The 55,782-nt window shown below is 72.9% G+C and carries 55 protein-coding genes and 1 pseudogene (2 of these 56 only partly in view); 31 read left to right on the top strand and 25 right to left on the bottom strand.

Annotated features, from left to right (window positions below; all coding sequences use genetic code 11):
* Both hemG and hemQ read left to right on the top strand, forming a co-directional pair.
* Window positions 1-540, top strand: the 3' portion of a protein-coding gene (gene hemG / locus ACZ7L7_RS30525; RefSeq protein ID WP_285513548.1) for a protoporphyrinogen oxidase. It extends 918 nt beyond the left edge of the window; the window shows 540 of its 1,458 coding nt (coding positions 919-1,458); its start codon lies off the left edge, out of view; it ends in the stop codon at window positions 538-540.
* 5 nt (window positions 541-545) lie between these two features.
* Complete coding sequence (hemQ, locus tag ACZ7L7_RS30520) at window positions 546-1,277, top strand: hydrogen peroxide-dependent heme synthase (RefSeq protein WP_285513549.1); 732 nt, start codon at window positions 546-548, stop codon at window positions 1,275-1,277.
* A 10-nt stretch (window positions 1,278-1,287) separates the two neighbouring features.
* On the opposite strand, the gene ACZ7L7_RS30515 is transcribed toward hemQ, so the two are convergent.
* The 10 genes from ACZ7L7_RS30515 to zapE all read right to left on the bottom strand — a co-directional run bounded on the left by ACZ7L7_RS30515 (window position 1,288) and on the right by zapE (window position 11,472).
* Window positions 1,288-2,871, bottom strand: a complete 1,584-nt coding sequence (locus tag ACZ7L7_RS30515; RefSeq protein WP_453600902.1) for an alpha/beta hydrolase — start codon at window positions 2,869-2,871, stop codon at window positions 1,288-1,290.
* 117 nt (window positions 2,872-2,988) lie between these two features.
* Entirely contained in the window at window positions 2,989-3,765 is a 777-nt protein-coding gene (locus ACZ7L7_RS30510; RefSeq protein ID WP_471430919.1) for a TIGR04222 domain-containing membrane protein, read from the bottom strand.
* A 104-nt stretch (window positions 3,766-3,869) separates the two neighbouring features.
* Entirely contained in the window at window positions 3,870-4,643 is a 774-nt protein-coding gene (locus ACZ7L7_RS30505; RefSeq protein WP_285515835.1) for a DUF4142 domain-containing protein, read from the bottom strand.
* Between the two features lie 88 nt (window positions 4,644-4,731).
* Window positions 4,732-6,018 (bottom strand): MbnB/TglH/ChrH family RiPP precursor modification enzyme, encoded by a 1,287-nt coding sequence (locus ACZ7L7_RS30500; RefSeq protein ID WP_472077682.1) that lies wholly within the window; start codon window positions 6,016-6,018, stop codon window positions 4,732-4,734.
* Between the two features lie 118 nt (window positions 6,019-6,136).
* Window positions 6,137-6,850 carry an aminoacyl-tRNA hydrolase gene (locus tag ACZ7L7_RS30495; RefSeq protein ID WP_285515833.1) on the bottom strand — a complete coding sequence of 238 codons (714 nt, stop codon included), beginning with the start codon at window positions 6,848-6,850 and terminating at the stop codon, window positions 6,137-6,139.
* A 45-nt stretch (window positions 6,851-6,895) separates the two neighbouring features.
* A complete protein-coding gene (locus ACZ7L7_RS30490; protein ID WP_093724814.1) occupies window positions 6,896-7,078 on the bottom strand; it encodes a hypothetical protein in 183 nt (60 codons plus the stop codon).
* Window positions 7,079-7,096: 18 nt separating this feature from the next.
* Window positions 7,097-7,933 (bottom strand): polysaccharide deacetylase family protein, encoded by an 837-nt coding sequence (locus ACZ7L7_RS30485; protein ID WP_285515832.1) that lies wholly within the window; start codon window positions 7,931-7,933, stop codon window positions 7,097-7,099.
* A 63-nt stretch (window positions 7,934-7,996) separates the two neighbouring features.
* On the bottom strand, window positions 7,997-9,376 hold the full coding sequence (locus ACZ7L7_RS30480; RefSeq protein ID WP_472077681.1) for a PhoX family protein: 1,380 nt from the start codon (window positions 9,374-9,376) through the stop codon (window positions 7,997-7,999).
* Between the two features lie 90 nt (window positions 9,377-9,466).
* Window positions 9,467-10,255, bottom strand: coding sequence for a slipin family protein (locus ACZ7L7_RS30475; protein ID WP_285515830.1), 789 nt, complete (start codon window positions 10,253-10,255; stop codon window positions 9,467-9,469).
* Between the two features lie 113 nt (window positions 10,256-10,368).
* Entirely contained in the window at window positions 10,369-11,472 is a 1,104-nt protein-coding gene (gene zapE / locus ACZ7L7_RS30470) for a cell division protein ZapE (RefSeq protein ID WP_453600888.1), read from the bottom strand.
* Between the two features lie 115 nt (window positions 11,473-11,587).
* Here zapE and ACZ7L7_RS30465 point away from each other — a divergent pair, with 115 nt between their 5' ends.
* The 6 genes from ACZ7L7_RS30465 to ACZ7L7_RS30440 all read left to right on the top strand — a co-directional run bounded on the left by ACZ7L7_RS30465 (window position 11,588) and on the right by ACZ7L7_RS30440 (window position 17,001).
* On the top strand, window positions 11,588-12,367 hold the full coding sequence (locus tag ACZ7L7_RS30465; protein WP_453600885.1) for a pyrimidine reductase family protein: 780 nt from the start codon (window positions 11,588-11,590) through the stop codon (window positions 12,365-12,367).
* 236 nt (window positions 12,368-12,603) lie between these two features.
* On the top strand, window positions 12,604-13,059 hold the full coding sequence (locus ACZ7L7_RS30460; RefSeq protein WP_285515827.1) for an indole-3-glycerol phosphate synthase: 456 nt from the start codon (window positions 12,604-12,606) through the stop codon (window positions 13,057-13,059).
* Between the two features lie 123 nt (window positions 13,060-13,182).
* A complete protein-coding gene (gene murC, locus ACZ7L7_RS30455; protein WP_285515826.1) occupies window positions 13,183-14,568 on the top strand; it encodes a UDP-N-acetylmuramate--L-alanine ligase in 1,386 nt (461 codons plus the stop codon).
* 13 nt (window positions 14,569-14,581) lie between these two features.
* The gene (msrB, locus tag ACZ7L7_RS30450) at window positions 14,582-14,989 is read left to right on the top strand and encodes a peptide-methionine (R)-S-oxide reductase MsrB (RefSeq protein ID WP_453600879.1); all 408 of its coding nucleotides are present in this window, start codon (window positions 14,582-14,584) and stop codon (window positions 14,987-14,989) included.
* Window positions 14,990-15,136: 147 nt separating this feature from the next.
* Window positions 15,137-16,489, top strand: coding sequence for an FAD-dependent oxidoreductase (locus ACZ7L7_RS30445; RefSeq protein WP_453600923.1), 1,353 nt, complete (start codon window positions 15,137-15,139; stop codon window positions 16,487-16,489).
* A gap of 56 nt (window positions 16,490-16,545) precedes the next feature.
* A complete protein-coding gene (locus tag ACZ7L7_RS30440) occupies window positions 16,546-17,001 on the top strand; it encodes a hypothetical protein (RefSeq protein WP_472077680.1) in 456 nt (151 codons plus the stop codon).
* On the opposite strand, the gene ACZ7L7_RS30435 is transcribed toward ACZ7L7_RS30440, so the two are convergent.
* Window positions 17,002-17,787 carry an SAM-dependent methyltransferase gene (locus ACZ7L7_RS30435; RefSeq protein WP_453600920.1) on the bottom strand — a complete coding sequence of 262 codons (786 nt, stop codon included), beginning with the start codon at window positions 17,785-17,787 and terminating at the stop codon, window positions 17,002-17,004.
* A 271-nt stretch (window positions 17,788-18,058) separates the two neighbouring features.
* Here ACZ7L7_RS30435 and ACZ7L7_RS30430 point away from each other — a divergent pair, with 271 nt between their 5' ends.
* The gene (locus ACZ7L7_RS30430) at window positions 18,059-18,640 is read left to right on the top strand and encodes an Rv1733c family protein (RefSeq protein ID WP_285515823.1); all 582 of its coding nucleotides are present in this window, start codon (window positions 18,059-18,061) and stop codon (window positions 18,638-18,640) included.
* Between the two features lie 128 nt (window positions 18,641-18,768).
* Here ACZ7L7_RS30430 and ACZ7L7_RS30425 read toward each other — a convergent pair whose 3' ends face one another.
* The gene (locus ACZ7L7_RS30425; protein WP_285515822.1) at window positions 18,769-19,515 is read right to left on the bottom strand and encodes a DUF4142 domain-containing protein; all 747 of its coding nucleotides are present in this window, start codon (window positions 19,513-19,515) and stop codon (window positions 18,769-18,771) included.
* 251 nt (window positions 19,516-19,766) lie between these two features.
* On the opposite strand from ACZ7L7_RS30425, the gene ACZ7L7_RS30420 reads away from it, so the two are divergent.
* Genes ACZ7L7_RS30420 through ACZ7L7_RS30370 form a run of 11 tightly spaced genes read left to right on the top strand, consistent with a single transcriptional unit; the run spans window position 19,767 to window position 33,941 of the window.
* Window positions 19,767-21,023 carry an ATP-grasp domain-containing protein gene (locus ACZ7L7_RS30420; protein ID WP_472077679.1) on the top strand — a complete coding sequence of 419 codons (1,257 nt, stop codon included), beginning with the start codon at window positions 19,767-19,769 and terminating at the stop codon, window positions 21,021-21,023.
* Window positions 21,020-21,832, top strand: coding sequence for a Rossmann-like domain-containing protein (locus ACZ7L7_RS30415; protein WP_285515820.1), 813 nt, complete (start codon window positions 21,020-21,022; stop codon window positions 21,830-21,832). Before ACZ7L7_RS30420 ends, ACZ7L7_RS30415 begins: the two co-directional genes overlap by 4 nt.
* Before the next feature lie 5 nt (window positions 21,833-21,837).
* Window positions 21,838-22,908 carry a PLP-dependent cysteine synthase family protein gene (locus ACZ7L7_RS30410; protein ID WP_285515841.1) on the top strand — a complete coding sequence of 357 codons (1,071 nt, stop codon included), beginning with the start codon at window positions 21,838-21,840 and terminating at the stop codon, window positions 22,906-22,908.
* Window positions 22,905-23,945: an enolase C-terminal domain-like protein gene (locus tag ACZ7L7_RS30405; RefSeq protein WP_285515819.1), complete on the top strand. Its 1,041-nt coding sequence runs from the start codon at window positions 22,905-22,907 to the stop codon at window positions 23,943-23,945. The genes ACZ7L7_RS30410 and ACZ7L7_RS30405 overlap by 4 nt, the downstream gene beginning before the upstream one ends.
* Window positions 23,929-25,140 (top strand): MFS transporter, encoded by a 1,212-nt coding sequence (locus ACZ7L7_RS30400; RefSeq protein WP_453600870.1) that lies wholly within the window; start codon window positions 23,929-23,931, stop codon window positions 25,138-25,140. The genes ACZ7L7_RS30405 and ACZ7L7_RS30400 overlap by 17 nt, the downstream gene beginning before the upstream one ends.
* The gene (locus ACZ7L7_RS30395) at window positions 25,137-25,925 is read left to right on the top strand and encodes a class I SAM-dependent DNA methyltransferase (RefSeq protein ID WP_471430903.1); all 789 of its coding nucleotides are present in this window, start codon (window positions 25,137-25,139) and stop codon (window positions 25,923-25,925) included. Before ACZ7L7_RS30400 ends, ACZ7L7_RS30395 begins: the two co-directional genes overlap by 4 nt.
* Window positions 25,926-25,947: 22 nt before the next feature.
* Complete coding sequence (locus tag ACZ7L7_RS30390) at window positions 25,948-27,501, top strand: ABC transporter substrate-binding protein (RefSeq protein ID WP_472077678.1); 1,554 nt, start codon at window positions 25,948-25,950, stop codon at window positions 27,499-27,501.
* Window positions 27,498-28,448 (top strand): ABC transporter permease, encoded by a 951-nt coding sequence (locus ACZ7L7_RS30385; protein WP_471593071.1) that lies wholly within the window; start codon window positions 27,498-27,500, stop codon window positions 28,446-28,448. The genes ACZ7L7_RS30390 and ACZ7L7_RS30385 overlap by 4 nt, the downstream gene beginning before the upstream one ends.
* Window positions 28,445-29,239: an ABC transporter permease gene (locus ACZ7L7_RS30380; protein WP_472077677.1), complete on the top strand. Its 795-nt coding sequence runs from the start codon at window positions 28,445-28,447 to the stop codon at window positions 29,237-29,239. The genes ACZ7L7_RS30385 and ACZ7L7_RS30380 overlap by 4 nt, the downstream gene beginning before the upstream one ends.
* The gene (locus tag ACZ7L7_RS30375; protein ID WP_472077676.1) at window positions 29,236-31,083 is read left to right on the top strand and encodes an ABC transporter ATP-binding protein; all 1,848 of its coding nucleotides are present in this window, start codon (window positions 29,236-29,238) and stop codon (window positions 31,081-31,083) included. Before ACZ7L7_RS30380 ends, ACZ7L7_RS30375 begins: the two co-directional genes overlap by 4 nt.
* A gap of 50 nt (window positions 31,084-31,133) precedes the next feature.
* Entirely contained in the window at window positions 31,134-33,941 is a 2,808-nt protein-coding gene (locus ACZ7L7_RS30370) for a SpoIIE family protein phosphatase (RefSeq protein WP_472077675.1), read from the top strand.
* A gap of 4 nt (window positions 33,942-33,945) precedes the next feature.
* Here the strand turns inward: ACZ7L7_RS30370 and ACZ7L7_RS30365 are convergent, their stop codons facing one another.
* Window positions 33,946-35,274 carry a hypothetical protein gene (locus tag ACZ7L7_RS30365; RefSeq protein ID WP_471593068.1) on the bottom strand — a complete coding sequence of 443 codons (1,329 nt, stop codon included), beginning with the start codon at window positions 35,272-35,274 and terminating at the stop codon, window positions 33,946-33,948.
* A gap of 113 nt (window positions 35,275-35,387) precedes the next feature.
* Here ACZ7L7_RS30365 and ACZ7L7_RS30360 point away from each other — a divergent pair, with 113 nt between their 5' ends.
* Entirely contained in the window at window positions 35,388-36,632 is a 1,245-nt protein-coding gene (locus ACZ7L7_RS30360) for a molybdopterin-dependent oxidoreductase (RefSeq protein ID WP_285515811.1), read from the top strand.
* Window positions 36,632-37,084: a hypothetical protein gene (locus ACZ7L7_RS30355; protein ID WP_453600846.1), complete on the top strand. Its 453-nt coding sequence runs from the start codon at window positions 36,632-36,634 to the stop codon at window positions 37,082-37,084. The genes ACZ7L7_RS30360 and ACZ7L7_RS30355 overlap by 1 nt, the downstream gene beginning before the upstream one ends.
* A 137-nt stretch (window positions 37,085-37,221) precedes the next feature.
* Here the strand turns inward: ACZ7L7_RS30355 and ACZ7L7_RS30350 are convergent.
* From ACZ7L7_RS30350 to ACZ7L7_RS30340, 3 genes and pseudogenes are all read right to left on the bottom strand, one after another.
* Window positions 37,222-37,713, bottom strand: a pseudogene (locus ACZ7L7_RS30350) (methyltransferase domain-containing protein); the annotation flags it as partial.
* Entirely contained in the window at window positions 37,710-38,321 is a 612-nt protein-coding gene (locus tag ACZ7L7_RS30345) for a TIGR04282 family arsenosugar biosynthesis glycosyltransferase (protein ID WP_285515809.1), read from the bottom strand. The pseudogene ACZ7L7_RS30350 and the gene ACZ7L7_RS30345, both read right to left, overlap by 4 nt.
* The gene (locus ACZ7L7_RS30340) at window positions 38,318-39,028 is read right to left on the bottom strand and encodes a glycosyltransferase family 2 protein (RefSeq protein ID WP_472077674.1); all 711 of its coding nucleotides are present in this window, start codon (window positions 39,026-39,028) and stop codon (window positions 38,318-38,320) included. The genes ACZ7L7_RS30345 and ACZ7L7_RS30340 overlap by 4 nt, the downstream gene beginning before the upstream one ends.
* A 140-nt stretch (window positions 39,029-39,168) precedes the next feature.
* Between ACZ7L7_RS30340 and ACZ7L7_RS30335 the strand changes: the two genes are divergently transcribed.
* Both ACZ7L7_RS30335 and ACZ7L7_RS30330 read left to right on the top strand, forming a co-directional pair.
* Complete coding sequence (locus ACZ7L7_RS30335; RefSeq protein WP_250752734.1) at window positions 39,169-39,855, top strand: response regulator transcription factor; 687 nt, start codon at window positions 39,169-39,171, stop codon at window positions 39,853-39,855.
* A 2-nt stretch (window positions 39,856-39,857) separates the two neighbouring features.
* Window positions 39,858-40,970 (top strand): sensor histidine kinase, encoded by a 1,113-nt coding sequence (locus ACZ7L7_RS30330; RefSeq protein WP_285515807.1) that lies wholly within the window; start codon window positions 39,858-39,860, stop codon window positions 40,968-40,970.
* A gap of 17 nt (window positions 40,971-40,987) precedes the next feature.
* On the opposite strand, the gene ACZ7L7_RS30325 is transcribed toward ACZ7L7_RS30330, so the two are convergent.
* Genes ACZ7L7_RS30325 through ACZ7L7_RS30315 form a run of 3 tightly spaced genes read right to left on the bottom strand, consistent with a single transcriptional unit; the run spans window position 40,988 to window position 44,173 of the window.
* The gene (locus tag ACZ7L7_RS30325) at window positions 40,988-41,977 is read right to left on the bottom strand and encodes an NAD-dependent epimerase/dehydratase family protein (RefSeq protein WP_285515806.1); all 990 of its coding nucleotides are present in this window, start codon (window positions 41,975-41,977) and stop codon (window positions 40,988-40,990) included.
* 52 nt (window positions 41,978-42,029) lie between these two features.
* Window positions 42,030-43,487 carry a sensor histidine kinase gene (locus tag ACZ7L7_RS30320; protein WP_285515805.1) on the bottom strand — a complete coding sequence of 486 codons (1,458 nt, stop codon included), beginning with the start codon at window positions 43,485-43,487 and terminating at the stop codon, window positions 42,030-42,032.
* Window positions 43,484-44,173 carry a response regulator transcription factor gene (locus ACZ7L7_RS30315; RefSeq protein WP_285515804.1) on the bottom strand — a complete coding sequence of 230 codons (690 nt, stop codon included), beginning with the start codon at window positions 44,171-44,173 and terminating at the stop codon, window positions 43,484-43,486. Before ACZ7L7_RS30315 ends, ACZ7L7_RS30320 begins: the two co-directional genes overlap by 4 nt.
* Window positions 44,174-44,328: 155 nt before the next feature.
* Here ACZ7L7_RS30315 and ACZ7L7_RS30310 point away from each other — a divergent pair, with 155 nt between their 5' ends.
* From ACZ7L7_RS30310 to ACZ7L7_RS30300, 3 genes are read left to right on the top strand one after another with little or no spacing between them, the layout of a single operon-like run.
* Window positions 44,329-45,669, top strand: a complete 1,341-nt coding sequence (locus ACZ7L7_RS30310) for a ferredoxin reductase family protein (protein ID WP_453600828.1) — start codon at window positions 44,329-44,331, stop codon at window positions 45,667-45,669.
* Window positions 45,670-45,679: 10 nt separating this feature from the next.
* Window positions 45,680-46,120, top strand: a complete 441-nt coding sequence (locus tag ACZ7L7_RS30305; RefSeq protein WP_285515802.1) for an FMN-binding protein — start codon at window positions 45,680-45,682, stop codon at window positions 46,118-46,120.
* Between the two features lies 1 nt (window position 46,121).
* The gene (locus ACZ7L7_RS30300; protein ID WP_453600825.1) at window positions 46,122-46,844 is read left to right on the top strand and encodes an FAD:protein FMN transferase; all 723 of its coding nucleotides are present in this window, start codon (window positions 46,122-46,124) and stop codon (window positions 46,842-46,844) included.
* A 58-nt stretch (window positions 46,845-46,902) separates the two neighbouring features.
* Here the strand turns inward: ACZ7L7_RS30300 and ACZ7L7_RS30295 are convergent, their stop codons facing one another.
* Complete coding sequence (locus tag ACZ7L7_RS30295) at window positions 46,903-47,703, bottom strand: class I SAM-dependent methyltransferase (RefSeq protein WP_472077673.1); 801 nt, start codon at window positions 47,701-47,703, stop codon at window positions 46,903-46,905.
* Between the two features lie 191 nt (window positions 47,704-47,894).
* Here ACZ7L7_RS30295 and ACZ7L7_RS30290 point away from each other — a divergent pair, with 191 nt between their 5' ends.
* The 3 genes from ACZ7L7_RS30290 to ACZ7L7_RS30280 are packed head-to-tail and all read left to right on the top strand — an operon-like array spanning window position 47,895 to window position 50,370.
* Window positions 47,895-49,028, top strand: coding sequence for an ABC transporter ATP-binding protein (locus ACZ7L7_RS30290; RefSeq protein ID WP_285515799.1), 1,134 nt, complete (start codon window positions 47,895-47,897; stop codon window positions 49,026-49,028).
* On the top strand, window positions 49,025-49,699 hold the full coding sequence (locus tag ACZ7L7_RS30285) for an ABC transporter permease (RefSeq protein WP_285515798.1): 675 nt from the start codon (window positions 49,025-49,027) through the stop codon (window positions 49,697-49,699). The genes ACZ7L7_RS30290 and ACZ7L7_RS30285 overlap by 4 nt, the downstream gene beginning before the upstream one ends.
* A complete protein-coding gene (locus ACZ7L7_RS30280; RefSeq protein ID WP_285515797.1) occupies window positions 49,696-50,370 on the top strand; it encodes an ABC transporter permease in 675 nt (224 codons plus the stop codon). The genes ACZ7L7_RS30285 and ACZ7L7_RS30280 overlap by 4 nt, the downstream gene beginning before the upstream one ends.
* 7 nt (window positions 50,371-50,377) lie before the next feature.
* Here ACZ7L7_RS30280 and ACZ7L7_RS30275 read toward each other — a convergent pair whose 3' ends face one another.
* Genes ACZ7L7_RS30275 through ACZ7L7_RS30260 form a run of 4 tightly spaced genes read right to left on the bottom strand, consistent with a single transcriptional unit; the run spans window position 50,378 to window position 54,357 of the window.
* Window positions 50,378-50,956, bottom strand: coding sequence for a GTP-binding protein (locus ACZ7L7_RS30275; protein ID WP_093720603.1), 579 nt, complete (start codon window positions 50,954-50,956; stop codon window positions 50,378-50,380).
* Window positions 50,943-51,359: a DUF742 domain-containing protein gene (locus ACZ7L7_RS30270; RefSeq protein WP_285515796.1), complete on the bottom strand. Its 417-nt coding sequence runs from the start codon at window positions 51,357-51,359 to the stop codon at window positions 50,943-50,945. Before ACZ7L7_RS30270 ends, ACZ7L7_RS30275 begins: the two co-directional genes overlap by 14 nt.
* A 41-nt stretch (window positions 51,360-51,400) precedes the next feature.
* Entirely contained in the window at window positions 51,401-51,862 is a 462-nt protein-coding gene (locus ACZ7L7_RS30265) for a roadblock/LC7 domain-containing protein (RefSeq protein WP_093720602.1), read from the bottom strand.
* Window positions 51,859-54,357 (bottom strand): sensor histidine kinase, encoded by a 2,499-nt coding sequence (locus ACZ7L7_RS30260; protein WP_472077672.1) that lies wholly within the window; start codon window positions 54,355-54,357, stop codon window positions 51,859-51,861. The genes ACZ7L7_RS30265 and ACZ7L7_RS30260 overlap by 4 nt, the downstream gene beginning before the upstream one ends.
* Window positions 54,358-54,573: 216 nt before the next feature.
* On the opposite strand from ACZ7L7_RS30260, the gene ACZ7L7_RS30255 reads away from it, so the two are divergent.
* A complete protein-coding gene (locus tag ACZ7L7_RS30255; protein WP_285515794.1) occupies window positions 54,574-55,509 on the top strand; it encodes an ABC transporter substrate-binding protein in 936 nt (311 codons plus the stop codon).
* Between the two features lie 36 nt (window positions 55,510-55,545).
* On the opposite strand, the gene ACZ7L7_RS30250 is transcribed toward ACZ7L7_RS30255, so the two are convergent.
* Window positions 55,546-55,782, bottom strand: partial view of a DUF6114 domain-containing protein gene (locus ACZ7L7_RS30250; protein ID WP_285515793.1) — the 3' portion only. It continues 195 nt past the right edge of the window; the window shows 237 of its 432 coding nt (coding positions 196-432); its start codon lies off the right edge, out of view — the gene reads right to left on this strand; it ends in the stop codon at window positions 55,546-55,548.

Below are 55,782 nucleotides of genomic sequence, written 5' to 3'. Positions count from 1 at the left end.
TCCATGGCCCTGATCACCCTCGCCTACCGCCGCGCCGAGACCGATCTGCCCGAGGGCAGCGGCTTCCTGGTGCCGCCCGTCGACGGCCGCACGATCAAGGCCTCCACCTTCGCCTCCCGCAAATGGGGCTGGATCGGCGAGGAGGACCCCGACCTGCTCGTCCTGCGCACCTCCGTGGGCCGGCACGGCGAGACCGAGATCCTCCAGCGCGACGACGCCGAGCTCGTCGAGGTCTCCCGGCACGACCTCAAGGCGGCCACCGGCCTCGACGCGACCCCCGTCGCCACCCGCGTCACCCGCTGGACCGACGGACTGCCCCAGTACCCCGTCGGCCACCACGCGCGCGTGGCGCGTATCCGCGAACACCTCGCCTCGGCGCCGGGCCTGGCCGTGTGCGGCGCCGCCTACGACGGCGTGGGCATCCCCGCGTGCATCGCGAGCGCGTACGCCGCCGTCGACCAGATCCACGGTGACCTGCGCGCAGTGCGGGAGCTCACCGCCAACCCGGTGCAGAGTCTGCACGGAGGAGCAGGAGAATAAGGGACATGAGTGACGACGCCCCCACCACCGAGTCCGGCAGGATCCCGAACAAGGGCAAGCTGGCCAAGGACCTCAACGAGGTCATCCGCTACACCCTCTGGTCCGTCTTCAGGCTGAAGGACGTGCTCCCCGAGGACCGCGCCGGATACGCCGACGAGGTCCAGGAGCTGTTCGACCAGCTCGCCGCCAAGGACGTGACGATCCGCGGCACCTACGACGTGTCCGGGCTGCGCGCCGACGCCGACGTCATGATCTGGTGGCACGCCGAGACCAGCGACCAGCTCCAGGAGGCGTACAACCTCTTCCGCCGCACCAGGCTGGGCCGCGCCCTGGAGCCGGTGTGGTCGAACATGGCGCTGCACCGCCCGGCCGAGTTCAACCGCTCGCACATCCCGGCGTTCCTCGCCGACGAGACGCCCCGCGACTACGTCAGCGTGTACCCCTTCGTGCGCTCCTACGACTGGTACCTGCTGCCCGACGAGGACCGCCGCCGCATGCTCGCCGACCACGGCAAGATGGCCCGCGGCTACCCGGACGTACGCGCCAACACCGTCGCCTCGTTCTCGCTGGGCGACTACGAGTGGATCCTCGCCTTCGAGGCCGACGAGCTGTACCGCATCGTCGACCTGATGCGTCACCTGCGCGGCTCGGAGGCGCGGATGCACGTCCGTGAGGAGATCCCGTTCTTCACCGGCCGCCGCAAGTCGGTGAGCGAACTGGTCGCCGGGCTCGCCTAGTCAGGAGACCCTAGGAACCGGTCTCGGGGCGCGGCTCCGGGTGCGGTGCGCAGGCCGCGCGCCGCCCCGGAAGCCGCCCCTGGAGCAGATACGCGTCCAGGTGGGCGTTGACGCAGGCGTTGGGGCCGCCCCCGATGCCGTGCGTGCCCGCGTCCCGCTCGGTCACCAGGACCGAGTGCCACAGCCGCCGGTGCAGCTCCAGCGCGCCCTGGTAGGGGGAGGCGGCGTCGCGTTCGGCGGCCAGGATCAGCGTGGGCGCAAGTTCGCCGGGACCCGTGCGGACGTCGAGCGGCCGCTGCCGCGGCACCGGCCAGTAGGCGCAGGGCAGGTTCGTCCACACGTTGTCCCACGTCTCGAAGGGGGCCACGCGGGCGAGCCGGGTGTTGTCCCGGTCCCACACCCTCCAGTCCGTGGGCCAGGGACCGTCGTTGCACTCGACGGCCGTGTAGACCGCGCGGCTGTTCTCCGCCTCGGCCGCCGCCTCCGTGACCGGGGCCGCGATGTCGATCAGCGGCTGCGGGTCGCCCTTCAGATACGCCGACAGCGCGTACGCCCGGAAGGGCCAGTAGTCGTCGTAGTACCCGGCCAGCAGGAAGGCGTTCTGCAACTGGCCGGGGCCCACCTTGCCGCCCGCGGGCCTCCCGGCGAGCCGGGTGCTCGCCCGCTCGTAGCTGCGCAGCACCTTCGCCGGGGTGTCGCCGAGTCCGTAGACCTTGTGGTGCTTGGCGATCCACTCCCGCATGTCCGCCCAGCGGGCCTCGAACGCGGCCGACTGGTCGAGGTTGTTGCGGTACCAGATCTGGTGGGGATCCGGGTTCACCGCCGCGTCGAACACCATGCGGCGCACATGCGAGGGGAAGAGGGTCGCGTACAGCGCGCCGTAGTAGGTGCCGTACGAGGCGCCCATGAACGTCAGCTTCTCCTCGCCCAGCGCGGCCCGCAGGACGTCCAGGTCACGGGCGTTGTTGAGGGAGTGGTAGTGGCGCAGGGCGCTGCCGGACCGCTTCGCGCAGCCCTGGGCGTACGCCTTGGCCTGCGCGATCCGCTCGCGCTTGTAGGACTCCGAGGGGTAGGTGGGTGCCTGCGCGGGCCCCTTGTAGAACTTCCGCGGGTCCTGGCAGGACAGCGGGGCGCTGCGGCCCACCCCGCGCGGGGCGTAGCCGACGAGGTCGTACGCGGCGGCGATGCGCTTCCATTCCGGCATCAGGCCGATCAGCGGGAAGTACATGCCGGAGGCGCCGGGGCCGCCGGGGTTGAACACCAGCGCGCCCTGCCGGGGCACCCGCCGCTTGCTGTTGTTGGGGTCCTTGTGGGTGGCCTTGACCCGACTGACCGTCAGCTTGATCTGCTTGCCGTACGGATCGGCGTAGTCGAGCGGCACGCTGACGGTGCCGCACCGCATGCTCCCCGGCATCTCCCCCTCGGCGGAACAGGACCCGAACCTGATCCCGCCAGCCTCGGCCCGCGCGACGGCCACGGCGACACCCCGCGCCTCGGCCGCGCCGGGCAGGACCTCCGCACCCGAAGCGGGCGCCGCACCGACCCCGGCCAGCAGCAGCGACCCGACGGCCGAGTAGAGAACGGGAACCCTCATCACGTGTCCCTTCGGTGCGCGTACGCAACAAAGGGGATGTTTCGTCCCGGGGTTGCGGAAGGCAAGCACCACTGGGCCGGTGTCGGGGCCAATGCCCCCTGTGCGCCCCCGCGCGGGTCAGTCGCGCCAGGCCTGCTCGCGGTGTTCGAACGCCGCTCGCAGGTCCGGTTCGCCGATGGCCCGGATGCCGTGGACGGCGACCGTGGTGAGGTAGGCGCGGTCGCCGGCACCCCGGTGGCGGGTCAGGGCGGTGAGGAGGCGCTGGCCGGCCGGGGAGGCCCAGCGGGAGTAGGGGTGGATCTCGACCCGGGCAATGGCCAGGCAGCTCAGGGTGAGGGTGAGCGGGAGGCCGAACCAGAGGGCGACCAGGTGGCGGGGGAGGTCGGAGGCGCCCGGCAGCAGCAGGGCGGTGGCGCCCAGAGCGAGGACGACCACCGCGGCGAACTGCACCTGGCGTACCGCCGCCGCGATGCTCGTACGGGCTCCGGCCGGTACCGCGAGGCCCGCGCGGACCAGGCGCTCGGCGAGGGTGCCCACCGCCTCGGCATCGGCCGCCGCGTCCCGTACCGGCTCTATGCGGGACTGGCCCTCGGGGCCGATCGCGCCTATGACGGACCGTTCGATGTCGTCCCGGCCGCGCGGGTCGACGACCGTCGCCCAGCCCGTGCGGGCGAGCAGCAGCCGGCGCTGGCGGGCCATGGAGACCAGGGTCAGATCGGCGACCCGGCGGGGGCCGCCGGACAGGAACGCGGCCTCGTACAGCGTCAGATCGTGTCCCCGGCCCGTGTCCGTATCCGAGTCCACCGCCGCCGAGTGGACGGCGGCCAGGCACAGCCGGGTACAGGCGGTGCCGGCGACGGCCCAGGCCAGGAGCAGGAGAAGGACCCAGAACATGCCGCGTTTCTATGCCAAAGGCGCATGAGACGCCATGCCTTGTTCAGTATCCGGACCGAGCGTTGTCGGTATGTGACGTTCCGTTCGAGCTTCGAGGGGGTCTGTCACGATTCCGGTGGGCGGCTCGCCGCGGGCGGGAGCGAGTACGTGGGCTGCCGCGACGGGGTCACCGGGAGCGCGGGGGACGGGTCCGTCACGGGTCCGGGCGGCGCCGGGGTGTGGGTGAGCGGGGGAGTCCTCCCGGCGGCCATCTCCCGGGCCAGGGCCTCGAAGTCGACGTACCCGGTGTCCTCCAGGACCTGGATGTGGTCCAGCACGGTGGTGCCCGCGTCCTCGGCGAGCTTGCGCACCAGCGTGTTGCGGGTGCTCGCGCGGACCTCGGCGACCAGCGAGAACACCTTGCCGTGCGCCAGCCGCAGCAGGTTGGCGAACTGCCAGTCGTAGGCGGAGCCCTGGGTGGAGTCCAGGGTCCGCAGCCACTCCCGCTGCTGCTCGGTGGGCTCGTTGGGCAGCTGGAGGGAGAGCTTGGCCGCGACGTCGCGGACCCGCTCGTCCAGGAAGGTGTGCCCCTCGACGAGATGCTCCCCCGCCTTCTGCACGGCCGCGGTGTTCCCCTTCAGCCGGGCCTGCTCACCGGCGGGCAGCTCCCACAGCCCCGCGAGCCGGACCTTGGTGATGAAGTCGCGGTCCAGGCCCGACAGGGGGCCGTACTCCGTCGACACGGTCTCGGCGTTGAGCAGCGCCTCACCGGTCCCGCCGCGGTCGGCGTACGACCACACCGGGAAGACCAGCGCCGCGAGGGTCGCCGTGAGGCCGGTGATGATGAGTCCGGTTCCGCTGAGGATGCCCCGGCCGGGGGCGGGCGGTCGCGGTCGCATGGTGCCTCCTGGTACGGCACCGCACGTCAGTGCGTTTTCGAGGGGTGGGACAGAATCGGCATATTAACCACTGGCCCGAGCCCTTCGTTCACCGGCGGGTCAGTGACCGCCGTATCCGCGCCAGCCGTGACGGCGCCGGCGGCACCGGGCCGGAACGCTCCTGCCACCACCGTGTCAGCTCCTTCCGGGCGCGGGTCTCCAACCCCCCGTCCGCGTCCAGCAGTTGACCGGCGAAGTCCAGTGCGTCGCGGCGGTAGCCCCCGGTCATGGGGGTGCGCCGGGCGTAGGCGAGGAAGTCCTGCCGGTAGCGCGGGCCCAGGATGACGGGCAGTTCCGGTGCGACCTTCGCCACCACGTCCGCCCGCTTCCCGGCCAGCGCCCGCGCCTGCACCTTCAGCCGCGCCCGGTCGAAACCCTCGGGCGCCGGCGTCCCCGCGACCAGGGCGGAGAGCAGCGCCGCCTGCGCGAGGCCGAGGCGCTCGCGTGCGTCGTCGCAGGCGGCGGGCTCCGGGGCCGGGCGGGACACCGTGGCCGGTGCCTTGGGCCTGCCGCCGCCCTTCTCCACGGCCGCCCGGATCTCGGCCAGTTCCCGCTCCAGCTCGGCCGGTTCGGGGAAGTGCTCGTCGCGCTCCAGGAGCACACCGGGCGGGTCCACACGGGAGGCGAGGTCGGTGAGGATGTCGAGCACCGGGCGCGGGACCGGGTGGGCGTGGCTGTCGTGCCAGACGCCGTCCCGCTCGAAGCCGCCCGCGACATGCACGTACGCGAGCGCCTCCAGGGGCAGCGCGGCGAGCGCCTCGGCGGGGTCCTCGCCCCGGTTGACGTGGTTGGTGTGCAGGTTGGCGACGTCGATGAGCAGCCGCACCCCGGTGCGGTCGGCGAGGTCGTAGAGGAACTGGCCCTCGGTCATCTCCTCGCCGGGCCAGGAGAACAGGGCGGCGATGTTCTCCACGGCGAGCGGTACGGGGAGGGCGTCCTGGGCGATCCGGACGTTCTCGCACAGCACCTTCAGCGCGTCCCGGGTACGCGGTACCGGCAGCAGGTGGCCCGCCTCCAGGTGCGGGGAGGCGGTGAGCGGGCCGCCCGCCCGGACGAACGCGATGTGCTCGGTGACCAGCGGCGAGCCCAGCGCCTGGGCCCGCTCGGCGAGGGCGGTCAGCCGTCCCTGGTCGGGGCGGTCGGCGCCGCCCAGACCGAGGGAGACGCCGTGCGGCACGACGGTGACACCGCGCTCGCGCAGCCGCAGCAGCGACTCCGGCAGATGGCCGGGGCACACGTTCTCGGCGACGACCTCGACCCAGTCGATGCCCGGCATCCGCTCCACGGCCTCGGCGATCTCAGGCCGCCAGCCGATCCCCGTCCCCAGTCGCGTCATCACCGTCCCCCTCCCGCGTGTTCTCCTGCGTGCAGGGGGTATGGCCCCTGCCCGCGGGGGTGAATCCACCCGGTGCGTGCTTCAGAGCAACATTTGAGGTTGGCCCGGGGCCGCCCGCTCAGCGCAGGGCGGGGTGGTCGGCGACGACCGTGCAGGAGCCGGGGGCGATCTCGGTGAACCCCGCGTCCCGTACGAGAGGGAGCCCACTGGTGGTGAGCCCCGGCCAGCGGTCCTCGGGCGCCGTCCGCACCGCGAGCGGGAAACCGGCGTCGCGCCAGGCCGCGCGCCGCTCCCCGTCCAGCGCCCACCAGGCGAGCTGCGCGCCGTGCCCGGCCTGGGCCATCGCCTTCCCGGCGGACATGTTCAGCTCGGGGTTGAGCCAGAGCACCGGCGCCGAGGGGTCGGCGGCGGCCGGGGGCTCGGGGTCGTCGAGGTCGGTGCCGGAGACCTGCAGCCGGGCCAGATCCTTGGGCCAGCCGTCCAGCGGTACGGGCGGGAAGACCCGCACCTCGGCGGACTTCCCGGTCACGGTGATCCCGGGCAGGGCCTCGGCCCGCCGCCACTCGGCACCACGGGCCCGCCGTACGACCTTGCGGATCCGCCCGTCCTGCCAGTCCCGCACGGCCTCGGCCCACTCCCCGTCCCCGCCCGCCCGCTCGTCCGCGAGCAGCTCCAGCACGGCCCGGGCGGCGGTCTCCAGCGCGTCGGTACGCCCGGGAGGCGCGGCCCGCTCGATCCGCACCACCAACGGCAGTACGAACTGCGGCGCGAGATCGCGGTCACCGGGCTCGGAACGGAAGGGGCTGTCGGCGGGGGCGGATTCCTGGCTCACCCGTCCCAGTCTGCCAGCCGGAAGATCGGTGTCGCGCGGGGCGTATCAGCCCGAGCAGGCCGTGCGTTCCGCCTCCCGCCACTCGCACACCGGGCAGAGGGTGATGCCCTTGTAGGACTCGGGGTACTCCGTGGGCTCGCGGCACTGGACGCACTCGGCGTAGGGCGGGCCGTCCGCCTTCGGGGGGCGGGGGGTCTCGGCGATCATGCAGTAGTCGCTGTCGCTCATGGGTCCAGCGTAAAGCGTTCAGCGGTGCCGGCCCGCCGCGGTGATCAGGTCGGACACCTTCACGAAGCGGTAGCCCCGGCGGCGCAGCTCGGGGACGATCGTGCGCACGGCGCGTTCGGTGGCGGGGGCGGCGCTGCGGGTGCAGTGCATGACCACGACCGAGCCGGGCCGGACCGCGTCCAGGACCTGCCGGGCCACCGCGTCCGCGTCCGCGGCGAAGGCGTCCCCGCTGACCACGTCCCACTGCACGGCCGTGACACCGGCGGAGGTCAGCGCCTTCAGGGCCGTACGGTCGTAGCAGCCGCCGGGGAAGCGGAAGTACGGCATCGGGTCGGGCACGCCCGCTGTGCGGAACGCCCTGTACGCCCGTTCCACGTCTGCCCGCATCCGCGGCTCCGGGAGCCTCGGCAGGCCGTAGCAGTCGCCGGTGAAGGCGTAGTGGCTGTACGAGTGGTTGGCCACCTCGAAGAGCGGGTCCCGGCCGATGCCCCGCGCCTGTGCCGGGTACTCCTCCGCCCAGCGGCCCGTCATGAACACGGTCGCAGGGACCTTCAGCTCCCGCAGGGCCGCGATCAGCTCCGGGTTGTCGAAGCGCTCGCCGCGCGCCGCCCGTGGCCCCTGGTCCGCGGTCATGTCGGCGTCGAAGGTGAGGGCGACCGTCTTCGCCGAGGCGCGGGCGGCGCTTTCGAAGACGGGCGTCAGCCCTTCCGGACCCGGGGCCAGGGTCGGGGGCCCGGACGGGGACGCCGAGGGGGACGCGGGGTGTGCGGCCCTGGGTGCCTGAGGTGTCGCGCAGGCGGCCAGGGCCGCGGCCAGGGCGCAGGTCGCGGTGACAAGTCGTACGCGTGCGATCACCGCATGAACATAACGGGATCAATCAGACAATCCTCGGATTGCTTCCCGCGCCCCGGCCCCGCGTCACCCCCGCCAGGGGCCCCGCACCGCGAACGTCGTCCCCGGGTTGTAGCAGTTGACGTACATCGTGCGGCCGTCGGGGGAGAAGGTGACCCCCGCGAACTCGCCCCACTCGGGGTCCTCGGGGGTGCCGAGGTTCTGGGCGTTGCGGGCCACGGCGTAGACCTCGCCGCGCCGCGTCACGCCGTAGACGTGCTGTGCGCCCTCGCCGTCCTCGCACACCATCAGACCCCCGCTGGGGGCGAGGCAGATGTTGTCGGGGGAGTCGCCGGGGAGCTGGACATCGGTGTCGGGGCCGAACACGATCACCAGGGTGAGCCGGCGCCGGCCGGGGTCGTAGCGCCAGATCTGGCCGTAGTGGTCGGCCGCCGAGCCCTCCGCGCTGCGGGCGAAGGAGGAGACGAAGTACACCGAGTGGCCGCCCCAGTAGCAGCCCTCCAGCTTCTGCGCGTGGGTGATGCCCTTGCGGCCGAAGTCCTGGAAGCGGATGGGGGTTTCGGCGGCCAGCGGGTCCGGTACGTCGACCCACTCGATGCCGTCGAAGCTGGTGCCGGTCTCCTGGATCGACGACAGGTCGGGCACGCCCGGCACCCGCATCGCCTGGAGCCGGCCGCCCGCGCGCAGCGAGCCCGGGCCGCCGCGCGGGTGGCGCGGGAGGAAGCGGTAGAAGAGGCCGAAGGGCCGTTCGAAGGCGTCCTCGGTCTCGTAGACGACGCCGGTTCTCGGGTCCACCGCGATCGCCTCGTGCTGGAAGCGGCCCATCGCGGTCAGCGGTACCGCCCCGCTGCGGTGCGGGTCGGCGGGGTCGACCTCGAAGATGAAGCCGTGGTCCTTGGTGTAGCCGTTGGTCCCGGCCTTGTCCTCGGTCTCCTCGCAGGTCAGCCAGGTGCCCCAAGGGGTGGGCCCGCCCGCGCAGTTGACGGCGGTTCCGGCGATGGCGACCCGCTCGGAGAGGACCTCGCCGTGCGGGTCCACGGTGAGCGCCGTACAGCCGCCCTTGCCGGCGGGGTCGTAGGTCAGCCCGTCGACGGTCGGCACGCCGATCCGGCCGTTGTGCCGGTTCTCGTGGTTGCGCACCAGGTGGACGCGGCCGTGGCGGCCGGGCAGGGCCGTCATGCCGTCGTGGTTGGAGGGCACCTTGCCCTCGCCGGAGCGCAACTGGTCGCCCTCGCGGGACAGGACGCGGTAGCGGAAGCCCTCGGGAAGGTCGAGGAGGCCGTTCGGGTCGGGGATCAGAGGGCCGTAACCCGTGTGGCCCAGGGTCTGCGCGGCGGCGGTGCCCGCGAAGAGTTCGGTGAGGTTGCCGGCGAAGGCGATCGAGACGCCCAACGCGCCGGTGCGGGCGAGCAGTTGACGGCGGCTCTGGGTGCCGTGCTCGGACATGGGGGGAACCTTCCTGCTGGTGGACAGGACAGTGTCGAGCCGTGTCTACCATCTGGTTCCCGTCTGGTGAACCACGCGCGTAGAGCGTGTTCAGCCTCCCTCGGGGCGTTCGAGCGGCTGCTGCTGGGCCTTTTCCAGGAATCTCAGCAGCTCCACCGGGAACGGCAGCACCAGCGTGGAGTTCTTCTCGGCCGCCACGGCCACCACCGTCTGGAGCAGGCGCAATTGGAGTGCGGCGGGGGTGTCGGCCATCTGCTGGGCGGCCTCGGCGAGCTTCTTGGACGCCTGGAGTTCGGCGTCGGCGTTGATGACGCGGGCGCGGCGTTCGCGGTCGGCCTCGGCCTGGCGGGCCATGGACCGCTTCATGGCCTCCGGCAGGGAGACGTCCTTGATCTCGACCCGGTCGACCTGCACGCCCCAGCCCACGGCCGGACTGTCGATCATCAGCTCCAGGCCCTCGTTGAGCTTCTCGCGGTTGGAGAGCAGGTCGTCCAGCTCGCTCTTGCCGATGATCGACCGCAGCGAGGTCTGGGCCATCTGGGAGACCGCGAACCGGTAGTCCTCCACCTTGATCAGCGCGCTCGCCGGGTCCACGACCTTGAAGTACACGACCGCGTCCACCCGCACGGTCACGTTGTCCCGCGTGATCCCCTCCTGGCCCGGGACCGGCATGGTGACGATCTGCATGTTCACCTTGTGCAGCCGGTCCACCACCGGAACGATCGTCGTGAACCCCGGCTCCCGCACGTCGCCCCGGAGCCTGCCGAGGCGCAGCACGACCCCGCGCTCGTACTGCTTGACCACCCGGGCCGCGGCGGCGAAGTAGACCGCGCTCGCCGAAGCCGCCGCGACGGCCGCCACCAGGACTGCTTCGAGCATGACGAGCCTCCCGCCCAGAGCCCCGCAAGGCACCCCACTTGCCACGATATGCCCGAATGGGGGTAAGGCGGTCCGCGCGGCCGGATTTCCGGGATCCGGTGGCCCGCCGGGCGTCAGGGCGCCTCGGTGAGGCCCTTCGCGTCGCGGGCCAGCGCGGTGAGGCGGGAGATCGCGCGGAAGTACTTCTTGCGGTACCCGCCCTTCAGCATCTCCTCGCTGAACAGCTGGTCGAACGGCAGGCCCGAGGCCAGGACCGGCACCTCCCGGTCGTAGAGCCGGTCCGCGAGGACGACGAGCCGCAGGGCCGTCGACTGGTCCGGGACCGGGCGCACGTCCGTCAGGCACACCGCGCTGACCCCGTCGGTCAGGGCGCCGTACCGGCTGGGGTGGACCCTGGACAGGTGCTCCAGCAGGCTCGGGAAGTCGTCGAGGGAGGCGCCCGGCGTGGCGTACGCGGCCTTCGTCACCTGCTCGTCGCTGAACGGCGCCGGTGCCTCGGGCAGGCCCCGGTGCCGGTAGTCCTCGCCGTCGATGCGCAGCGGCCGGAAGTGCGCCGACAGGCCCTGGATCTCGCGCAGGAAGTCGGCGGCCGCGAACCGGCCCTCGCCGAGCTTGCCGGGCAGGGTGTTGGAGGTGGCGGCGAGCGCGACCCCGGCGTCCACCAGCTTGCCGAGCAGGGTGGAGACCAGCACGGTGTCGCCCGGGTCGTCCAGCTCGAACTCGTCGATGCACAGAAGGCGGTGCCCGGAGAGGGTCTTCACCGTCTGCTGGAAGCCCAGGGCGCCGACCAGATTGGTCAGCTCCACGAAGGTGCCGAACGCCTTGAGCGCGGGCTCGGCCGGGGTGGCGTGCCACAGGGAGGCCAGCAGGTGGGTCTTGCCCACGCCGTAGCCGCCGTCCAGGTAGACGCCCCGGGGGCCGGGCGCGGCCTTGGGCGCCTTGGAGCGGCCGAAGCCGAAGAAGCCGCGCTTGCCGCCGCCCACCGCGTGCGCCCCGCCGAGGCCCGCCGAGAACGTCTCCAGGACCTGGACCGCCTCCGTCTGGCTCGGCTGGTCCGGGTCGGGGATGTAGGTGCCGAAACGGACCGAGTCGAAGCGGGGCGGGGGAACCATCTCGGCCACCAGCCGGTCCGCGGGGACGTGCGGCTCGCGGGAGCAGAGGGAGACGGGGGTCGCTTCGGCTATGGATGTTTCGCCGGCGGTGGGAGTGGAGGACACGTTCACCGATTTTAGGGGGTGGCCGAGAAGCGCGGTCCGGCGTGCGGCGGCGGGCGGACCGGACGGGTGCCGCCCTCGTGGGGCCTTGTCCCCCTCACCGTGGAACACTTCCGGCATGCGACAGCTGTTCCCTGTGACCGATCAGACACTCGAACGCGCGACGACGGACCGGGAGTGGAGCCTGGACGAGCTGGCCGAGGCCTACGCCTGTCCGGACACCGACGGGCCCTTCCTGCGCGCCAACATGGTGTCCACCCTCGACGGGGCGGCCCAGCACGACGGCAAGTCGCAGCCCATCTCCTGCGCCGCCGACATGCGGATCTTCGGCACCCTGCGGGCGCTGGCGGATGTCGTGGTGGTGGGTGCGGAAACGGTACGGCAGGAGGGGTACCGGCCCGCCCGGGCGCGGGCGGAGTTCGCGGAGCGGCGACAGGCCGCCGGGCAGGCGCCCGCCCCGGCCGTCGCGGTCGTCACCGCGGGCCTCGACCTGGACTTCTCGCTTCCGCTGTTCACCTCGCCGCTGGTGCCGACGGTGATCCTCACCGGCGCCGGGGCGGCCCCGCACCGGGTCGCCGAGGCGGAGAAGGCGGGCGCCAGGGTGGTGTTCGCCGGGGACGGCGTCGGCGTGGAGCCCGCACGCGCGGTGCAGGGGCTCGCCGGGCTGGGGTACCGGCGGCTGCTGACCGAGGGCGGGCCGAGGCTGCTCGGGCAGTTCGTGGCCGCCGATGTGCTCGACGAGCTGTGTCTGACGGTGTCCCCGACGCTCACCGCCGGGGACGCGCAGCGGATCGCCGGGGGGCCGGGGGTCGAGGTGCCCCATCGATTCGCACTGGTGTCCCTGCTGGAGGAGGAGGGGTTTCTGTTCACCCGGTACGGGCGGAGCCGACGGGCCTGATCAGGGGATACGGGCGGAGCCGGCAGGCCTGAGCACTGGATACGGGCGGACATGCCGACCTGCGGGTGACGGCTTCGACATCTGTTCCCGACAACGGCGGAATGGGTCATTCCGTTTAGTCACCGGACGGCACACTAAAACTCGTAGTCCCCGTGCGAGCACGGGGCAGGATGGTTTCCGCGGGGCCGCGACCGGTCCCGCGGGAGAAGGGGCGCCTGGTGTTCAGAAGCGTTTTGATGATCGAGAAGGCCCTGACGTCCGCGGACGTGGAGTTCGTCACCACCTTGCACGGGGACGAGCAGGTCTCCTTCCACGTGCTGCTCCAGCCGCGTGGTGACCAGGCCGATCGCCTGCTGCGGGCCATCGACGACGTGGCGCTCGGTGAGCTGGACGAGGCGGCGCGCGAGGGGGACACCCCGGAGGGCGAGGAGGCGAAGAGCTTCGGTGAGCGGGCCCTGGAGGTCTCCCTGCAGGCACTGCGGGCCTCCGGCAGCGAGGCGGACGGACGTCTGGTCGAGGACCACCCGCTGGACGCGCTCAGATCGCTGGTCGAGGAGACCGGGGCGGACGAGGTGATCGTGCTGACCGATCCGCACTACGTGGAGGAGTTCTTCCACCGCGACTGGGCCTCCCGGGCCCGGCACAAGGTGGGGGTACCCGTGCTGAAGCTCTTCTCGCACAGCAAGGAGTAGCCCGACCGGCTCTCCCGGCGCCCCCGAGGCTCGGCGCGCCCCGCTCCCGGCACCCCATAGGCTTGGGGCGCGACCGCTCGCGGGCGCCTTCAGTCGTCGTACCGGATCTTGGGAGATATGCACATGGCACCCGGCCTTCCCTCCGCCATGGACCGACCGCACTTCATCGGCATCGGCGGCGCCGGGATGTCGGGCATCGCGAAGATCCTCGCGCAGCGCGGGGCCGCGGTGGCCGGCAGCGACGCCAAGGACTCCGCGACCGCCGAGGCGCTGCGGGGGCTGGGCGCGACCGTGCACATCGGGCACGCCGCCGAGCACCTCGCCGACGACGCGAGCTGTGTCGTCGTGTCGTCGGCGATCCGCGCCGACAACCCCGAGCTGGCCCGCGCCGCCGAGCTGGGCATCCCGGTGGTGCACCGCTCCGACGCGCTGGCCGCGCTGATGGACGGGCTGCGGCCGATCGCCGTGGCCGGTACCCACGGCAAGACCACCACCACCTCGATGCTGGCGGTCTCGCTGGGCGAACTGGGCCTGAACCCGTCCTACGCCATCGGCGGCGACCTGGACGAGCCCGGCTCCAACGCCCTGCACGGCGAGGGCGAGATCTTCGTCGCCGAGGCCGACGAATCGGACCGCAGCTTCCACAAGTACGCGCCCGAGGTGGCGATCGTGCTCAACGTGGAGCTGGACCACCACGCCAACTACGCCTCGATGGACGAGATCTACGAGTCCTTCGAGACCTTCGCGGGCCGGATCGTCCCCGGCGGCACGCTGGTGATCTCCGCCGACCACGAGGGCGCCCGCGAGCTGACCCGTCGCGTGCGGGACGTGCGGGTGGTGACGTACGGCGAGGCGGCGGACGCCGATGTGCGGGTGCTGTCCGTGGTCGCGCAGGGCCTGAAGAGCGAGGTGACCGTGCTGCTGGACGGCCAGGAGCTCACCTTCACCGTCTCCGTCCCCGGCCGCCACTACGCGCACAACGCCGTCGCCGCCCTCGCCGCGGGCGCCGCCCTCGGCATCCCCGCCGCCGAGCTGGCCCCCGCGCTCGCCGCCTACACCGGCGTCAAGCGCCGCCTCCAGCTCAAGGGCGAGGCCGCCGGAGTGCAGGTCATCGACTCCTACGCGCACCACCCGACCGAGATGACGGCCGACCTGGAGGCCATGCGTGCCGCCGCCGGGGACGCCCGCATCCTCGTCGTCTTCCAGCCCCACCTCTTCTCCCGCACCCAGGAGCTGGGCAAGGAGATGGGCCAGTCCCTGGCGCTCGCGGACGCCTCGCTGGTCCTGGACATCTACCCGGCGCGCGAGGACCCGATCCCCGGCATCACCAGCGAGCTGATCATCGACGCGGCGCGGGCCGCCGGCGCGGACGTCACGCCGGTCCACGACAAGGCGGAGGTGGCCGGAGCGGTGGCGGGAATGGCGAAGCCGGGCGATCTCGTTCTCACCATGGGCGCGGGTGACGTGACGGAGCTCGGCCCGCTGATCCTTGACCGCCTGTCGCAGTGAGGAGCTGAGGCTCATGTCGTACGACGTCGAGAAGCCGGACGAGCAGTGGCGCGCGGAGCTGACCCCGGCCGAGTACGCCGTACTCCGGCAGGCCGGCACCGAGCCCGCGTTCACCGGTGAGTACACCGACACCAAGACCAAGGGCGTGTACTCCTGTCGCGCCTGCGGTGCCGAACTGTTCACCTCGGACACGAAGTTCGAGTCCCACTGCGGCTGGCCCTCCTTCTACGACCCGAAGGACACGGACGCGGTGGAGCTGCTCACCGACACCTCCCACGGCATGGTCCGCACCGAGGTCCGCTGCGCCCGCTGCGGCTCCCACCTCGGCCATGTCTTCGAGGGCGAGGGCTATCCGACCCCCACGGACCAGCGGTACTGCATCAACAGCATCTCGCTGCGACTGACGCCCACGCAGGAGTGATCCGGCGGCCCGGAAGGGCCGAAACTCGGTCGACCCGGCCCGTACCGCTGGATACTTGACGGCGTATCGGTGTCGGGGTGACCAAGGAGTGGGCCGGTGAATTCTGCCGTGCGGGCGGGACGTTCGGGTGGACGGCATGCGGTGGTCGTGGGCGGCAGCCTCGCGGGGCTGCTCGCGGCGCAGGTGCTGGCCGGGCATGCCGACCGGGTGACCGTGATCGAGCGGGACCGGTATCCCGAGGGACCCGAGCCACGGGCGGGGGTGCCGCAGGGGCGCCACCCCCATGTGCTGCTCCAGGGCGGGCAGTCGGCGCTGGAGGCGCTGCTGCCGGGCTTCCTCGCCGAACTGCGGGAGTCGGGCTCGCCGTACGTGGGCATGCCGTCGGACATGGTGCTCTGGCAGGCCGGGCGCTGGCTGCGCCGGCTGCCGGCCCAGGTGTACATCTACACCGGGTCCCGGGCACAACTGGAGGACCTGGTTCGACGTCGGGTTCTCGCCAACCCGCTGATCGACACCGTCCAGGGCACCGAGGTGGTCGGGCTCCTCGGGGACGCCTCGCGGGTGCGGGGCGTGCTGGTGCGGGAGCGGTCCGGTGAGGCGCGCGGAGCCGAACCCCGGGCGCTGGAGGCGGACTTGGTCGTGGACGCCTCCGGCAGCGGTACGAAGGCCCCGCAGTGGCTGGCCGGGATCGGCGCGGTACCGCCGCACGAGGAGACCCTCGACACGGGGCTGGCGTACGCCTCCCGCGTCTACCGGGGCCCGAAGGGCGTGCTCGACGGCGGGACGACCGGTTATTACGTCTACCCCAGCCCGACCCAGACGAACAGCGGCGGTGCGCTGCCCTTGGAGGACGGCAGCCACCTGGTGATCGTCTCCGGGCTGCGCGGCGACGAACCGCCCACGGACCCGGACGAGTTCACGGCCTACGCCAAGCGGCTCGGCCACCCGCTCCTGGACCGCTGGATGGCCGAGGCCGAGCCGCTGTCCGCGCCCTTCGGCTACCGCCGCACCGCCAACATCCGCCGCCGCTACGACCTGCCCGGCCCGCCCGCCGGGTTCCTCGCCACCGGCGACGCGCTGTGCACCTTCAACCCGATCTACGGCCAGGGCATGGCCGCCGCCGCGATGAGCGCGGTCGCCCTGCGCGACGCGCTCACCGACCCGCGCCGCACGCCCACGACGCGCCGGGTCCAGCGGGCACTGCTCGCGGCGTCCCGGCAGGCCTGGGACATCTCGGCGGGGGCGGACCGGAAGATGCCGGGCGCGCTCGGCAACGCCGTCGACGGCGGCTCCGCGGACCGCTTCGCGGAGTGGTACCTGCGCCGCGTCCAGGAGCGGTCTCCTGGTGATCCGGTGGTGGGCGCGGCGTTCCGGGAAGTGCTGTCCCTGTCCCGCCCGGTCTCGGCGCTGTTCGCGCCGAGGGTGGCGCGGGCGGTGCTGTTCGGCCGGCCGCTGCCCACGCCGACCGAGCCGCCGGAGGAGCCGGAGACGGGGGTCTGAGAGGGCACCCCCTGGAGGTCTAGACCTCTAGGGGATTTGTCCGGCATGATCAAGGCATGGAGAGAGACTGTCTGCCGACCACCGAGGCCGCTGTCCAGGCCATCCGCGCGATCGCGGAGGAGTTCGGGGTGAGTATGGCCGTCACCGACGACATCGGGGCGGACCGGACTTCGCGGCGGACGTCGGCGGAGCTGTTCGCCGTACTGGACCCCGACGGATCGCTGCCGCACGAGGCGTTGGTGGAGCTGGGCGGGGCGCCCGACGTGGACGTTCGGCTGTTTCCGGAGGGCGACGCCCGGATCACCGTCGAGGGGGTGGAATTCCACGACGTGCCCCGGGACTCCGTTCCCGCGTTCCTGACCTCCCTGTACCGCGGGCTCGCCCGGGTCAAGGGGCGGCTGTTCCCGCCCGGGCAGTGGCTCGTCGTGCCGCTGCCCGGGGACGAGACGTACAAGGAGCTGATCCCGGGCGTTCACCTGACGCCCTGGCTGGCCGGTCGCGTGGGGGCGTGATCAGGCCTTGCGGCCCACACCGCAGTAGGCGTCCACGGCGATGTCCTCGGGGCCCGTGCCGTCCGGGCGCCACTTGGTGACCTGCACGACGCCGGGATCGACCAGGTCGAGGCCGTCGAAGAAGGCGGCGATCTCCTCGACCGGGCGGACGTAGTACGGAACGGCGCCGCTGGAGTTGTAGGCCTCCGACGCGGCGATCATGCCCTCGCTGGTGGCGGTGCTGTCGCTGATCACCAGGTAGCTGCCCGAGGGCAGGCCCGCCATCAGCTGCTGGATCAGCTCGACGGCCTTGGCGTGCTCCTCGACATGGCCCAGGGTGTTGAGGATCATCAGCGCGACCGGCTGGGACAGGTCCAGGGTCTCCGACGCGGCCTCCAGCACCGACTTCGGGTCGTACAGGTCGGCGTCCAGGTACGCGGTTTTGCCCTCCGGGGTGCTGGTGAGCAGGGCGTTGGCGTGGGCCAGCACGATCGGGTCGTTGTCGACGTAGACGATCCGCGCGTCCGGCGCGACGCGCTGGGCGACCTCGTGGGTGTTGTCGGCGGTGGGCAGGCCGGTGCCGATGTCCAGGAACTGGCGGATCCCCTGCTCCCCGGCGAGGTGGCGCACCGCGCGGCCCAGGAAGTGCCTGCTGGTGACGGCTACGTCGACCAGCCCGGGGAAGATCTCCTTGATGTGGTCGCCGATCTCTCGGTCGACCTCGTAGTTGTCCTTGCCGCCGACGAAGTAGTTCCAGAAGCGCGCCGAGTGCGGCTTCGTCGTGTCGATGCGGGCGCGTATCTCCATCGACGCGCGGATCTGGGGATCGACGTCCGACACGGTGCTGCCTCCTGCTGTGGCGTGGTGATCGGCTGATGGTGATCAGGTGGTGCCCAACTTAAGCGAACTGACTTTCCTCGCACGCCCCTTGGACAGTAAGGGGGCCGAAGACAGTCGATTTTCGGCCACTCCCGTCCATTCGTCGACAGAACAGGTCGGGAACCCGTCCGGGGCGGCATCGGGCGGACAGGCGCACACTGGGTATGTGCTGTCGGTGCTCTCCAGGGGGTGTCGGCCAGTGGCTGAGACACGGTGCGAGCGAGTACGGATGTGGCGGTGGCGGCGCAGTCCGCTCAGGCGGCGCTGCGATCTCGTCGAGGCGTGGGTGGTGCTGGCCGGATGGCTGCTCGCCCTGGTGGGCGGGGTGGTCGCGGGCCTGGCCGCGGTCGGCGCGGTGGAACGGGCCGCCGAGGAGCAGCGCGAGCGCAGTCGGCAGGTGTCCGCGGTGCTGATGGAGGACACGGCCGGCAAGGCGCCCGCGCGGGTCCCGGCCGACTACCGGGTGTGGGCGACGGTGCGCTGGACCGGCCCCGACGGGCGGACCCACACCGACGAGGCACGGGTCCTGCCCAACGCCAAGAAGGGGGCCACCGTCGAGGTCTGGACCGATGACAGTGGCCGGATCACCTCCGAGCCCCTGAGCGGCGGCGAGATCGCGCTGCACTCCGCCTCCGGGGGCACCCTGGCCGCCCTGTGCGCCTCCGGTGTCGTCCTCGGCTGCCTCTGGGGCGTCCGGCAGCTCATGGAGCGCCGCCGGCTCGACCAGTGGGAGGCCGAGTGGGCGCGCGTCGACACCCGCAACGGCTGGAAGACCGGCTGAACAGGGCGTACGCAATGGCCGGAAGGCCGGTTGAGCAGGGCGTACGCAACGGCAGGGGGAGCGGTTGAACGGGGTGTGGCGCGCGGGCCGGTGCTCGGTTCCCGCCCGCGCGTCCACCCGCGCGCTTCTCAGCGCACCGTGCCGCTCGGGTTCGGCTGCGGGGAGGCGGTGTTGATGTTCAGGTCCGGGCGAGGCTTGAGCACGAGGACCGGAGAGCCGGGCTGCGGAGGGGGCGGGGTCGTCTGGTCCTGCGGCAGCTTCGGGTCGGCGGTCTGCTGGAAGATGACCTGCTCCTGATTGACCAGACCGGTCTTCTCCAGCACCGTGATGTGGTCCAGAACCGTGTCATTGGCCAGGTCCGCGAGCTGCCTGACCAGCGTGTTCTGGGTGTTGGCGCGGATCTTGGCGATGGCCGGGAAGATCTGGCCGTGCGTGACGCGCATGATGTTCACGGCCGTGGAGTCGAACTCCTTGCCGTTCTTGGAGTCGATCGTCGCCACGAACTGCTGCTGCTGGGGGCTGGCCTGGTTGGGCAGCGTCACGCCCAGCTCGGGCGCGATCTTTCGGCACAGTTCGTCCAGGCCGGCGTGTCCGACGACCAGGTGCTTGCCCGCCTCCTTCATCGCCGCCGTGGTGCCGCGCTCCATCGCCATCTCGCCCAGCGGGTACTCCCACAGCCCGGCCGACCGCACCTTCACCACGAAGTCGCGGTCCGCCTCCGTCAACGGCCCGTACTGGGTGTTGGCGATGATGCGCGAGGTGTCGGACGACGTCTTCTGCACCCCGAGCATCGTCGGATAGGCGAGGGCGGAGAGGGTGAGCACCAGGGCGCCGCCGACGAAGACGGTTCCCGCCGTGCTGCGCGACAAGCGCATTTGACCTCCTGAGGCGTAAGGCTCGGACGTCAAGAGATACGTGCGGACCGCGCGGAACAATCATTCGTGCGGGTAAAACTTCCGGCGATCACACGTGTCCTGCGTCACAGGACCTTCACAGCGGTGAACCCCGGCCCGCAGATGACAATGAGATTCATTATCGATTAGCGTGTGCGGCGCACAGCCCGGCCTCCCGCCCCGAGCGGGGGCTCGCTCGGGCTGCCTCCAACCGCGCCGTGAAAAGGGGAGCCGTGGGTCATCTGCTGGTGGTCGAGAGCTGGGTCGGCTCGATGAGCAGGCTGCTGCCGCGTGCGATACGGGAGGGCGGACACGAGTTCACGTTCCTGACCAGGGACCTGCACCACTACCTGCGCGAGGCGCCCGAGGGGACCGCGCACCCGCTGCTCGGCGCCCGCCATGTGATCACCGCCGACACCAACGACGCCGACGCCCTGCTCGCCGTCGCCGCGCGGCTGCACGGCGTGCTCGGCTTCGACGGGGTGCTCACCTCCTGCGACTACTACCTGCCCACCGTCGCCCGGCTCGCCGCGCACCTCGGCCTGCCCGGACCGCGCCCCGAGGCGGTGGCCGACGCCTGCCGCAAGGACGCCACCCGCCGTGTCCTCGCCGCCGCCGGACTGCCGCAGCCGCGCCACGCCGTCCACCAGGACTGGCCCGAACTCGCCCGTGCCGCGAAGGAGATCGGCTACCCGCTGGTCGTCAAGCCGGTCGACCTGTGCGCGGGGATGTACGTCCGCCGCGTCGACGACGAGGCACAGCTCGCCGACGCCGTACGCGCCCTCCACGCCTTCCCCGTCAACGCGCGCGGCCAGGAACGCTCGCCCCTGGTCCTCCTGGAGGAACTGCTCGACGGACCCGAGGTGAGCGTGGAGACCGTCTCCTGCGGCGGCGCGGTGCATGTCGTCGGTGTCACCGACAAGAGCCTCGGCGGCGCCCCCGCCTTCATCGAGACCGGCCACATGTTCCCCGCCGACCTCGCCCCGGCCGACACCGAGGCGATACGGCACACCGCCGTGGCCGCGCTCACCGCGCTCGGCCTGACCGACGGCGTCGTCGCGCACACCGAGATCAGGCTCACCGCCGACGGACCGCGTGTCGTCGAGGTCAACCCTCGCCCGGCCGGCAACCGCATCACCGAACTCGTCCGCCATGTCACCGGCGTCGACCTCGCCGCCGCCCGCGTCGACCTCGCCCTCGGCGACACCCCCGACCTGCGCGGCGCCGACACGGGGCTGCGCAGTGCCGCCATCGGCTTCCTGGTCCCCGACCGCACCGGCACCCTCGAAACGCTGGCCGCGGACGGGCTCGCCGACGCGGACGGGGTGCTGGAGGTGCAGCTCGCCGAGCCGGGGCGGGCCGTACGGGCGGCGGGCAGCAACAACGACTACCTCGGGCATGTGATGGCCGGCGACCCCGAAGGGCTCGGCGCCCGCAAGCGGGTCGAGGCGCTGCTCGCCGGGGTACGGGCGGGGCTGGTCGTCCGATGACGCCGTACTCCGCACTCCTCGACCGCGTCCGCGCGGGCGCCCTCGGGCCCGATCCGGCGGACCTGCGGATCGCCGTCGCCTTCACCACCCGGCAGGCCGTACGGCACGACGGGCGGGGCACCGGCTACCGCAACGAGGTGCTCAGCCTGCGCCTCGCCGGGGCCGTCGGCTCCTGTGCCGTCGAACCCGGGGCGCTGCCCGAGCACGCGCTCGACGACTGCGTCGGCGCCGATGTCGCCGGGCTGCTGGACCATCCGCTGGAGCCGGTACGGGTGGCCGCGCTGGACGCCTACCTCATGCACACCGTCCCGCACACCCCGGCCAACGGCGCCGACAGTGTGCCGCTGCCGTCCGGGACCTCGCTGGAGAAGTCCCGGACGCGTGCACGGGCCGTCGTCGAGCTGCTCGACCTGCCCGCAGGGGACACGGTGCTCGTCGTCGGTGTCGTCAACTCCCTGCTGGAGGCGCTGCGTTCGCGCGGACTCGGCTATGTGCCGTGCGACCTGAAGGGCGGCACGACCGAGTGGGGTGAGCCGGTCGTCCGGGACGCCCTGGCCGCCGCCGACGGCTGTGACGCGCTGCTGGTCTCCGGGATGACCCTGGGCAACGGCACCTTCGAGCCGTTGCGGGAGCACGCGGTGCGGCACGGAAAGCAGTTGGTGATGTTCGCCCAGACCGGCAGCGCGGTGCTGCCGCACTTCCTGGGGCACGGCGTGAGCGCGGTGTGCGCGGAGCCGTACCCCTTCTTCTGGCTCGACGGCGGGCCCGGTGTCGTCCACCGGTACCGCGGCACGGGAGGCCGACGATGACCGCGCTGACCGCGACGGCCGTACGGCCCACGGGGCGGCGGGAGTTGCTCGACCTGGTCGGGCGTACCCCCGTCGTCCGGATCACCGCCGAGCTGCCCGCGGCGCACCCCGGGTTCTGGGCCAAGCTGGAAGGGCTCGCAGCGGGCGGCATGAAGGCGCGGGCCGCGGTGTCCATGCTGCTCGGGGCGCGCGAGCGCGGCGAACTGGCGCCGGGCGCACCGGTGGTGGAGTCCACCTCCGGCACCCTCGGGGTCGGGCTCGCCTTCGCCGGGCAGGCGCTCGGGCATCCGGTCGTGCTGGTCGGGGACGCCGAACTGGAGCCGTCCATGCGGCAGTTGCTGTGCGCGTACGGTGTCCGCCTGGAGCTGGCCGAGCGGCCCGCCGCGCAGGGCGGCTGGCAGGCCGCGCGGCTCGCCCGGTTGCGGGAACTCCTCGCCGAACTCCCCGGCGCCTACTGGCCCGACCAGTACAACAACCCCGACAACACGGCCGGATACGCCTCCCTCGCCGCCGAACTCGGCACCCAGCTCGACCACTTGGACATCCTGGTGTGCAGCGTCGGCACCGGCGGCCACAGCGCGGGCGTGATCGGACCCCTGCGCCGCCACTGGCCCGCGCTCAGGCTCATCGGCGTCGACGCCACCGGCTCCACCATCTTCGGGCAGCCCGCCAGAAGTCGGCTGATGCGCGGCCTCGGCAGCAGCATCCACCCGCGCAATGTCGCCTACGACGCCTTCGACGAGGTGCACTGGGTCGGCCCCGCCGAGGCCGTCGACACCTGCCGGCGGCTGGCCCGGGGGAGCTTCGTCAGCGGCGGCTGGAGCACCGGCGCCGCCGCCCGCGTCGCCGCCTGGGCCGCCCGGGTCAACCCCGGCGCGGTCGTCGCGACCGTCTTCCCGGACGGGCCGCACCGCTACCTCGGCACCGTCTACGACGACGACTTCGCCGCCGCGCACGGCCTGGACCTGTCCGGCGCGGCCACCCGGCCCGTGGAGATACCGCACCCGTACGCCGCCGAGGCCGTCGGCTGGGCGCGCTGCACCCGGGTCACCGACCCCATGAAAGGCATACGGTGAAGGCCTGTTCGCGCACAGTACGGCTCGAACTCGCCGAGCCGCTGCGCATCTCCCGCTCCACCATGACCGCCCGCGACGCCGTTTGGCTGACCGTCGAGCACGACGGCGTCCTCGGGTACGGCGAGGCCGTCAGCAGTGCGTACTACGGTCTCGACGCGGGCACCCTGCGGCGGCTGCTCCACGGCGTCGGCCTCGATCGGTTCGCCGACCCGGAGAGCGCGCTGGAAGCCCTGCGGGAAGGGGAGTGGACGCCCGCCGAGACGCCCGCGGCGGTTACCGCCGCCGTGGAGGCCGCGCTGCTCGACCTGGTCGGCAAGCGCGCCGAAGTGCCCGTGCACCGGCTGCTCGGCACCGCCGTCACACCGGTCGCCGCCACCGCCCGGACCATCGGCATCACCTCGCTCACCCGTGCCGCCGCCGAGGCCCGCGGGCTCGCCGCGCGCGGCTTCGGGATCGTCAAGGTCAAGGCGGGCACCCCCGATCCGGAGGAGGACATCGAGCGGGTGCGCGTCATCCGCGACGCCGCACCGGGCGTACGACTGCTGCTGGACCCCAATGGGGCGTGGAGCCCGGCGCAGGCCGCCGCGCTGCTGCCGCGCTATGCCGCCCTCGGCGTCGAGGCCGTCGAGCAGCCGATCCCGCCCGGCGACCCCGACGCGCTGGCCGCGCTCGCCGCGAAGTCGCCGCTGCCGGTCATCGCGGACGAGGACGCCGTGAGCCTCGACGACGCCCGCAGGCTGGCCGGACGGGTGCACGGCGTCAACGTCAAGCTCGCCAAGTGCGGCGGTGTGCACGCCGCGCTGCGGATCGCCGACGCCCTCCGGGGCAGCGGCACGGAGCTGATGCTCGGCTGTCTCACCGCCAGCAGCCTCGGTCTGGCGCCCGCCGTGCACCTCGCCGACCGCGCCCGCTGGGCCGACCTCGACGGCCATCTACTGCTTGCCCACGACCCGTGGACCGGCATCGGCGGCGCCGACGGACTCGTCCGCGCGAGCGGGCGGCCGGGGCTGGGGGTGACGTGTGAAGACCTGGCATGAGATACGCCGGTTCCCCTTCGCCGTACGCCTGTTGCTGGTCAATCAGCTCGGCGTGAACACCGGCTTCTACCTCCTCGTCCCCTACCTCGCCACCCACCTCACCGACCATCTGGGCCTGTCGGCGGCTGTCGTCGGGGTGGTCCTCGGGGTGCGCAACCTCAGTCAGCAGGGCCTGTTCGTCGTCGGCGGCTCGGCAGCCGACCGGCTCGGCGCGCGCGGGATCATCATCGCCGGATGCGCCCTGCGGACGGTCGGCTTCGGCCTGTTCGCGCTCGGCGACTCCCTGGCGGTGCTGCTCGCCGCGTCCGTGCTCAGCGGGCTCGCGGGGGCGCTGTTCAACCCGGCCGTCCGGGCCTACCTCGCGCAGGAGGCGGGGGAGCGGAAGGCGGAGGCCTTCGCGCTGTTCAACGTGTTCGCCACGACCGGCGCGCTGATCGGGCCCCTGCTGGGCAGCGCGCTGCTTTTGGTCGGCTTCCGCGCCTCCGCGCTGACCGCCGCCGCGATCTTCGCCGTCCTGACCGTGGCACAGGCCCTGGTGCTGCCCTCCCGTGACGTGGCACCGAGCGAGCGCGGGGTCCTCGGGGACTGGCGCGAAGTGCTCGGCAACCGGGCGTTCCTGGCCTTCGCGCTGGCCACGGTCGGCATGTTCACCCTGGAGAACCAGCTCTACCTGCTGCTGCCCGAGGGCGCCCGCCGGGCCACCGGCTGGGACGGGGCGGCGGGACTGGTCTTCCTCGTCGGCACGCTCGCCAACCTCGCGCTCCAGATGCGGATCACGCGCTCCCTCAAGTCCCGTGGTGACAGCACGCGTTGGATCGCCGTGGGCCTCGCGGTGATGGGCCTGGCCTTCCTCCCGCCGCCGGCCTTCCTCCCGCCACTTGCCGGCAGTCCGCTCGCGGTCCTGCTGAGCGCCCTGCTGCTCTACCTCGGCCTGATGATCGCCTCCCCCTTCGTCATGGCCCTCATCCCCCGCTTCGGCCGCCCCGAGCTGACCGGCACGTACTTCGGTGTCTTCTACGTCGTCTCCGGCATCGCGGCCGCGGCCGGCAGCGCGGGCGTCGGCTGGGCGATGGACACCGGCGAACGGCTGCCGTGGCTGTGCTGCGCCGCCCTCGGACTCGCTTCCGCGGCCGGGGTGGCCCGGCTGTACCGACGCGGTGTGCTGCCTGCCGAGACGGAACGGAGTCGCGTGTGAGCGGCGGAAATCTGCTGACCGATCACCCGGCCCTGTACGAGGCCCGGTTCCCCGACCCCGAGCGGCTCGCCGGGCGGTGGGCCGAGGACTGCCTGCGCCGCCACGGCGCCGGGCCGCGCGTGCTGGACATGGGCTGCGGCACCGGCCGCGACGCCGCCCACCTGCACGCCTGCGGCCGTGTTGTCACCGGCGCCGACCGCTCCGAGGCCATGCTCGCGCACGCCCGCGGCCATCACCCCGGGCCCACCTATGTCCGGGCCGACCTGCACGGCTTCGACTTCGGGCGGGCCGCCCACGACGCCGTGGTCTGCCTGGACAGCACCCTGCTGTACTGCCACACCAACGCCCAGCTCGACGGCTTCCTCGCCTCCTGCCGCCGCACCCTGGAGCGGGGCGGGCTGCTGGTCGCCGAGATGCGCAACGGGGCGTACTTCCTGGGGCGCACCGACCTGCTCGACCGGACCGCCGCCGACTCCTTCCGGTGGCAGGGCACCACCTACCGGTCCAGGACCACCCTGTCCGTCGACCGCACCGCCCAACTCCTGCGCCGTACCCGCGTCTGGACCACCGACGACGGCGCGCCGCCGCTCGTGCAGCACTCCGCCTGGCGGCTGCTGTTCCCGCAGGAGCTGCGGCACTTCCTCACCGCGCACGGCTTCGACGTGCTCGAACTCCACGACGGGCCCGGCCCGCGCACCGAACCCCCTTGGCGGGAGGGCCGGTTGCCCGGCTCGACGACCGACGCCGACCGGCTGCACCTGGTCGCCCGCCTCCGTACCGCCTGAACAACCCCCAGAGGACACAGACATGCACGACGAACGCCTCCCCGGCCTGCGCCGACGCGGCTTCCTCGCCGCCACCGCAGGGGCCGCCGCCCTGACCGTCGTCGGCTGCGACAGCGGCGGCGACACCGACCCGAAGAACACCAGGCGGGGCGGCCGGCTGCGGGCCGCCTTCGCGGGCGGCGGTGCGAGCGAGACCCTCGACCCGCACAAGGCGAACCTGTTCGCCGACGCCGCCCGCGCCAAGGCCCTCTACGACAAGCTCGCCGACTTCGGCGCCGACCTGTCCGCGCGGCCCCGCCTCGCGGAGAAGTGGGAGCCCGACAAGGGCCTCGACCGCTGGCAGGTGACGCTCCGTCAGGCCACCTTTCACAACGGCAAGCAGGTCACCGCGCGCGACGTCCTGCACAGCTACCGCCGGATCGCCGACCCGAAGCAGGCGTTCCGCGCCAAGGCCTCCCTGGAGCCCATCGACCTCGACGCCAGCCGTGCCGTCGGGGACCGGACCGTGGAGTTCGTGCTGAAGCGGCCCACGGCCGAATTCCCCAATGTCCTCGCGGCGTTCGGGGCGTACATCGTGCCCGAGGGCGCCGACGACTTCGACCGCCGGCCGGTCGGATCCGGGCCGTTCCGGTTCGTGTCGTTCGCGCCCGGACGGTCCGCGCTCTTCCGCCGGTTCGACGACTACTGGGAGGGCGCCCCCCACCTCGACGAGCTGGAGATCGTCGTCGCCAACGAGGAGTCCGCCCGCGTCAACGCCCTGCTCGGCGGACAGGTCGAGTACGCCCACGAGCTCAACCCCACCACCGCCCGCGCCCACCAGGGCCGCGGGCGGATCGAGATGGTGCGGCTGCGGGGCAGCGCCATGCAGGCCTTCTGCATGAAGACCGACCGCCCGCCCTTCGACGACAAACGGGTGCGCGAGGCGTTCTTCCTCATCGCCGACCGCAAGGAGCTGGTCGACGGGGCACTCTCCGGCGCGGGGCAGATCGGCAACGACCTCTTCGGCAAGGGGTACGAGTACTACGCCGACTCCCTGCCCCAGCGCACACAGGACCTCGACCGGGCCAGGGCGCTGCTGAAGAAGGCCGGCGCCGAGAAGCTCCGGGTCAGCCTCGACACCTCCGCCGTGGCCGCCGGATTCACCGAGGCCGCCGGGATCTTCCGCGACCAGGCGGCGAAGGCCGGCGTCACCGTCGACGTCCGTATGGGCAGCAAGGACTCCTACTGGAGCGACATCCTCGACTCCGGCACCCTGTGCTGCTACCGGTCCGGCGCCATGCCCATCGAGGCGCACATCTCCCAGCGGCTGCTGACGGACTCCACCACCAACGCCACGCACTGGCGGCACGCCGACTTCGACACCCTCTACCGCCAGGCGCAGTCCACCCGGGACAAGGCCGAACGCGCGGCCCTGTACGAGCGGATGCAGCGCCGCCTGTACGCCGAAGGGGGCTTCCTGATCTGGGGGTTCGCGGACTGGATCATCGGAACGGCGAAGAACGTCAAGGGTGTTGAGGCGAACGCGCCCGCCAACACGCTCGACTGGGCGCGGTTCGACAAGGTCTGGCTGGCGTGAGTGCCGGTTCCTTCGTGGCCCGGCGGCTGCTGCTCGGCGCGGTGCAGACCGTGGCCGTGGTGCTGCTGGTCTTCGGGCTCACCGAGGCGCTCCCCGGCGACGCGGCGATCGCCCTCGCCGGGGACCAGCCCGACCCGGCCCGGATCGCCGCGCTCCGCCAGACCCTGGAGCTGGACCGGCCCGCCCACGAGCGGCTGGCCGACTGGGCGGCCGGGCTGCTCCACGGCGACCTGGGCACGTCCCTCACGTCCGGCCGCCCGGTGACGCGGTACCTCGCCGACGGGTTCGGCCCGACGCTGCTGCTCGCCGGGCTCACCCTGGCCCTGCTGGTCCCCGTCGGCTTCGGCCTCGGCGTCCTCGCCGCCCGCCGCGCGGGAGGCGCCCTGGACCGGCTGATCAGCTCCGTCTCCCTGGCCGTGTACGCGGTGCCCGAGTTCGCCCTCGGCGTGCTCCTGGTGACGGTGTTCGCGCTGAGACTGGCGTGGCTGCCGCCCACCGCCGTCGGCTACGGCACCGATCTGCTCGGCCACCCCGCCGCCCTCGTCCTGCCGGTCCTGGTGCTGCTCGCCCGCCCCGTGTGCTCGCTCAGCCGTCTGGTCAGGGCCGGGATGGTCGACGCCCTCGCCGCGCCGTACACCGCCCACGCCCGCCGCTACGGCATCCCCGAGCGCCGCATCCTGTGGCGGCACGCCCTGCCCGGGGCCGCCGCCCCGGCCGTGCAGCAGCTCGCCCGCACCGCGGACTGGCTGCTGTGCGGGGTCGTCGTCGTGGAGGCCCTGTTCGTGATCCCCGGCCTGGGAACGGTCCTGTTGAATGCCGTCGCCGAACGCGACGTGCCCGTCGTGCAGGGGCTCGCCGTGGTGTTCGGGGTGCTGACGGTCGTGCTCAACCTGGGCGCGGACCTGATCGCACACCGGTTGACGCCGAGGGCGGAGGTGGCGGCATGACCGGCCGCCGCTTCGTACTCGGCGGGGTCGTGGTCGCCGTACCCCTGGCGCTGGCCCTTCTGGGCCCCCTGTTCGCCGGTCCGCCCGGTCCGCGGACCGTGTCCTTCGCGGTCGGCGACGGCCACTGGCTCGGCACGGACTTCGTCGGCCGGGACGTGTGGCGGCAGGTGCTGCTGGGCGGCCGTACGGTCGTGGTGACGGCGCTGGCGGCGACGGCTCTGAGCTACCTGGCCGCCGTACCGGTGGGTCTCCTCGCCGCGCTCACGCACGCGCGGTGGCTGGAGGAGGTGCTGATGCGGCCCCTGGACGTGCTGCTCGCCGTGCCGTCGCTGCTGCTGATCCTGCTGGTGGCCTCCGTGACCGAACCCGGAGCGGTGGGGCTCGCCCTGCTCGTCGCCCTGGTCAACGTGCCCGACGCCGCCCGCATCGTGCGCGCGGCGGCCGGTGAGGCGGCATCCCGGCCCGCCGTCGAGGCACTGCGCATGCAGGGCGAGAGCTGGTGGCGGGTGGCGGTCTCCTACGTCACCCGCAGTGCCCTGCGCACCCTCGCCGCGGATGTCGGCGTCCGGCTGACGGGAGTGCTGTACCTGGTCTCCACGGCGGCCTTCCTCGGCGTCGGTGTCGCGCCGGACGCGGCGGACTGGGCCGTCATGGTCGACCGGAACCGCACGGGCCTGTTCGTCCAGCCGTGGGCGGTGGTGGTGCCCGCGGTGCTGGTCGTGGGGCTCACGACCGGGGTGAACCTGCTGTTCGACGCGGCGCTGGAGAAGAAGGGCCGGGTGCGGTCATGAGCCGAGAGCTGGTCGCCGAGATCCGGGATCTGCGGGTCGAGGTCGGTGGGCGTGCCCTCGTGGACGGGGTGCGTCTGCGGGTGCCGCCCGGCCGGGTCGTCGCGCTGGTCGGGGCCTCCGGGAGCGGGAAGACCACCACCGGGCTCGCCCTGCTGGGCGAGTACCCGGCCGGGGCGCGGGTCAGCGGGGAGGTGCGTCGGGCGCCCGGTGCTGTGGGGTATGTGCCGCAGCATCCCGGTGCCGTGCTCCATCCGGCGCTGCGGGTCGGGGTGCTGCTGCGGGACATCGCCCGCGCCCACGGCCGGGACCGCGGCGACATCGAGCAGGCCCTCGCCGACGCCCGGCTCCCGGAGGGGGAGGCGCTGCTGCGGCGCTATCCGCACCAGCTCTCCGGCGGACAGCAGCAGCGGATCGTGCTGGCCCAGGCCCTGCTGCCCCGGCCCCGGGTCGTCGTCGCCGACGAACCCACCACCGGGCAGGACCCGGAGACCAAGCGGCAGATCGCGGAGCGGTTCGCGGCGGTCGCGGCGCGCGGAATCGCCGTCGTCCTGCTCAGCCACGACCTCGACGTGGTGCGGGCACTCGCCGACGAGGTGCTGGTGATGCGGGCCGGGCGCGTCGTCGAGTCCGGGCCCACCGAACGGCTGTGGCGGGCCCCCCGGCACGAGTGGACGCGGCGGCTGCTCGACGCAGAGGGGGGCCCGCCCGCGGGCGGTGGCGGGATCGGGTGTGGCGTTGAGAGGGTCCTGCCCGCGGATGGTGGCGGTGTTGGGCGCGGCGCTGAAGGGGTGCTGCCTGTGGGTGGCGGTGTTGGGCGCGGCGCTGAAGGGGTGCTGCCTGTGGGCGGTGGTGTTGGGCGCGGCGCTGAAGGGGTGCTGCCTGTGGGTGGCGGTGTTGGGCGCGGCGTTGAGGGAGTGCTGCCCGTGGACGGTGGCGGGATTGGGCGCGGCGTTGAGGGGGTGCTGCCCGTGGGCGGTGGCGGTGGCGGTGGCGGTGGCGGTGTCGGGCGCGGCGTTGAGGGAGTGCTGCCCGTGGACGGTGGCGGGATTGGGCCCGGCGCTGAAGGGGTCCCGCCCGTGGACGGTGACGGCATCGTGTGTGGCGTTGACGGGATTCCGCCCGCCGACGGCGACGGCATCGGGCGGACCGTGCTGGAGGTGCGGGAGCTCACCGCCGTGCACGGCCGTACCCCCGTGCTGCGCGTGCCCCGGCTTGCCTTGCGGGCGGGCGAGTGCCTGGCCGTCGTCGGGCGGTCCGGGAGTGGCAAGACCACCCTCGGGCGGTGTCTGGCGGGCCTGCACCGGCACCATGACGGCACGGTCCTGCTCGACGGCGTCCCGCTCCCGCGCAGTCTGCGGCACCGGGACCGGGAGCGGCTAGCCGCCGTCCAGTACGTCTTCCAGGACGCCCGCGCCGCCTTCGACGAGCACCGCCCGGTGCTGGACCAGGTCGCCCGTACCGCCGTCCGCCTGCGCGGCACCGACGCGCACGCGGCGCGTGCCGAGGCCCTGGACACCTTCGCCCGGCTCGGGCTCACCCACGCCCTCGCCCGCCGCCGCCCCGGTGCCCTCTCCGGCGGTGAGCTGCAACGCGCCGCCCTTGCCCGCGCCCTGCTCGCCCGGCCCCGGGTCCTGGTCTGCGACGAGATCACCTCCGGGCTCGACACGGTCACACGGCGTGCCCTGCTCGACCTGCTCGCCGGGCTGCCCGCGGACCGCCCCGGACTGTCCCTCGTACTGATCACCCATGATCCACAGACCGCTCGGCTCGCGCATCGGACCGTCGTGGTGGAGGCTGGGCACGTCACCGAGCGGGCCCCCGGCCTGCCTCACCGTCTGTTGTGAGGTGGGTCACAAAGGGTCTAGGGTGAAATCGCTTGAGGGAAGTGAGGCCGTTGTCCGTCGCCTGGGACGACATTGGCGGACTCGTCGATGCCCATGAACGATTCCTCGCCGGCGCCCGCGTCGACTCGGACGTCCGGGACCCCGTGCTGGCGTCCTGGAAGCGGTGCCGGGCCGCCGGTCTGGAACCGGGGCGGCTCTACATCCCCTACGAGCCCGACGTGGCCCTCGACGAGCGGTTCATGCGCGCCGCCGAACCCGTGCTGCGCAAGCTCGCCGACTCCCTCTCCGAACTCGGTACCACCGTCGCTCTCTGTGACGGACAGGGCTGGATGGTCAAGCGCCTCGGCGGGAACCGGGAGCTGCTCGCCCGGCTCGACAGCGTGCACTTCGCCCCCGGCTTCGACATGTCCGAGGAATCGGCGGGCACCAACGGCGTCGGCACCGCACTCGTCGAGCGCGGGCCCGTCCAGGTCGTCGGGCGTGAGCACTTCGCCGACTGTCTGCAGCCCTTCGCCTGCGCGGGCGCCCCGATCCGGGACCCGCTCAGCGGGCGCATCGAGGCCGTCCTGGACCTGAGCTGCCTGCGCGACGACGGCGACGCGATCATGCTCCGGCTGGTCAAGGAGGCCGCCCAGGCCATCGAGGCCCGGCTGCTGGAGGCCTCCACCGAACGGGAGCGGGCGCTGCTCGCCGCCTACCGGCAGGCCACCGCGGACACGGGCGCGGGCCTGGACGGCGTCGCCGGACTCGGCCGGATCGACCTGGCCGTCCTGCGCGAGAAGGCCGAGGCGCTGCTCGCCTCGCCGCACCGCACGCTCGACGAGGTGAACCTGACCGGCGGCCGGTCCGCCATCCTGCTGCGCCGGCCGGTCGTCGGCGCGTCCGGGGAGTCCGGTGTCGTCGTCGAGGCCCGCATCCTGGGCCATCCCACCCCGGTCGACCTCGGTGTCGGCACCAGGGCCCCGGCCGGGCATCCGCCGGGCCCGCACACGCCCGGAGGGGGGAGCCACAGCCGCGTCGCCGACCACACACACCGGATGGCGTGGGCCGATCCGACCGCGGACCTCGCCCAGGCCCTCACCCCGCACCCGGGTACCGCGCATGTCGTGTCGTCCCCGTCTGCGGGTGACACCCCCGGGCGACTGGTCCTCGTCGGGGAGCCCGGCGTCGGACGGCTCGCCCTGCTGGCCCGCCGTCGGCTGGAGCTGCTGCACGAGGCCGGGATCCGGATCGGCGCCACCCTCGACGTCACCCGCACCGCCGAGGAGGTCGCCGAGATCGCCGTGCCCCGCTTCGCCGACTTCGCCGCCGTCGACCTGCCCGACGCGGTGCTGAACGGCGAGGAGCCGGAGGTGCTCGGCGGGGACAGCCCGCTGCGCCGGGTCGCCCTGCGCAGCCGCAACGACGAACCGCGGCTCTACCACGTCGGCGACGCCTTCTCGTACGTCAGCTCCACCCCGCAGGCGCGCAGTCTGGAGAGCGGGCGGGCGGTGCTGGAGCCGGTGCTGTCGGAGGCGCTGGGCTGGTTCGCGCAGGACCCGGTACGGCTGGAGCGGGTGCTCGCGGCCGGGACGCACTCCCTGATCACGGTGCCGCTGCGGGCCCGCGGCGCCACGCTCGGCGTGGTCAGCTTCTACCGGTGCGCCAACCCCGAGCCCTTCGAGGGCGACGACCTCTCCCTCGCCCAGGAGCTGGGCGGGCGGGCCGCGATGTGCATCGACAACGCCCGCCGTTTCACCCGCGAGCACAACACCGCCCTCACCCTCCAGCGCAGCCTGCTGCCGAGGGGGCGGCCCGAGCAGAGCGCGGTCGAGGTCGCCTACCGGTACCTGCCCGCGCAGGCCGCGGTCGGCGGTGACTGGTTCGACGTCGTCCCGCTCTCCGGGGCCCGGGTGGCGCTGGTGGTCGGGGACGTCGTCGGGCACGGGCTGCACGCCGCCGCGACCATGGGGCGGCTGCGGACGGCCGTGCACAACTTCTGCGCCCTCGACCTGCCGCCCGACGAAGTCCTCACCCACCTCGACGACCTGGTCGGACGGCTCGACCGGGGCGAGGGCTGGGCGCTGGAGAAGTCCTCGGCGGAGAGCTGGAGCATCGGCGCGACCTGCCTGTTCGCCGTGTACGACCCGGTGTCCCGGCGCTGCACCCTCACCCGCGCCGGGCACCCGCTGCCCGCGGTCGTCGCCCCCGACGGCACCGTGGACTTCGTCGACCTGCCGTCCGGGCCACCGCTCGGGCTGGGCGGGATGCCGTTCGAGACGGCCGAGCTGGAACTGGCCGAGGGCAGCCAGCTGGTGCTCTACACCGACGGGCTGGTCGAGGACCGGCACCGCGACATCGACGCCGGGCTCGACCGGCTGCGCACCGTGCTCGCCCACCCCGGCCGCAGCCCCGAGGACACCTGCGAGGCCGTCCTCGACGCCCTGCTCCCGGCCCGCCCCGGCGACGACGTGGCCCTGCTGGTCGCCCGCACCCACGTCCTCGGGTCCGACCGGGTCGCCCAGTGGGACCTGCCCAGCGACCCCTCCGTCGTCTCCCGGGCCCGCGCCATGGTCACCGAACAGCTCGCCGCCTGGGGCCTGTCCGACCTCGCCTTCACCACTGAACTGGTCGCCAGCGAACTGGTCACCAACGCCATCCGGTACGCCACCGGCCCCCTCCAGCTCCGGCTGCTGCGCGACCGTGCCCTGATCTGCGAGGTCTCCGACGGCAGCAACACCTCCCCGCGGCTGCGCCGCGCCCGCACCGAGGACGAGGGCGGACGCGGTCTGTTCCTGGTGGCCCAGCTCACCGAGCGCTGGGGCACGCGGTACACCCCGCACGGCAAGATCATCTGGACGGAGCAGCCGTTGCCGTAGGGCGTCACCAGCCCGTGAACAGCAGGTGGTTGATCAGCAGCGCCAGGTTCGCCTGGGCCGCCAGCCAGGCGCGCGGGGACGGCAGGTGGGCGCAGGACGGGATGAGCCACAGGGCGAACGGGAGCCAGATGCGTTCCGTCTCCGCCTTGCTCATGCCCGACAGGTCCGCGACGAGCATCGCGGTCAGGGCGGCGGCGGTCAGGAGGGCCAGGCGGAACCGGGGGCCGCGTTTCTCGTGCAGGAGTGTGGTGGCTGTGCGGCGCAGGCCCGCCGCTGTCGCCAGGCCCGTCACCAGGACCTGGCAGGCCAGGTTGGCCCAGACCCAGTAGGACTGCGGGCGGACTCCGCCCGCGCCCTGGTAGTAGCGGGTGACCAGGGTGTCGTAGGCCTCCCACCAGAAGAAGCCGAAGCCCGTGAAGAGCAGCGGGATCACCAGGAAGCCGGGGATCGCGTACAGCAGGGGGCGGGCCCGGGACCGGCCCAGCAGCAGGACCGTCGCCGCGAGGACCGCGTACAGGGTCAGGCCGTACGACAAGTACAGCGTCAGGCCGAACAGCAGGCCCGAGCCGAAGGCCGTCCACGGGGTGTGCCGGCCGGTCACGGCCAGCGCCAGCAGCGCCACCGCCCAGGTCGCCACCGCCGCGAAGTACGCGTCCGCCGACGCGCCCAGCCACACCGCGCCCGGGGCCAGGACCACGAACGGCGCCGCGCGGCGGGCGAGTTGTTCGTCGGCGAGGGCGCGGACGGTGACCAGAATCGCGACCGCGGCCGTCGCGCCGAGCACGACGCACCACATGCCCGCCCAGGCACCGCCGCCCAGGCCGATCCGGTCCAGGTAGACGAAGGTGAGCGTGGCGGCCGGGGGATGGCCCGCCACATGCGCCGGCCAGTTGTCGGGGGAGCCGAGGAGGATGTGGTCGGTGAAGGTGCGCAGTGTGGCCGGGATGTCCTGGAAGCGGTCGATGACCTGGAGATATTCGTAGCGGGTTGTCAGGCGGCGGGCGATGCCGCGGTGCCAGCCGTCGATCAGGGCCAGCGAGAGGATCCACGCCGTGCCCGTGCCCCAGGCCGTGAACAGCAGGCCCCGCCACGGCAGTCGGGCGGCGAGCGGTGGGCCGTACACCACCACCGCCACCGCGACCGCGAGCGCCGCCGGGGTGCCGGGGCCGAGATGCGGGTCCCAGCGCGCCAGCAGGGGCGGCCAGTTGACGCGGAGGGTGCCGTCACGGTGCTGGATGGCGGTGCCGAGGACGGCGGCGACCGCCACGAGCAGCGCGGCGGCCCCGGCGGCGTACAGGTCGCGGCGGAGGTCACGGGAGGGTTCACGGATCACGTCAGCACGCTAGGACCGCGGACGGCGACCGGACGGCTGACAGGCGGTGATGTCAGCGTTTCGTCATGGTTCGCAGCCCCTTCAGGGGCCCTTTTCCGGCCTACGGTCGCAGCATGAAAAGGTCCCTCGGGCGTTCCCTGGAACGGTCTCCCTTCTCACCCGGCTTCTGGCGCAGCCCGCTGCGCGGTCCCTGGCTCACCTCGGTGCTCGGCATGGTCCTGCTCGGCGGGATCACGGTGCTGTTCGTGACGGGCCTGCTGTCGTACGCGGCCTACAACCCCGATCTCGCGCCGGTGAACGACAAGACCCCGGACAAGGGCATCCTCGGCTTCTACCTGTTCTCCTGGCCGACCGATCCGCACTGGCTGTACCGGCTCAACCAGGGCGTCCACGTCACCCTCGGCCTCACCCTGATCCCCGTCCTGCTGGCCAAGCTGTGGTCGGTCGTGCCGCGCCTGTTCACGCTGCCGCCCGCCCGGTCCGTCGCCCACGCCCTGGAACGGCTCTCGCTGCTGCTCCTGGTCGGCGGCGCGCTGTTCGAGTTCGTCACCGGCGTGTTCAACGTCCAGCTGAACTACGTCTTCCCGGGCTCCTTCTACCCCCTGCACTTCTACGGCGCCTGGGTCTTCTTCGCCGCCTTCCTCGCCCACGCCGCGCTCAAGATGCCGACGGCGCTGCGCAATCTGCGGCAGATCCGGGAGGAGAAGAACGACCTCGTACCCGAGAGCCCCGCCGAGCCGACCGTCTCCCGGCGCGGCGCCCTGTGGTTCGTGGGCGGCGGCTCGGCGCTGCTGTTCGTCACCAGCGTTGGACAGAACACCGACAGCCTGCGCTTCACGGCGCTGCTCGCCCCGCACGGCCCCGCCGACCCCGGCGACGGCCCGAACGGCTTCCAGATCAACAAGACCGCCGCGTACGCCGGTATCCGCCCCGCCGACACCGACGACGAGGCCTGGCGCCTGGTCGTCGTCGGCCGCACCGGCACCGTCCGGCTCAGCCGCGCCGACCTGCTCGCCATGGAGCAGCACAGCGCGGCCCTGCCCATCGCCTGCGTCGAGGGCTGGTCCACCTCCGACCAGTGGTGGCGCGGGGTACGGCTGCGCGACCTCGCCGCGCTGGTGGGCTACGAGGACTCCGTCCCCGATGTGTTCGTGGAGTCGCTGCAACAGCGCGGCGCCTTCCGCCGGGCCGCCCTGCGCGCCAACCAGGTCGCCGACCCGCGCTCCCTGCTCGCCCTGACCGTCAACGGCGAGGACCTGTCCCCCGACCACGGCCACCCGGCCCGGATCATCGTGCCCGCCGCGCCCGGCGTGCTCAATACCAAGTGGGTGGCCAAGCTGACCTTCGGAGACCTGTGATGCGATCGAGGATCCCGACGCTTCCGCTGGGGAGCCCGCTGCAGATCCTGCTGCTCGCCTGCTCGTTCGCGCTCGCCGGATACGCGGGCGTACGGCTCCTGGACGGCGACTGGTTCCAGATCGCGCTGTGGTTCGTGGGCGCCGCCGTCCTGCACGACCTGGTGCTGCTGCCGCTGTACGCGGCGGCGGACCGGGCGCTCGGGGCGGCGGCGGGACGGCACGTGATGTACGTACGGGTGCCCGCCGCGCTCTCCGCGCTGCTGCTGCTCGTGTGGTTCCCGCTGATCACCGGTCAGGTCGCGGACCGCTACCGCTCGGCGACCGCGCTGTCCCCGGACGGCTTCCTGGCCCGGTGGTTGATCGTCACGGCCGTGCTGTTCGGCGGTTCGGCTCTGCTGTTCGTGCTGCGGTTGCGCAGGGCGGCGAAGGAGCGTCCGCCGACCGTCCACTGACCCTCGGCCCGCCAGCCGGCCCGCTGTGCCAGGCGCAGCAGGGCCGGCGTGCCGAGCCGGGCCCACGGGAACGGGGTGCCGGTGGCGCCCCGGGCGTCGGTCACCCTCACCAGCACCCGCTCGTCGAGGTCCAGACCCGGCACCGTCTCCACGATCAACAGGCCGTCCCCGCACAGGAGTTGGGACATCCGGTCGAGGAGGGCGGCCGGGTCGCCGCCGATGCCGACGTTGCCGTCGATGAGCAGGGCGGTGCCCCAGCGGCCCTCCGCCGGCAGCGGGTCGAAGACCGAGCGGCGCAGGGCCTGTCCGCCGAGCCGCACCGTGCGCGCCACGGCCTCCTCGCTGACGTCGATGCCGAGCGCGGGCACCCCTTGCGCGCCCAGTGCCGCCACCAGCCGTCCCGGTCCGCAGCCGACGTCCAGCACGGCGCCCTCGCAGCGGCGCAGCACCTGAAGGTCCACCGCGTCGGCCGCCGCGCACCAGCGCTCCACGTCCAGCGGCAGCAGCCAGCCGTCGGCGCGGCACAGGAACAGCGGGCCGCGGCCGGTACGCAGGGCGGCGGCGTAGGGATCGCCGTCGGACCAGGCACCGGCCTGGGCGCGCGGCCGTACGACCCGTACCGTGCTCATCGGCGGCCCGCCGCGGTCAGCGTGCCGAGCAGCGAGGCGAACCGTCCGCCCGCCGCTTCCCGGGCCACCGAGTGGGCGTCGGAGGCGGTGTCCACGTCCCGCAGCACGGGCAGTTCCCGTACCCGCAGTCCCGCGAGTCGGTCGCGCTGGGCGGCGCCCGTGTGCGGGGTCGACATCGGCACGCCGCGGACCAGCGACGGGTCGGGCGCGGCCAGGCCCAGCGCCCAGAAGCCGCCGTCCGCGGCCGGGCCGAAGAAGGCGTCGCAGCCGTCGAAGTCGACGCTCAGCAGCTCCGGGGTCACCTGCGGGGTGTCCATGCCGATGAGCAGGGCGGGGCCCGTGCACCTCGCGAAGGCGGCGGCGAGGCGTTCGTCCAGGCCGCCCGCGCACTGCGGGACGACCTCGAACCCGGCGGGCAGCCAGGGTCCGGGCTCACCGTCCAGGACCAGGACCCGCCGCTCGGCGGGTGTACGGGCCACCGCGTCCAGCGTGTCCGCGAGTGCGGCCTCGGCCAGCGCGGCGGCCTCCTCGGGAGTGAACGGCGGGGTGAGCCGGGTCTTCACCCGGCCGGGGCGGGGTTCCTTGGCGATCACCAGCAGTGTGGTCACGCGTGCGCCTCCTCCCGCTCCGCGAGCACCCGGCTCATGTCCCGCACCGCCTGCCAGGTGCCCCGCCAGGTGCCGGTCACCTTGGAGGCGCCGGTGCGCGGCAGGTACGGCACGTCGTACTCGGCGATCCGCCAGCCCGCGTCGGCGGCCCGGACCACCATCTGCAGCGGGTAGCCGCTGCGGCGGTCGGTCAGGCCGAGGCCGAGGAGGGCCTCGCGGCGGGCGGCGCGCAGCGGGCCGAGGTCGTGCAGGCGCAGGCCGGTGCGGCGGCGCAGCAGGTGGGACAGGGCGAGGTTCCCGGCGCGGGCGTGGGCGGGCCAGGCACCGCGGGCCCGCGGGCGGCGCCGGCCGAGCACCAGGTCGGCCTCGCCGGAGCGGATCCGGTCCACGAAGGGCACCAGGTCGGCGGGGTCGAGGGAGGCGTCGCAGTCGCAGAAGCAGACCACATCGGCGGTGGCGGCGGTCAGGCCCGCGTGGCAGGCGGCGCCGAACCCGCGCCGCTCCTCGCGTACGACGGTCGCGCCGAGCGCGGCGGCGACTGCGGCGGAGCCGTCCGTGGAGCCGTTGTCGACGACGAGCGCGCGCCAGCCGGGCGGGATGCGCTCCAGCACCCACGGCAGGGCCTCGGCCTCGTCGAGACAGGGCAGTACGACATCGACGGACACCGGGTCCGGATCTGAAGGGGGAGAGGTCGTCACACGGCTCACCCTACGAGCGCGAAACGGGTATAACGGACAGCGGCTTCTTACGAAACGCGGACGTCGGCCTGCCGCGCCGACTTCTTACGAAAGCAGGACGTTCCCTGGTGACGGGGGCATTCGCGCGCGCGTGGTGCGACGCTGGCGGCATGGAACAGCAGCAGCCCCGGATCCTCGTCGTCGACGACGACCCGACCGTCGCCGAGGTGGTCTCCGGGTACCTCGACCGCGCCGGATACGCCGTGGACCGCGCGGGCGACGGCCCCGACGCCCTCGCCCGGGCCGCCGAGCACTGGCCGGACCTCGTCGTCCTGGACCTGATGCTGCCCGGCATGGACGGCCTGGAGGTGTGCCGCCGGATGCGCGGACAGGGCCCGGTGCCGGTCATCATGCTCACCGCGCGCGGCGACGAGGACGACCGCATCCTCGGCCTGGAGGTCGGCGCCGACGACTACGTCACCAAGCCCTTCAGCCCCCGCGAACTCGTCCTGCGCGTCGAGTCCGTACTGCGCCGGGTGCGCCCCGCGCAGCCCTCGGGACTGCTGCGGGCGGCGGGTCTGACCGTCGATCCCGATGCCCGCCGCGCCCAGAAGGGCGGCACCGAACTCGCCCTCACCATCCGTGAGTTCGACCTGCTCACGTTCTTCCTCCGGCACCCCGGGCGGGTGTTCAGCCGGGAGGACCTGATGCGGGACGTGTGGGGCTGGGACTTCGGCGACCTGTCGACCGTCACCGTCCATGTGCGCAGGCTGCGCGGCAAGATCGAGGACGACCCGGCCCGGCCCCGGCTGATCCAGACCGTGTGGGGCGTCGGCTACCGGTTCGAGGAGGGCTGACCGTGCGCGACACGCTCCTCATCGCCCTGTTCGCCTTCCTGGGCGCCACCGCGGCCGGGGTCCTGGGCGCGGCGGTCCTGCTGCTGATCCGGCGCCGCTCCCTGGCCGTGCACCTCACGGTCGTCGCCGCCGTCGCGGTCACCGCGATGCTCGCGGGCACCCTGGCGGTCGCGCAGGCGATGTTCCTGTCCGAACACGACCTGAAGGTGGTCACCCTGGTCGTCGCCATGGCCGCCGTGGTCTCCCTGGCCACCGCCCTGCTGCTGGGCCGCTGGGTCGTCGCCCGCAGCCGCGCCCTGGCCGACGCCGCCCGCTCCTTCGGCGACGGCGGCGCCTTCACGTCGCCGGACGGACCGGCGACGGCCGAACTGGCGGCGCTGAGCCGGGAGTTGGAGGCCACCAGCGCCCGCCTGGCCGAGTCCAGGGAGCGCGAGCGCGCCCTGGAGTCCTCGCGCCGTGAACTGGTCGCCTGGATCTCCCACGACCTGCGGACCCCGCTGGCCGGTCTGCGCGCCATGTCCGAGGCCCTGGAGGACGGGGTGGCCGCCGACCCCGACCGCTACCTCAAGCAGATCCGCACCGAGGTGGAACGCCTCAACTCCATGGTCGGCGACCTCTTCGAACTCTCCCGCATCCACGCGGGCGCCCTGGCCCTGACCCCCACCAGGATCTCCCTGTACGACCTGGTCGGCGACGCCCTGGCGGGCGCGGACCCGCTCGCCCGCGAGCACGGGGTCCGCCTGGTCGGCGACCGCGTGGAACCGGTGCCGGTGGAGGTGGACGGCAAGGAGATGAGCCGCGTCCTCGGCAACCTCCTCATCAACGCCATCCGCCGCACCCCCTCCGACGGCACCGTCGCCATCGCCGCCGAACGCGTCCCCGACGGCGTCCTCCTCTCCGTCACCGACGGCTGCGGGGGCATCCCCGAGGAGGACCTGCCCCGCGTCTTCGACACCGGCTGGCGCGGCACGGACGCGCGCACGCCCCCGGCGGGAGCGGGACTCGGGCTGGCGATCGTCCGCGGCATCGTGGAGGCCCACCAGGGCCGGACGACGGTACGGAACATCCCCGGAGGGTGCCGGTTCGAGGTGGTACTGCCCACGGCGGACGCCTAGGTACGGCCCCGTAGCGGTCACTCCTCCCGCGCGAACTCCCGCATCCCCTCCGCGAAGGACACCTCCGGCTTCCAGCCCAGCTCGGCCCGCAGCCGGGCGGAGTCGGCCGTGATGTGGCGGACGTCGCCCAGGCGGTACTCGGCGGTGGTCACCGGGGCGGGACCGCCGTACGCCGCGGCCAGGGCCCGGGCCATCTCGCCGACCGTGTGCGGCTCGCCGCTGCCGGTGTTCAGGGGGAGGAGGGTGCCCGGGGGCGGCGGGGACTCCAGGGCGGCCAGGTTGGCCCTCGCCACATCCCGTACGTGCACGAAGTCCCGGCGCTGGCGGCCGTCCTCGAAGACCCGGGGAGCCTCACCCCGGGCCAGGGCCGAGCGGAAGAAGGACGCGACTCCGGCGTAGGGGGTGTCGCGGGGCATGCCCGGGCCGTAGACGTTGTGGTACCGCAGCGAGATCGCCCGACTGTTCGTCACCCGCGCCCAGGAAGCGGCCAGATGCTCCTGCGCGAGCTTGGTGGTGGCGTAGACGTTGCGGGGGTCGGCCGGGGCGTCCTCGCCGACCAGTCCCGGTGCCAGTTCGGCCCCGCACCGGGGGCAGCGCGGTTCGAAGCGGCCCGCCTCCAGGTCCGGCACCGCGCGCGGGCCCGGGCGGACGTCGCCGTGCCGGGCGCAGGTATAGCGGCCCTCGCCGTAGACCACCATCGAACCGGCCAGCACCAGGCGCCGTACGCCCGCCTCGGCCATGGCGGCGAGCAGGACCGCCGTGCCCAGGTCGTTACGGGAGACGTACTCCGGGGCGTCCGCGAAGCCCGTGCCGAGGCCGACCATCGCCGCCTGGTGGCACACCGCGTCCACCCCGGCCAGGGCCCGGCGCACGGCGTCCGGGTCGCGTACGTCCGCGGCGGGGTCCGCCCGCACGTCGTACACCACGGGCTCGTGGCCGCTGTCCGCCAGTGCCCTCACGACATGGGATCCGATGAAACCGGCACCGCCGGTGACCAGTACGCGCATGTCCTCACGCTAGGGCGGGGACCGGGACGGAAGGGCGCGCTGCGCCCGCGCGTCACGGGTCCGTAAGATCCGGCGGCCCGGCGGTCGGGAGCGACACCGTGAAGACCGTCGCACCCGGCTCGCTCGCCAGGTCGATCCCGCCGCCGTGCGCCCGCACCAGCGACGCCGCCACCGCCAGGCCCAGACCGCTGCCGCCCCGGTCCCGGCTGCGGGCCTTGTCCACGCGGTAGAAGCGGTCGAAGACCCGATCCCGGTCCGCGGCCGGGATGCCCGGACCCGCGTCCGCGATCCGGATGCGGGCCGTGCCCTCCGCGGCCGACACCGCCACCGAGACCTCCGTACCGGGCGGGGTGTGCACGGAGGCGTTGGTGAGGAGGTTGTCCAGGACCTGCCGGATGCGCTGCGGGTCCGCCCGCGCGGTCAGCGTCGCCGGGCCCGGCAGCACGGTCAGCGGGTGGTCCGGGTGGCTCGCCCGGAAGGCGTCCGCCGCCTGCTGGACCAGCTCCACCAGATCCGTCTCACGGGGCCGCAACGGCGTCTGCACCTCCGCCGCGTCCAGGCGCGCGAGCAGCAGCAGGTCGTCCAGCAGGAACCCCATCCGGGCCGCCTCCGCCCGCAGCCGCGCCAGGTGCTTGTCGCGCTCCTCGGGCTCGTTGGCCGCCGCGTACTGGAAGAGGTCCGCGTACCCGCGCACCGACATCAGCGGTGTGCGCAGCTCGTGCGAGGCGTCCGCGACGAAGCGGCGCAGCCGCTGCTCGGCCTCCGTGCGCACCGCGAGGGACTCGTCGATGTGCTCCAGCATCGTGTTGAACGCGGTCCGCAGTTCCTCCACCTCGGGCCCGCCGCCGCGCGCGGCGTGCCGCACCGGAAGCCGCGCCGAGTCCGTCAGATCGTGCGAGGTGATGCCCCGCGCGGTGCTCGCCATGTCGCTCAGCGGCTGCAGCCCGCGCCGCAGCATCGACCGCCCGGCGACCACCAGCGCCAGCAGCGCCAGACCGAACGTCACCGCCTGAATGGTCGCCAGCTCCGTGACCGTGTCCTCGATCTCCTCCAGCGGCGCCGCGCTGACCAGCACGGTCCCGGGCTTCACCTCGCACGCCCGCAGCCGGTACAGGCCCGCGCCCTTGAGCCACTCGGTGCGCAGGATCTCCTCTCCGGCGTCCACCCGGGCCCGCGCCGCTGCGGTGAAGTCCTCGACGTCCTCGGGCAGATCGGTGTCCGCCTCCGGCTTGCGCAGTTCGGGCGTGCCGCCGGAGACGTCGTACACGGCGTAGTACCAGCCGTAGTACTTCTTGTTCTGCAGCGAGCCGTAGTCCACCAGGTTCTTGGACTGCGCGGTCTGCGCGTGCGCCAACTGCGAGTCCAGCTCGGCCGACAGATAGTCGCGCATGTACGTCGTCAGCGCCGTCCCGACGACCGCGAACACCACCAGCGCCAGCACCCCGAGTCCCAGCGCGAGCCGGGTGCCGAGCCGGAGTCTGCCGTACGCCCGCCGCAGCCGTCCGATCACTGGGCGGCCTGCCGGATGACGTACCCGAAGCCGCGCACGGTGTGGATCATCGGTGGGCCGGTGTCGTCGAGCTTGCGGCGCAGCCGGCTGACCACCAGCTCCACCACGTTGGAGCGCCCGCCGAAGCCGTACTCCCACACGTGGTCCAGGATCTGCGCCTTGGTCTGCACGGTCGGCGACTTGCGCATGAGGTAGCGCAGCACCTCGTACTCGGTCGGGGTGAGGGAGATCAGCTTCTCGCCGCGGCGGACCTCGCGGGTGTCCTCGTCCATCGACAGATCGCCCACCCGCAGCACCGAGCGCTGGAACCCGGGCCCGGCGCTGCGCCGCAGCACCGTGCGCAGCCGGGCCATCAGCTCCTCCACCGCGAACGGCTTGACCAGGTAGTCGTCACCGCCGCGAGTCAGCCCCGCCACCCGGTCGGCGACCCCGTCGCGGGCGGTCAGGAACACCACCGGCACCATCGTCCCGGAGCGGCGCAGCCGGTCCAGCACGCCGAAGCCGTCGAGGTCCGGCAGCATCAGGTCGAGCACGACGATGTCCGGGTGGAACTCGGCGGCGCGGCGCAGCGCCTCCTCACCGGAGTTCGCGGTGACGGCGTCCCAGCCCTCGTACCGGGCGACCGTCGCCACGAGGTCGGCGATCGGCGGGTCGTCGTCCACTACGAGCAGTCGTACTTTTTCCACCCGCTCATACTGCGGCACCCGGCCCCCCTCGCCCAGACCGGGTCCGGCCCCCGAAAAAGATCGACAGTGACTTGTAAGACGTACGACAGGTGATCGACAGCTTCCGCCGGACAAGCTCGTATCCCGGCCCCGACCCCCACGAGGAGCTGCCGACCGTGACGACCGTCCAATCACCTCCCGCGCCCCCCACGGCGATACGCCCCCGGGCAGTGGCCCGTACCGGCCTGTACGCCGTGCTCGCCGCCAACGCGGCCGCGGTGACCTACTTCTTCGCCGACGCGGGATTCGGCGCGTCCAACACCCTGGTCGTCCTCGGCCGGCTCGCCGGGCTCTACGGCGCCCTGCTGATGGCGTTCCAGCTGCTGCTGGTGGCCCGGCTGCCCTGGCTGGACCGCCGGATCGGCATGGACCGGCTGACCTCCTGGCACCGGTGGACCGGCTTCGGCATCCTGTGGACGCTGCTCGCGCACGCCGTGTTCATCGTCTTCGGCTACGCCGACTCCTCCGGGCTCGACCCGGTCAACCAGCTCGTCGACCTCGCCGAGACCGTCGAGGGCGTGCTGCGGGCGGTCGCCGCGCTGGTGATCGTCATGGTCGTCGGGGCGGTCTCCGGGCGGGCCGCGCGGCGCAGGCTGGCGTACGAGACCTGGCACTTCATCCATCTGTACACCTACCTCGCGGTGGTGCTGGCCTTCACCCACCAGGTCGCGGTGGGCACGACGTTCACCGCGTCGTCGGCCGCGACCGCCTACTGGTACACGCTGTGGGCGGTCGCCCTGGGCGCGGTGTTCACGGGCCGGCTGGTGCTGCCGCTGTGGCGGAACCAGCGGCACCGGCTGACCGTCTCGGCGGTGGTGCCCGAGTCGCACGACGTGGTCTCGGTGTACATCACCGGCCGCGACCTGGACCGGCTGCCCGCCCGCGCCGGACAGTTCTTCCTGTGGCGGTTCCTGACCAAGGACCGCTGGTGGCAGGCGAACCCGTTCTCCCTGTCGGCCGCCCCCGACGGCCGCACCCTCCGGCTCACCGCGAAGGCGGCCGGTGCCGGAAGCGCGGGACTGCGTCATCTCAAGCCCGGCACCCGGGTGTTCGCCGAGGGCCCCTACGGCGCCTTTACCGCCCTGCACCGCACCCGCCCCGAGTCCGTCCTCATCGCCGGCGGTGTCGGTGTCACACCGATCCGGGCGCTGCTGGAGGAACTGCACGGACACGCCGTGGTCGTCTACCGGGTCGCCGCCGAGCGGGACGCGGTCCTCTACGACGAGCTGCGCGAACTGGCCCTCGCCAAGGGCGCCGAGCTGCACCTGGTGACCGGTCCGGTCCACCCGGACAAGCTGGCCCCGGCCGAACTGGTCCGGCTGGTCCCGGACATCGCCGAGCGGGACGTCTTCCTGTGCGGGCCGCCGCCGATGATGCGCGCGGTGCTGGGCAGCCTGCGCGAGCTGAACGTGCCCAAGCAGCAGATCCACTTCGAGCGATTCGCCCTCGCGGGCTGAGGGGGACATCGTGAAGCGAGCCATACCCGTACTCGTCCTGACCGCCGTCGGCCTGGTCCCGCTGTGGCGCTACGAGCCGTCGACGGCGGAGTCGAGCGGCCAGGTGTCGGCCCCCGCCCGGACGGTGACGCCCACACCCTCCGCCTCGTCCTCCGGCGGCTCCGGTGACTCCGGCGGCTCCGGCAGCTCGGCCCTGGTCATCGAGGGCTCGGTGGTGAACACCGAGAAGGGGCCCGTGCAGGTCGAGGTGACCTTCGAGGGCGACGCGATCTCCTCGGTGCGGATGCTGCAACAGCCGGACCATCCGCAGACCACCGCGGCCGTACCGCAGCTCATCGAGGAGACCCTTCAGGCGCAGAGCGCGGACATCGACACGGTGTCCGGGGCGACGATCACCAGCGACGGGTACAAGGAATCCCTCCAGGCGGCCCTCGACGCGCGGGACGCCTGACGTGCGGCGCGTCGAGCAGGTGATGGGGTTCCCGGTCTCGCTGCGGGTGGACGACGAACGGGTGCCCGGCGCGGCCGTGTCCGCCGCCTTCGCCTGGCTGCACGAGGTCGACGCCCGCTTCAGCCCGTTCCGGCCCGACAGCGAGGTCTCCCGCCTGGACCGCGGCGAGATCGGCCCCGGCGAGGTCAGCGCCGACCTCGCCGAGGTCCTCGCCCTGTGCGCGGAGTACCGGGTGGCCACCGGCGGCGCCTTCGACGTACGGCTGCCCGGACGCGGCCTCGACCCGTGCGCGGTGGTCAAGGGCTGGTCGGTCCAGCGGGCGGCGGAATTGCTGCGCTCCGCCGGGGTGGAGCGCTTCTGCCTGAACGCGGGCGGCGACGTGGTCACCGCGGGCGGGCCCTGGCGGGTGGGGATACGGCATCCGGAGCGCGCGGACCGGATCTGCGCGGTCCTGAACATCACCGACGCGGCGGTGGCGACCTCCGCCTGCTACGAGCGGGGCGCCCACATCCTGGACGGCCGCACGGGGCTGCCGGCAACGGGCCTGATGAGCGTCACAGTTGTCGCCCCGACCCTGACGGAGGCCGACACGACGGCGACGGCGGCCTTCGCGCTGGGCGAGGAGGGCGTGGCCTGGGCCTCGGCCCGCCCGGGGTGCGAGGTGTTCGCGGTGGACTCGGCGCGGAGGGTCCTGCGGACGGGACGGGTGCCGTTGGCGGCGTAGTCCGGCGGTCTGCGCCCGCACGACGCGTACTACGGACGAGGCGGGTGCCGTTGGCGGCCTAGGTCCGCACCCCGCGCACCACCCAGGCCCGCGCCGACAGGGTGATCGTGCCCTCCGGGTCGTGCGGGACCGCCTCCGCGAGTGCCGTGCGCAGGCGGTCCCGCTGGTCGGGGCTCAGGCCCGTGACGTACGTTCCTGCCGGGCCCTGGCCCGCCAGGAACGGGGACCACAGGTCCGTCACGTCGGCGAAGGGGGTCGGGACGACCAGCGGGGTGACGCGGACCTCCGTCAGGCCCGCCTCCGTCCACAGGGCGTGCAGGGGGTCCGGCCGGCAGAGCGGGAAGCGGTGGGCCTCGTCCAGTTCCGCCGCCGCCGGGTCCACCGCGGTCGCCGCGTCCCAGAAGTGGCGCAGCACCTGCATGCCGTCGGCGTAGTCCCAGACGTACGCGGCGACCTGGCCGCCCGGGCGTACCGCGCGGGTCATCTCGGCCACTCCTTCCGCGGGCTCGGGAAGGAAGTTGAGCAGCAGCCCGCTGACCGCCACGTCCCAGGAGGCGTCCCGCACCGGCAGGGCGCGGGCGTCCGCCACCGCGAAGCCCACGGGGCCGTGCGCGGTGTCCCGGGCCGTGGCCACCAGCTCCGCCGACCGGTCGCAGCCCAGGACCACCGCCGGCCGGCACCGGGCGGCCAGCACCGAGGTCAGGGCGCCCGTGCCGCACCCCACATCCAGCCAGCGCAGTCCGTCGGCGTGCCCCTCCAGCGCTGCGAACCGCTCGGTCACCCGGCGGCTCCACCGCCCCATGAACCGCTCGTAGCCGGGTCCCGCCTGCCAGACGTCAAAGCGCCGCTGCTCGCTCATGAGACCACCATGCGGGACGCGGGCGCCTTCGGCCGACATCCCGCACACAATCGGGAAAACGGGTCGTTCCGTACGTGGGCCCCGGACCGGAGTCGTCCTCCGGTGGGCCGTCTAGACTCTGTCCGCAACTGCTTGCTCAATCCCGGCCGGAAGCGGGCGACTTCTGCCAGACCCGAAGGGTATTCGGCGCTTTGATACGGATAGATTCAGTCACCAAGCGGTACCCGGACGGCACGGTGGCGGTCGACCGGCTGTCGCTGGAGATACCCGACCGCGCGATCACCGTCCTCGTCGGCCCCTCCGGGTGCGGCAAGACCACGACCCTGCGGATGATCAACCGGATGGTCGAGCCCAGCGAGGGCACCATCCTCCTCGACGGCAAGGACATCCAGCAGCAACCCGTCAACACCCTGCGCCGGTCGATGGGTTACGTCATCCAGAACGCCGGTCTCTTCCAGCACCGCACGATCCTCGACAACATCGCCACCGTGCCCCGGCTGCTCGGCTGGGGCAAGGAACGCTCCCGGGCCCGCGCCCGCGAGCTGATGGACCGCGTCGGACTCGACGGCACGCTCGCCAAGCGCTATCCCTACCAGCTCTCCGGCGGCCAGCAGCAGCGCGTCGGCGTGGCCCGCGCCCTCGCCGCCGACCCGCCGGTCCTGCTCATGGACGAGCCCTTCTCCGCCGTCGACCCGGTCGTACGCAAAGGACTCCAGGACGAACTCCTGCGCATCCAGGAGGAGTTGGCCAAGACCATCGTCTTCGTCACGCACGACATCGACGAGGCCGTCAAGCTCGGCACGATGGTCGCCGTCATGCGCACCGGCGGCCGGCTCGCCCAGTTCGCCCCGCCCGCCGAACTGCTCATCGACCCCGCCGACGCCTTCGTCGAGGACTTCCTCGGCACCGACCGCGGCATCCGGCGGCTGTCCTTCTTCACCGCCGCCGGACTCGACCTGCTCACCGCGCCGATCGTCGCCATCGATGCCACCGCCGAGCAGATCGCCGCCCGCGACACCGCCGACGTTCCCTACCTCCTCGTCACCGACCTGGACGGCAGGCCGCTGGGCTGGGCCGAGTCCGGCGAACTGACCGCCGGGAGCATCGAACCGGACCGACTCCTCCCGCACGGACGCCCGTTCGCGGCCGGCACCGACTCGCTGCGCGCCGCGCTCGACTGCGCCGTGCTCTCCCCGACCGGCTGGGCCGTCGCCGTGGACGGCGAGGGCCGGGCCGCCGGAGTGGTCTCCCAGCAGACCATCGCCGAGGCCATCCGCGGCGCCCACGCCAGCAGCGCCCGCACCACCCAGAAGGTCGCCCCATGAGCGGCCTCTTCGACATGCCGAGCTACCTGGAGTACAGCTACTTCGGCCTGGTCGGCCTGCACCTGCGCGAGGCGCTGATCCCGGTCGTGGCCGGACTGCTGGTGGCGCTGCCGCTCGCCCAGCTCTGCGTCCGGGTGCGCTGGCTGTACCCACCGGTGCTGTGGGTGACCACCATCCTCTACGCGATCCCCTCGCTCGCCTTCTTCGTGGTCCTCATCGACTACACCGGCCTGAGCGAGACCACCGTGATGATCCCGCTCGCCGTCTACTCCCTGGTCGTGCTGGTCCCGGCCATCGTGGACGGCGTCCGCGCGGTCCCGCAGGAAACCCTCGCGGCGGCCACCGCCATGGGCTTCGGCCCCGTACGCCGTTATCTCCAGGTGCAGTTGCCCATCGCCGCGCCCGCCATCATCGCCGGACTGCGGGTGGCGTGCGTCTCCAGCATCTCCCTGGTCAGCGTCGGCATGCTGATCGGCAACCAGGGCGCCCTCGGCAACATGCTCGACGCCGGGCTCAAGTACGACCAGCCGCGCCTGGTATGGCTCTCCGTCGTGGGCACCGCCGTCCTCGCCACCGCCGTGGACGCCGTGCTCATCGGACTGCGCCTGCTGCTGACACCGTGGATGCCCCGGGGCGCGCGCACCCCCGCGGTGAAGGAGGCCACCGGGTGAACATCCTCAATTACATGGCCGACTTCCTCGGCGACGGCGCCCACTGGACGGGCTACGACGGCATCCCCACGCGCGTCGGCGAGCACATCGGCTACACCCTGATGGCCCTCGGCATCGCCGCCGCCGTAGGACTGCCGGTCGGCCTGCTCACCGGTCACACCGGCCGGGGCGGCAACGCGCTCGCGCTGATCGCCACCATCGGCCGCGCCCTGCCCAGCTTCGGCCTGATGGTGCTGATGTTCCTGCTGCTCGGCCTGGGCATGGCCCCGGTGCTGATCCCACTGGTGGTGCTGGCGATCCCGCCGATCCTCGTCACCACCTACGAGGCCATGCGCTCGGTCGACCCCGCCCCCGTGGACGCCGCCCGCGGCATGGGCATGGGCGAGCCGGAGGTGCTGTTCCGGGTCGAACTCCCCGTCGCCCTCCCGCTGATCCTCAGCGGCCTGCGCTCGGCGGCCATCCAGATCGTCTCCACCGCCACCATCGCCGCCTATGTCAGCTTCGGCGGCCTCGGCCGCTACATCGTGGACGGCCTCTACCAGCGCGACTACGAGAAGGTTGTCGGCGGGGCGACCCTGGTCGCGGCCATGGCGCTGGCGACACTGGCCCTGTTCTGGGCCGTGACGAAGCTGACGGTCTCCCGCGGGGTGCGCGGGGCGGGCACCGGCTGAGCCCGCCTCACGCCTCGGTGCGGGCCAGCGCCTGTTCCAGTACGGTCAGCAGCGCGTCCCGCACCGAGCCCCGCTCCCGGGCGTCGAACACCACCACCGGCACCCCGTCGCTCACGTCCAACGCCCAGCGGACGTCGTCCAGTTCGTGCTCCACCTTCCCGTCGAAGGCGTTCACCGCCACCGCGAACGGGATCTGCTTGTGCTCGAAGTAGTCGACGGCCGCGTAGCAGTCGTCCAGCCGCCGGGTGTCCACGATGACCAGCCCGCCGACCGCGCCCTCGACGATGTCGTCCCACATGAACCCGAACCGCTCCTGACCGGGCGTGCCGAACAGATACAGCTTCAGCGTCGGGTCGATGGTGATGCACCCGAAGTCCATGGCGACCGTGGTCGTCGTCTTGTCCGGGGTGTGGCTGAGGTCGTCGACGCCCGCCGCGACCTCGGTGATCGACGCCTCCGTCGTCAGCGGCTCGATCTCGGAAATGGAGCCCACGGCCGTGGTCTTGCCCACGCCGAAGCCTCCCGCGATCACCATCTTGACCGGCAGCGGCGGTCGTACGGCGGCGGCCGGTTCAGTCGGTGTCACGGAGTACCCCCCGGGAGTCGGGGATGGCGCGCAGGCCATCGATCACTCTTCGCAGTACGGATGAATCGTGGACGGCATCGGCGCTGGGCACATGCACGGTCAGCCGTCCCTCGGCCCGCAGGTCCTCCGCGAGCACCCGGACGACGTTCAGATGCAGCCGCAGCCGCGCCGCGATCTCCGCGATGGACTGCGGCTGCCGGCAGGCCGCGACGATGTCGTGCTGCTCGAAGGAGAGCAGGTCGAGCGCGGCGAGGCCCTCGGCGGTGGCCACCACCTGGGTCTCGACCGGTATGGGCCGGCCGGTCGCACTGGGCACCACCCGGCCGGCGGTGACCAGGAACGGCCGGACGGCCGGGGCGGGGCCCACCGGGTCGTTGCCCGGGGGTGGGGTGCCGTCCGCCATCTGTTCCTTACCGTTCTTCTCGAATCCCGGTTGTCGCCCCGTCAGCGGGCCGACGCGGCACCGACGCTGTTCTTCAGCTCCAGCACCAGCTGCGGACTGAGCGCGGCACCGGCGCGGTTGGCGAACAGGGTCATCTCGTAGGCGATGTTGCCGAGCTTGGCCTCCTTGTCGGTGACCACGCCGAGCACCGCCCCGCTGCCGATCGCGGAGACCAGGACGTGCCCGCCCTCCAGATCGATGATGACCTTGTTCAGGCCGCCGAGGCCGTAGTTGCCGGAGGCCCCGGCGGCGAGGCTGGTGATACCGGAGACGATCGCGGCGAGCCGCTCGGAATCGGCGTGCTCACGCAGTTCGGAGACCGCGATCAGCAGTCCGTCCGAGGAGACGGCGATGGCGTCGACGACGCCCGCGGTCTCGGTCGCGAAGCGATTCAGCAGCCAGGTGAAGTCGGCTGCGGCCGCCTGGAGTTCGGCCGGCGTGGTGCCGCCTGTGGACGTGCTCACTGCTCCGCTCCTTCCGGGAGGTGGTTCTGGTGGTGCGGGTCGGGGGTCGGTGTCTCTTGGGTGCTCTCGCTGCCGCTGTCGCGGTGCGCGCGCTCCACGGCCGCTTCGAACTCCTCCAGCGCGGACCGTACGGCGTCCGCGTCGGCGGGGCGGGGGGCCCGGCGCAGCGCCTGCTGGGCGCCGGAGTCCTGCGCGGTGCGCAGGGTGGCACCGCGGACCCGGCGGCGCAGCGGGCGGGAACCGGAGGCGTGGTCCTTCGGCGACGCCTCGGGCTGACCGGCCCGGGCGTGGTCGTCGGACGGTACGGCGGGGGCGGGAGCCTCGCGGCGGGGGAGCCGACGGGGCAGGGGGCCGGCGTCGGCCGCGACGGAGGGGAGGGGGCCGGTGGGTTTGGGGGCCGGCGTCCCGGCGGATACGGACGCGGGAGCCTTCGCCGATTCCGGAGTCCGGGCGGACGCCGGCTCCTTCACCTGTTCCGGAGTCCGGGCGGACGCCGGCTCCTTCGCCGGTTCCGGCGCTTCCGGTACCGGCAGCAGCAGCGACGACGGCACGTTGACCTCGGCCGTGACACCGCCGCCCGGTGTGCGGGTCAGCGTCACGCCGATCTCCCAGCGGCGCGCCAGCGTGCCGACCACGAACAGGCCGAGCACCTTCGTCGGCACCAGGTCCAGGCGCTCGCGGCGCACCAGACGGGCGTTCTCCTCGGCCAGCCGCTCGGCGCTCATACCGAGCCCGTGGTCGGCGATCACGATCGACGCGGACTGTCCGTCCTCCCCGGCCACCACCGTCACCTCGACGGGGGAGCCCGCGGGCGAGAACGACACCGCGTTCTCCAGGAGCTCGGCCACCATCAGGGTCAGGTCGCCGATCACGTCCGGCTCCACCGCGGCCTCGGAGCGGGCCTGGAGCCGCACCCGCTGGAAGCCCTCGATCTGGCCGAGCGCGGCCCGTACGACGGTGGTCAGCGCCAGCGGGCCGGAGCCGATGCCGGACTCGCGGATACCTGCGAGCAGCATCAGGCTATCGGCGTTACGGCGCAGGCGGACCGCGATGTGGTCGATGCTGTAGAGCCGTTCCAGCAGCTCGGGGTCGGTCTCCCCGCGCTCCACCGCGTCGATCAGGGCCAGCTGGCGGGTGGTCAGGTTGCTGACCCGGCGGCCCACGTTGCCGAACATCTCGGCGACGTTGCGGCGGCTGAGTACCTGGCGTTCCAGCAGGGCCGCGGCCGTGGTCTGCACCCGGTTGAAGGCCTCGGCGAGGTCGCCGATCTCGTCGCGTGCGGTGACCGGCACCTCGCGCAGCCGGGGCGGGCCGTCGTCCTCGGCGTCGTCGTCGGCGACCCGGGCCAGCTCTCGGTCCGCGATCTCGGCGACCTCCCGGGCGGCACCGGTGAGGGCCTGCACCGGCCGCACCACCGAGCGGCGGACCAGTACCGACAGGACGAACCAGAGGGAGAAGCCGAGCAGGGCGAGCGCCAGCAGGAGCCCGGCGCGCCAGGCGGCCTCGCCGGAGGCGTCGTCGGCGCGGTCGGCGATCTGGTCGATGAGGGAGGCGGTGACCCCGAGCCGGATCTCGGCCTGCTCCCGGTAGGCGGGGTAGGAGTCGAGCGCGGCCTGGAAGGACCGCCGGATCTCGGCGGGGGAGTCGGACTGCAGTCCGCTCGGGTCGATCTGCAGCTCGGCGAACTGCTGGTTGATCCTGGCCTGCGGGGAGCTGTGCTCGATACCGCGCAGCTCCTCGGCCTGCTTGCCGGTGGCGAACCGGGTGAACCGGTCGGCCTGGTAGGTGTACACCTCGTGGGAGCCGACCGCGCCGATGAACTCGATGAGCGCGTTGGAGTCGCCGGTGGAGGCGGAGAACACCCCGGTCTCGAAGGCGCTGTGGGCGGCGTCGGCGCGCAGCAGCGAGTCGAGCAGGTTGCCGGTGAAGGTGGCGGCGAGGCCCGCGTTGCGGTCCAGCTCCAGACCGTCGATGACGCCGTTGGCGGCGCTGGTGTACGCCGGGTCGATGTTGTCGGCGGGCAGATAGCCCTGCTCGATGGTGTCCCGGAGGCTGCCGAGCGCGCTGATCTCGCGCAGCGCGCGGGCCTCGCCCTCCGGCAGCCGGTCGCCGAAGGTCTCCCGGACCTTGATCACCTGCCGGTCCACCGCGGACTGCGCCCGGTCGTAGGCGTCCGTGGAGGGCGGGGCGGCCCCCTCGCCGCCCGCCTCGTGCCGTACGGAGAGCAGGATCGCCTGCTGGTGCTCGGCCTCCACCCGGTCCACCAGGGTCGCGACTTCGGTGCTGGCCCGGACCAGGCGGGCGGCGTCGGCGGCGGCGGCGGACTGGCTGAGCTGGTCGGTGATGAGGTAGGCGAGCAGCACGGCGACCACCGTGAGCGGCACACCGACCAGGAGGTTGAGCTTGCGCCGGAAGGGGCGGCTGTCGATGAAGCGCCGTATTCCGAGGGGGGAACCGTGTGTCGCGGTGGACGCGTCCACCTCGTTCGTGGACACCTTTCCTCCTCGTGAGTGAGCGGACTCATGGCGTCAACTTGCGTGGAGAGTACCGCCTCTTGATGCATACGTCTTCACATGCGATCACAAATGACTACTCATTGAGGCCAATCGGTTACCCGGATTCCCTTGACTGGGCAAGAAGCCGGTGGATTGGATCAGTTGACGTAACGAAGAACAACCGTCCCACCCCCAACACAGTCCGGAACGGGAATCGTGACTTCTACCGCCGCACGCAGCAGGAACCTCGTCGCGCTCGCCGCCACCGCGGCCCTGCTCGCCGGATGTGGCTCGTCCGACGACGAGAACGACAACCCCCTGGCCGGGGACAAGGCGAGCGGCGACACCGTTGTCGTCGGCTCCAACAATTTCGCCGAGTCCATCCTTCTCGCAGACATCTACGGTGAAGCCCTGAAGGCGAAGGGCATCAAGGTCACCTACAAGCCCAACATCGGCAGCCGTGAAACCACTTACGGCCTGCTGAAGAACGGCTCCATCACGGTGCTCCCGGAGTACAACGGCTCGCTGCTGGCGTACCTGGACCCGAAGGCGGAGCAGAAGAGCGCCGACGCCGTGAACGCGGCCGTGAAGACCAAGCTGGACAAGAAGCTGACGCTGCTCGATTCCTCGCCCGCCGAGGACAAGGACTCCGTCAGCATCAACGCGGCCACGGCGAAGAAGTACAACCTGACCGGCGAGTCCACGCTGGCGGACCTCAAGGACATCGCCCGCGAGCTGGTCATCGGCGGTTCGCCCGAGTTCCAGACCCGCCAGCAGGGCCTGGTCGGCCTGAAGGACGTCTACGGACTTGAGTTCAAGTCCTTCAAGGCGCTCGACGCCGGCGGTCCGCTGACCCAGGCGGCGCTGGCCAAGAACACGGTGCAGGCCGCGGACATCTTCACCACGGACCCGACCATCACCAAGGAGAAGTTCGTCGTCCTGAAGGACCCGGAGAACCTCTTCGGCTTCGCCAACGTGACCCCGCTGGTCTACAAGTCGGGCCTGCCGCAGGAGGGCGTCGACGTCCTCAACCAGGTCTCCGCCAAGCTCGACACCGAGACCCTGCTGGAGCTCGACTCCCAGGTCCAGCTGGAGAACAAGGACCCGCTGGACGTGGCCAAGGAGTGGCTGAAGACGGCCGGCCTGAGCTAGCCGACACACCTTGCGGGGAGGGCGGGGGAGCCGGGTTCAGGCCGGTTCCCCCGCCTCCTGTCGCGCCGCGCGCCGCCGCTGCCGGCGGCCGGGGCGCGGCTCCTGGTCCGGGAGCCAGCCGAAGGCGAGGCAGCTTCCCGTGAGGCCCAGGAGCAGACCGAGGAAGAAGCCGCCGAGGTTGGACGTGAGCCAGGTGCCCAGCGACAGCAGCAGGCCGGTGATCGAGTAGAACAGGCGCTGCGCGGGGTTGAACAGGATCAGCAGACCCAGCAG

This window comes from Streptomyces sp. NPDC110618, from assembly GCF_055657065.1.
The sequence above is the reverse complement of the archived record's forward strand: the minus strand, read 5'-3'. Positions and strand labels throughout refer to the sequence as shown.

Bases quoted from the DNA above. Each gene is read 5' to 3' on its own strand.
- hemQ (WP_285513549.1), top strand. From the start codon at position 546: ATGAGTGACGACGCCCCCACCACCGAGTCCGGCAGGATCCCGAACAAG.
- ACZ7L7_RS30490 (WP_093724814.1), bottom strand. From the start codon at position 7,078: ATGAGCGACAGCGACTACTGCATGATCGCCGAGACCCCCCGCCCCCCG.
- ACZ7L7_RS30435 (WP_453600920.1), bottom strand. From the start codon at position 17,787: ATGGAGATACGCGCCCGCATCGACACGACGAAGCCGCACTCGGCGCGC.
- ACZ7L7_RS30500 (WP_472077682.1), bottom strand. From the start codon at position 6,018: ATGACGCGACTGGGGACGGGGATCGGCTGGCGGCCTGAGATCGCCGAG.
- ACZ7L7_RS30335 (WP_250752734.1), top strand. From the start codon at position 39,169: ATGGAACAGCAGCAGCCCCGGATCCTCGTCGTCGACGACGACCCGACC.
- msrB (WP_453600879.1), top strand. From the start codon at position 14,582: ATGTCGTACGACGTCGAGAAGCCGGACGAGCAGTGGCGCGCGGAGCTG.
- ACZ7L7_RS30505 (WP_285515835.1), bottom strand. From the start codon at position 4,643: ATGCGACCGCGACCGCCCGCCCCCGGCCGGGGCATCCTCAGCGGAACC.
- ACZ7L7_RS30270 (WP_285515796.1), bottom strand. From the start codon at position 51,359: ATGGCGGACGGCACCCCACCCCCGGGCAACGACCCGGTGGGCCCCGCC.
- ACZ7L7_RS30460 (WP_285515827.1), top strand. From the start codon at position 12,604: ATGATCGAGAAGGCCCTGACGTCCGCGGACGTGGAGTTCGTCACCACC.
- ACZ7L7_RS30380 (WP_472077677.1), top strand. From the start codon at position 28,445: ATGACCGGCCGCCGCTTCGTACTCGGCGGGGTCGTGGTCGCCGTACCC.
- ACZ7L7_RS30355 (WP_453600846.1), top strand. From the start codon at position 36,632: ATGCGATCGAGGATCCCGACGCTTCCGCTGGGGAGCCCGCTGCAGATC.
- ACZ7L7_RS30295 (WP_472077673.1), bottom strand. From the start codon at position 47,703: ATGAGCGAGCAGCGGCGCTTTGACGTCTGGCAGGCGGGACCCGGCTAC.
- ACZ7L7_RS30415 (WP_285515820.1), top strand. From the start codon at position 21,020: ATGACGCCGTACTCCGCACTCCTCGACCGCGTCCGCGCGGGCGCCCTC.
- ACZ7L7_RS30480 (WP_472077681.1), bottom strand. From the start codon at position 9,376: ATGTCCGAGCACGGCACCCAGAGCCGCCGTCAACTGCTCGCCCGCACC.
- ACZ7L7_RS30510 (WP_471430919.1), bottom strand. From the start codon at position 3,765: ATGTTCTGGGTCCTTCTCCTGCTCCTGGCCTGGGCCGTCGCCGGCACC.
- ACZ7L7_RS30325 (WP_285515806.1), bottom strand. From the start codon at position 41,977: ATGCGCGTACTGGTCACCGGCGGTGCCGGTTTCATCGGATCCCATGTC.
- ACZ7L7_RS30475 (WP_285515830.1), bottom strand. From the start codon at position 10,255: ATGCTCGAAGCAGTCCTGGTGGCGGCCGTCGCGGCGGCTTCGGCGAGC.
- ACZ7L7_RS30285 (WP_285515798.1), top strand. From the start codon at position 49,025: ATGAGCGGCCTCTTCGACATGCCGAGCTACCTGGAGTACAGCTACTTC.
- ACZ7L7_RS30440 (WP_472077680.1), top strand. From the start codon at position 16,546: ATGGAGAGAGACTGTCTGCCGACCACCGAGGCCGCTGTCCAGGCCATC.
- ACZ7L7_RS30425 (WP_285515822.1), bottom strand. From the start codon at position 19,515: ATGCGCTTGTCGCGCAGCACGGCGGGAACCGTCTTCGTCGGCGGCGCC.
- ACZ7L7_RS30360 (WP_285515811.1), top strand. From the start codon at position 35,388: ATGAAAAGGTCCCTCGGGCGTTCCCTGGAACGGTCTCCCTTCTCACCC.
- ACZ7L7_RS30375 (WP_472077676.1), top strand. From the start codon at position 29,236: ATGAGCCGAGAGCTGGTCGCCGAGATCCGGGATCTGCGGGTCGAGGTC.
- ACZ7L7_RS30515 (WP_453600902.1), bottom strand. From the start codon at position 2,871: ATGAGGGTTCCCGTTCTCTACTCGGCCGTCGGGTCGCTGCTGCTGGCC.
- ACZ7L7_RS30390 (WP_472077678.1), top strand. From the start codon at position 25,948: ATGCACGACGAACGCCTCCCCGGCCTGCGCCGACGCGGCTTCCTCGCC.
- murC (WP_285515826.1), top strand. From the start codon at position 13,183: ATGGCACCCGGCCTTCCCTCCGCCATGGACCGACCGCACTTCATCGGC.
- ACZ7L7_RS30465 (WP_453600885.1), top strand. From the start codon at position 11,588: ATGCGACAGCTGTTCCCTGTGACCGATCAGACACTCGAACGCGCGACG.